Here is a 57,671-nt window from a genome sequence, read left to right as displayed (position 1 = left end):
GTACCGCCCCGACCAGATCGGGCAGGGCGATCTGTGCGAGCGGACGTGCGGGGGTCAGTGTCGCCGAGTGCCCACCCGCGTCCGGCGCCTGCACGATCAGCGCGTCCACACCCGCCTCGGCCGCGTGCCGGGCCTCCTCCGGGCCGGTGACGCATTGCAGGACGGTGCTGCCGGCGCGGCGCAGACGCGTCACGTCCCCGGCGTCGGGGACGCCGAAGGTGAAGGACACCCAGGGAACGGGGTGGTCCGTCAGCAGCGTGAGCTTGTCCGCCCAGCCGTCGTCGTCCTCCAGCGGCCCGGTGCCCGACAGCGTGACCCCGTAGCGGTCGGCCTCGGCCTGCAACAGGCGTGCGTAGGCGCGGTACGCCTCGGGGGAGACGGGAGCGGGGTTGCGCGCGAAGAGGTTCACGCCGAACGGCACCCCCTCCGCCTCCACGGTGTGGATCTGCCCGGCCAGCGCCTGCGCACTCTTGTAGCCCCCGGCCAGGAAACCGAGCCCGCCCGCACGTGCCGCCGCCGTGACGAGAGCGGGCGTACTCGGTCCGCCGGCCATCGGCGCGGCGAGAACCGGACGGTCGACACCGAGACCGGTCAGCAGAGTGCTCATGACAGCTCCTTCGGGACACGGGGACACGGGGACACGGGGCGGGGGCGCCGGGGCGGCGCGGGACGGTGCTCCCCGGCGACGGCACCGAAAAGGCGACGGCACCGGCAAGGCGACGGCGCCGGGAAAGGGGGAGGTGCCGGCAAGGCGGAGGCGCCGGGAAGCGCATGCCCGGAGGCGCGCGCGGACGGTGCCGACGGGCGACGCGTACCCGGCCCCGGTCACCTTCCTGCCGGGATGCCGAAGCCGCCGACGACGTTAGGCAGTCCGTTCACCGCTGTGAAATGCCCGTTAGTCTGCCGCCATGCACGACGCGCATGGGCACAGGTGAGGGCGGCAGCCATGACCAGCGGGGACATCGAACTGCGGCACCTGCGGGCCTTCACGACCGTGGCCCGTCACCGCTCGTTCTCCCGGGCGGCCGAGGAACTCCTCATCACCCAGCCGGCGCTCAGCCGTACGATCGCACAGCTGGAGAACCGGCTGAACGTCGTGCTCCTCGACCGCTCCTCCCGGCACGTCGAGCTGACCGACACCGGCGCGCAGTTCCTGGAGCACGCCGAGCGCGTCCTGGCCGCCCTGGACGACGCCCTGGCCGTCGTCAGCCACCGTGCCACCCTCCGGCTCGGCTTCGGCTGGCTGCTGCCCGATCCCTGGGCCCAGCGGACCGTCGGCCGCTTCGAGGAGGACACCGGAGCCTCGGTCGCCCTGACCCGGACCGACGATCCCGTCCGGGCGCTGCGTCGGCGCACCGTCGACATCGCCCTGGTCCGGGGGGACGCCCGGGTGCCGGCGGACATGCGCACCGTGCGCCTGTACGACGAGCCACGCATCGCCGTCTGCTCCGAGCGCAGCGAACTGACCCGCGTCCCGCATCTGGACTGGGCGGACGTCCCGCACTGGCCGCTGGTCGTCAACACCGTCAGCGGCACCACCGGCCCCTGGTCGTGGCCCGACGGCCGCCGCCCGACGGAGATCATCGAGACGGCCAACTACGACGAGTGGCTGGAGACGGTCGCCGCCAACCGGGGCATCGGCATCGTTCCCGAGGTCGCACGGCGCCGCACCCGGCACCCCGCCCTCCGCTTCGTCTCCCTCACCGACGCGCCGCCCAGCCCCGTCAGCCTCGTCCACCTCTCCGACACCCAGCGCACACTGATCCGCCGCTTCCTGGACGCCGCCTTGCGGAGCACCGGGGAGTGACACCTCGGCGGGCAGCCTTTTCGGAGCCCGCCTCGGGGTGAGGTGCCGCGTGCCCGGGACGCGCCGGTGGTCGTGGCCGGTCGGCGTGCTGGTGGTCGTGGCCGGTCGGCGTGCCGGTGGTCGTACCTGGTCGGCGTGCTCGGGGGACGTGTCTGTTTCTGGAGGGCGAGGACCGGGGCCTGTCGGCCGCTGGTGGCCGCCGGGACGCGCCCGGCCGCAGCGGAAGCCCACCCGTGGCGGCGGGGGTTCCATGCGCCCGCCTTCCGCTATGTCTGCAGGGCATAGGCGCAGCGCAAGGGGCATTTCCGGGTGGGCGACGTGGTGCCTAGCGTCGAGGTCGGAAGGAGACGGGAGGAAGAAGCCGCCGCAAGGGAAGTCTCCGGGCCCTCCCCGGGCCCGCCTCGACCGCGACGGGCACCGGACCGCCCGCGCCCCGCTTCCCCCGGCTCCCTTCCGCCGCATGCGCACCGGACGCGACAGAAGGGCCGCCGCCATGACCGCATTTCCCGGCTGGATCGCCCGCGAGACCCCCGACGGGCTCCGCACGAGGCTCGAAGAACTCGACAGCGCAATCCTCGACGACCGCGACACCACCCTGCGGGTGCACTACTCCAGCATCAACTACAAGGACGCCCTCGCCCTCCACGGCCGCCCCGGCGTGCTCCGCCGCCACCCGCTCGTCACCGGTATCGACGTCACGGGTGAGGTCCTCACCTCCCGTCACCCCCGCTGGAGCCGCGGCGACCTCGTCACCCTGAACGGCGCCGGGCTGGGGGAGGAGCGGCACGGCGGTCTCGCCGGTCTCGCGGCCGTCGACGGGGCGGATCTCGTCCCCGTGCCCGAGCCGTTCACCTTGGCCCAGGCCGCGGCGATCGGTACCGCAGGATTCACCGCGGCCCTCAGCCTCCTGGCGCTCCGACGCCACGGACTGACCCCGGCGGACGGCCCCGTCCTGGTCACCGGGGCCGGCGGCGGCGTCGGCTCGGTCGCCGTCGCACTGCTGGCCGCCTCCGGCCACGAGGTGATCGCCGCGACCGGCCGCCCGGACGCCCTCCGCGGCCAACTCACCCGGCTCGGCGCCGCCCACATCGTCGGGAGGGCGGAACTCGACACCGGCGGCAAGCCGCTCGCCGCGCAGCGCTGGGCGGGCGTCATCGACGCGGTCGGCGGCACCCTGCTGGCCGGCGCCCTCGCCGGGCTGCGGCATTCGGGCACGGCCACCACCTGCGGACTCGCCGCCAGCGCCACGTTCCCGGGGAACGTCATGCCGTTCATCCTCCGCGGCGTCTCGCTCGTCGGCATCGACTCCGTACGCACCACTCCGGCCCGCCGCGCAGCCGCCTGGCAGCTCCTCGCCCGCCACCTCGACCCGCAGCTCCTCGACTCCGTCACCCGCTCCGTCCCCCTCTCAGCCGCGCGGGACGCCGCGACCGAGGTGCTCGCCGGCCACGGCACGGGCCGCACGGTCGTCGACGTCCGTGCACACTGACCTGCCCCAGGGCCCGCCGGCACCAGAAGCCGCCCGGCTCTCTCGTCGGCACTCCGGCCCCGTCCGGTATCAGATGCCGCTCAGCTCCTTCATCGGTGCTCCAGACCCGCCCGGCTTCAGAAACCGCCCGGCCCCATCCCGCCACCTCAGCCCCGCCCGGCATCAGATGCCGCTCGACTCCCTCACCGGCACTCCAGACCCGACCGGCATCAGAAACCGCTCGACTCCCCTCCCGACACCCCAGCCCCACCTGGCATCAAAAGCCACTCGGCTCCCCTCCCGACACTCCACCCCCGCCCGGCACCCAAACCGCACCGGGCCACTCCGTCAGCACAGGACGGACAGCACAACACCCGAGGAAGATCCATGGACACAACATCCCCGACCCCTCGCGCCTTCGACGAACTCATGGCACTCCGCGGCGGCGCGGCGCCGGCCCCGGGGGAGGTGACGCTCACCGGCTCCGACCCGCTGTTCGCCTCGCCGTTCCGTATCGGCCGGACCCTCGCGGACGCTCTGGCGGCCCGCGCCGTGGCCGCGAACGACCTGTGGGAGTTGCGCACCGGACGCCGGCAGAGGATCGAGGTCGACATACGGGCCGCAGCCGCCACCGCCCTCGGCGGTGAGGACATGACCCTCGTCCGCGACGCGGCGGGGGAGTACCGTCCCGCCCCGCTGTCGCCCGACGTCGAGCACATGGTGTCCCTCACCCAGCCCTGGCGCACCGCCGACGACCGCTGGTTCGTGCCCCACTTCAACCTGCCCCACCTCGAACGCCGGGTGCTGGACGTCCTCGGCTGCGAGCCCACCCCCGCCTCGGTCGAAGCCGCGGTCCGCGCCTGGAAGGCGGACGACCTCGAAGACGCGATCGCCGCCGCCGGCGCGTGCGGCGGAGTCGTCCGCACGGCGCGGGAATGGCTGGCGCACCCCCAGGGCGTCCATCTGGCCGCGCGCCCGGTCGTCGAGATCACCAAGATCGGCGACAGCGCCCCCGAGCCCCTGCCCGCCGGTCCCGCGCCGCTCGCCGGTGTCCGCGTGCTCGACCTCACCCGCATCCTCGCCGGTCCCACTGCCGCCCTGAGCATGGCGGAGCACGGGGCCGACGTCCTCATGGTCACCGCGCCGCACCTGCCCCAGGTGCCGCCGTTCGTCCGCGACACCAGCCACGGCAAGCGCAGCACCTACCTTGACTTCACCAAGCCCGGCCAGGCGGCGCGGCTGCGCGAACTCGCGGCCGGCGCGGACGTGTTCGTCGAGGGCTACCGCCCCCGCCGCATGGAGGCCCACGGCTTCGGCCCGGCCGACCTGGCGGCCATCCGCCCGGGCACCGTGTACGTGACGGTCAACTGCTTCGGCTCCGGCGGCCCGTTCGGCGACCGCGCTGGCTGGGACCAGGTGGCGCAGGCGGTCACCGGCATCTGCGACATCCAGGGGCGAGCGACGAAGGCCGGCAAGCCGCAACTGACCCCCGTCTACCTGTGCGACTTCCTCACCGGCTTCCTGGGAGGCTACGGCGCGATGCTGGCCCTCGCCCGCCGCGCCCGGGAAGGCGGCTCCTACCACGTCACCGTCTCCCTCTGCCAGTCGGCGATGCTGCTCCAACGGCAGGGCCTGCTCGACGATTTCGCGGACGCGCCCGGCCGGCTCGCCCCGGAAGAGTTCGCCCGCTACGCGGTGACCGACGACGCCACCGTCTACGGCGACCTCAAGAGTCTCGGCCCGGTCCTCCGCATGTCCGAGACTCCTCCCCGCTGGTCCCGCACCACCCCCGCCCTGGGCAGCTCCCACCCGCACTGGCTCCCCCGCTGACGGCCGGGCCCGGGAGGGCGCCAGTCGGCCCGCTGCCGCTAGCTTGACCGGCATGGCCACCCAGATCATCACCCTGGTCGGCGTCCTCATCGGCGCCCTGACGTCCTATCTGGTGACAGTGACCGCCGAGCGGGCGAAGTTCCGACGCACGATGGCCACCCGGTGGGACGAGCGGAAACTCGACACGTACATCGCGTACGTCTCCTGCGTGAAGGAGATCCACCGCGCCGCCATGGAAGCGGCACGTGCCCGGGACAACGGAGAGGACGCGGCCGAAGCTCTGGCGAGAATGGAGGCGAACGAGGACAAAAGGTCGGTCCTCTTCGAAACCTTCGTCCTGCTGGCCGACGAATCCGCCGCTGCCGCCGCCCACACCGTCAACCAGCGCACATGGGACCTGCTCACGAAGGCCCGCGACGCCTCCAACGGCCTGCACGCCATGCGCGCCGTCACGCTGGTCCAGGCCCTCAACACCCTCCACGAGGCAGCCCGGAAAGACCTCGCCATAACCCGCACGGGCCCGCTCGGCTGAAGCGACGCAGGTGGGAGCCGCGCGGCGCCCACGTTGCTCCCCGGGCTCGACCGGCCGACCGCGCAGGTCAGTTGCCGAACGCCCGTCAGACGTGCGGGACGACGGCGACCGCGCACAGCCGACCAGCCGCAGAGCGCGCCAGCTGACCAGCCGCACAGCGCGCCCCAGCTGACCAGCCGCGCAGCCGACCAGCCGGATGGTCGGCCCCTGCGGGGCGGCGATACGGCGGCGACTCGGCGCCGACACGGCGGCCATCCCCGTCAGCCGAGGAGTCCCGCCTCCTGAGCCAGCACCGCCGCCTGGACGCGGTTGGCGCAGCCGGTGCGGGCGAGGATGCTGCTGATGTGGGCCTTGACCGTCCCGGAGCTGAGGTGCAGCCGCGCGGCGATCTCGGCGTTCGACAGGCCGGTGCCCAGCAGCCGGAGGACGTCCCGTTCGGCCGGCGTCAGATCGGCGATGCGGCGTGCCGCGGCGTCGTCGGCGTCACCCGTCCGGGCACGGAGCTCGATCAGCTGGCGGGTCACCTGCGGGGCGAGGACGGGCTCTCCCGCGGCGGCGCGGCGGACGGCGTCGATGAGGTCGCGGGGACCCGTGTCCTTGAGGAGGTAGCCGTGTGCTCCGGCACGCAGGGCGGCGGCGACGGTCGGTTCCTCGCCGAAGGCCGTCAGCATCACCACCCGGGTGCCGGCCGAGTGCCGGGTGATCTCGGCGAGGGCGGCGATGCCGTCCCCCGGCATCCGGATGTCCAGGAGGGCGATGTCGACGGGTTGGTCCCGGCAGGCCGCGACGGCCTCGCGGGCGTCCTGCGCCTCGGCCACGACCCGGACGTCGTCGGCGTTCTCCAGGATCAGCCGTATCCCGGCACGCATCAGTGCCTCGTCGTCGGCGATCAGGACTCGGATCATCGGCTCAGTGTAGAGACGCGATGATCAGCAGGGCGATGGCGCCGCCGACCGTCGGCAGCAGCACCGCGAGCGCCGCGCAGCCCCCGCCCAGCAGACGCGGCCACGTGAGGACGTCGGTGGGCAGCGGGGGCCGGGAGCCCGCCCCGTCGGACACCGGCCGCGACGAAGCGTCGTACACGGGTGGCGACTCGGGCCGTACGGGTATCCGGGCGGAGAGGACGAAGCCGCCCTCCGGCCGGGGACCGGCGTGGAGCGTGCCGCCGAGCAGACCGATCCGCTCCTGAAGGCCGACGAGCCCGCTGCGGCTCCCGCCCCCGGGCGAACGGGGAGCGGGCGGTGCGTCGTTGACGACGGAGATCGTCACCGTGTCGCCCTCGTCGCGGAACACCACCCGCACGGCCGCGCCGGACGCGTGCTTGAGCGCGTTCGTCAGCCCCTCGCGGGTGACACGGTGGACGGCCTGCCTGGTACGGGGGTCCGCCTCCGTCGTCCCGTCCGCCTCCCAGCGCAGTTCGGCGTCGACCCCGGCGCTCCTGGAACTCTCGACCAGGGCCGAAAGATCCTCGCGGGTTCCCCGCTCGCCGGTGTCCTCGCCGGTGTGGTGACGCAGGACGCCGAGGATGCCGCGCAGCTCCTCCATGGCCGTGCGGGCGGTGCTGTGCAGCAGCGCGGCCTGGGAGGCCAGCGGGGGCGCCTGTCGTTCGACGGCGAGCTGGAGGGCCCCGGCGTGCACCGACATGAGGCTGATGCGGTGGCCGAGCAGATCGTGCATCTCGGCGGCGATCCGCGCCCGCTCCTCCATACGGGCCGTCTCGTCGGCCAGGAAGCGGGCCTGTTCGAGGTAGGCGTTGCGTTCCCGCAGCAGCCGCGTCAACGGGCGGCGCCGCCCCAGCAGCAGTCCGGACAGCGCGGGCAGCACGATGAACAGCGCGCCCAGACCGAGCCCGCCGAGCAGGTACGGCATCTCCGGAAGCCCGGCGAAGGACTGGACGGCGATCAGTACGAGCACGACACCGGCACCGCTCGCCCCGAGCACTCCCCAGGCGCGCCGCACGGGAGTGATCCGGCGTACGGCGGACCACACGAGGCACGGCACCACCACCATCGCCCACACGTTGTCCCCGGCGACCACCGGCACACAGCCCAGCACCGTGAGGGACGGGTACCTGCGGCGGGCCGGCACCAGCAGCGCCGTCCACACCCCGAGGAGCACCGCACTCACCGGGTGGTGCGGCGGTATCAGCGGAACCGGCGCCAGCGAACACAGCAGGGCCAGCCCGGCGAGCACGGACTCGCTGACGACCTTCCGCCGGGGCGCGGCCCGCACCGCCTCCCGGACGGTGGCGGCCTCGCGGCACAGCCGCCTCCACGCTCGCACTCGCGGGCTCATGGTCTCCTCCGTGTGGACGCCGTTCTCCACGGCCGCTCCGGTCTCACGCATGGGCGGACTCCCGCCCTCAGACGCCCTGTCCGGCACCTCGCGGAACCCGCAGTTCGGGCTCCGCCCGCAGCCCGGCGACATCAGCGCCGCTCTCGGCCAGCACCTGCTCGATCCTCGCCACGGACTCCGCGTCCGTCCCCGTCCCGTCCAGCAGCGCGGCCAGCAGATGGGTCGTGCCGACGGTGGGCGAGCCCTTGGCGGAGGCGACGAACTCGGTGACGTGCAGGAGCCGCCGGTCGAAGCCCGACGTGCCCTCCACGTCCGCCGGCTCCCCCTCCGCGACCCCGGTGACGGGAAGCAGCACCCGGGCGAGAGCATCCTGCCGTACCCCATGCCGGTGCAGCAGTTCCGCCCCCTGGTTCGCCTCCGCCAGCTCCTCGGGCAGCCGGCGCCCCGCGACCGCCAACGCCCGGTCCAGCGCGAGGATGCCCACCAGCAGATCGACAGGCTCCGACGCCGGCACCCCGCGCCGTACCGCCGACCGCCGCGCCTCCGTACGCACCACGCCCACGACCGCCGACCCGAACCCGGCGCCGCCCCCGAATATCCAGGCGGTGAACTTCCGCGTCAGCGGATTACCGCTCTTCCCGAAGGTCCCCGCCTTGCGCAGCACCAGCACCGAACCGGCCTCCGGCGCCTCGTCGCCGCCCCGCAGCGCGTCGAGCGCGGCCGAGGCCGCCGTGACATCCAGCTTCTGCACCACCATGGCCTCGCGGGCCCGCGTGTCCGGCAACTCGACGAGGGCACGCGCCACATGACGGACGCGCACACAGAGGGAGCCCTCGTCCCGCGCGTACTCCAGCGCCTTGCGCAGACAGGCCCGCAGAGCCCCGCTCATCGGCGGCAGAACAAGGGGCGCCCGCTCCTCCTTCTCCTTCCGCCCGGGCCGACGCAGCCTCCTGGCCTCCTCCTGCAAGACCTCCCGCCAGCAGGCGTCGATCTCCCGCTCGTCGTCCGGGCCGCCCGCCGCGCCGTCTCCCGCGTCGTCACTGATCCACACGGACGTGCCGCGGCACCCGATCGAACCGCTGAGCGTGCCGGCCGCCCGCATCCCGGGAGCGATCGCGGACCCCGCGGCAGAGTCACCCGACACAAGGGCGCTCAGCAAGCTCTCCGTACCGACGTCGTCCCGTTCCTGCTTGACCGCCGTACGTACGCTCTCCACCAGCAACGTGACGACGTCCCTCTCGAACTCGGTGGTCGCGCCGGTGTCGCGGCCGGACGTGCGCTGATCCATCAGCCTGCCTCTCCGTTGGGGGATCACCTGCCGATCCGGACGCTAGCCCCGCGCCCCACACCCCCGCCTCGGCCGACCGGCCACGCTTCGGATCCAACCGGCCAGGTTTTTCCGTCCGTGTGTCTGCCCGCCTGTCCACCCGACGGACAACCCGGTCGGTGAACCGGACTGCCCGGTCGGTGACCCGGACCGCCCGGTCGGCGAACCGGACTGCCCGGTCGGTGACCCGGACTGCCCGATCGGCGAAAGGGGAAGAGGACAGCCGACAGGCAACCGTCCCGCACCCCAAAACGTCCCAGGAGACGACGTGGTCGGGCCCTGCCCCTGGAACCTGACGCCCCCGGACGGCAACAGTGGCACGCCGGCACCCAGGAACGAACGGCCTGGAGGGACACGAAACATGCAGGTGAACGTGGAGTGGGTCGACGCACGCGAGAGGCTGCCCGAACCCGGAGAGCCCGTGGCGACGGCGACGTTCGGCACGTGGCCGCCGGACTTCCACGACCAGTCCGTCGCGGGAGAGGACTACTGGCTGGTCAGGCCCATGGTTTTCCACGACCTGTACATACCGGCGAGCTCCCAGCACGAGTCGGAGGACGAAAGCCACCACCACAACTGCTTCGTCGACTCCGACGGCTACATCCGCTACCCCCCGGGCGGCCCGAGCGACGACCACATCACCCACTGGGCCGCCCTCCCCTTCCTCCCGGCCTGACCACCCACGTAGCCAACGGCCACGAGGCAACAGCAGCCCTGGCACGAGCCCGCGAGGCATGACAACCCCCGAGCCCGCACCCGGTGGCCCCGCCCAGCGGGCCGGTTGTGCTCACTGAAGGACCAGCCACCGAACGAGCCATCTGCACGGCCGGCGACCTGCGCGATTCGCGACGCGGAACAGACCCTGACGCGGGTGCGCGAACTGGAGACGGGTGGGCGTCCACACACGTCATGCAGAACACCAGCGGGGCCGTCAGGCACGGCACGGACAGGGCGCCGCGGAGGCGCCCCGGCACAGTGTCCTGACGGTGCCCGACCGCCCCGTTGACGCCAAGCCCGGATGCCAAAGGGCACCTACCAAATTTGGTAGGTGCCCTTTGCCCTGTGCCCCCGGCAGGATTCGAACCTGCGACACCCGCTTTAGGAGTTTTCCCTGATCAAGGTGGTGACCTGTGTAAATACCTGCCGCAGTGCGTCTTGCCTGGGAAACCCCCTCCGCGGTTCTCGCGTGGTCGTGGGATTTCTCGGCCTCGTGTGTGCTGAGTAAGTCCGAAATGGGCCTGTCTGGCGACTAGCGTTTGTTGCCGCGGTCTTCACCGGTGAGGTGCCCGACGGCCTACAGGCGCGGTGCTCGCCAGTGGGTGCGTGACCACCTGTGCCAGCGGCCCGTGGTGAGCCGTTCAGTGATCATCATCAGTGCCAAGTCCCCCACGAGGAGGCCGAGACCTTGCCAGAACGGGACCGTGAATCCGCCACTGTGGAAGAGTAAAGCGGTGACCAGACCTAGGACTACGAAGGTGAGGACCAGCACCAGCTGGAGCAGTCGGACGAACGGTGCTAGGACAGCCCTCCTGTGCGACACCGGCTTGGAACCTGGCTGCACGTGAACTGTCACATGCTGGTCGCCAGCAGCTTGAAACACACGCCCCTCGCCCTCGGCTCGGGCGTGCATCTGCCACCGAGGGTGCTCATCGCCGCGGTCGTTGCCCTTCATCGCTGGTTTCTCCCGAGATTGGTGGACAGTAAGCAATTGCTTGGGGCGGGATCACAAAGGGCCGACCTTACGAGCAAGCCATAGGCCGATGTCCTCGATGAACTTGAGTTGGGCCTCGGCAGGGTCCCGGATGGCGTAGTAGAGGAAGACACCGATACTCACGGGTACGTACAGCCAGAAGAGCCTATCGATCAGGTGGGACCTATAGGACAGACGCTCACGAAGGATGACGAAACCTGTCGCACCGACCACGGCGGCGCCCAGCGTGTAGAGCACAGACCACCAAGTCGATGGGGCGGACTTGTCGGTCCACACGGCGTGCGTGCTGGCACCCGCGATTGCGAGTGGAAGCAGTGGGGCCAAGGCAAGAAGGACGCTCAGTATCGTCTCTCCGGGTCTGTCCCAGAAAGAGTCTGCCGTCTCGTAGTAGCCCCAGCCGTCGTCCTCATCCTCATCGTCATCGTCGTCCGTGTCGGACACCAAGCCGTGAAAGTGGTACTCCGTGATGTGCTGGTCGCGGCCCGCTTGGTAAACGCGGCCCTCGTCCTCGGCGCTGGCACGCATGTGCCAAGGAGCGTCGTCTTCGTCGTTCCAGCGCCCCGTGTTCATGGCTCGTTGATGAACTGGTTCCCGCCTGCTTGGTAAACGCGACCATGATCGCGGGCCTCGGCGTGGAAGCTGGTGCTCGTTCGGGGTGAGTCGACATCCTCGAGCCTCGACAGCAGGGCTTCGAACGCTGCGGCAGCAGCCGGATCTTCCAGGAAGAGAGTGAGCATTCGACCTTGCCAGGCGGACTGGAGGGCCTGTCGGACCTGCTCAGCATCGCTGGCCGGGGCTGCGAGAAGAGTCGAACGGGTCGTGTCGAGGTCTCGTTCCAATTCACCAGTCGAGTCGGGGCGAAACTGTCGCCACAGAGTGACGACACCAGATCGAAGCGTGTTCCACCCGTCCGTTGCCATGGCCGATACCACGGCGGTACCACCTGCGCTGGCCAAGGCAATGAGCGTTGGGTCCACGGTGTCTTCTCCCCCTTTGTGTCCGGAGTCTGAGGGCCAGTGAATCAGGAACTCAGGCATATGGCCCGGCGCTTTCGGCAAGTTGGGGACGAGCCGAGGGAATAACGTCCTGCACCGTCATACGCCCATGCATAGCCAGACTGTCGGTACTCCTCCACGGGGTCGGCTCGGCTCCGGGCAGCTTTCGGTCTGTGAACAGAAGGCCGTCGAGGTGATCGATCTCGCGGTGGCGGCGAAGGGCTGGCGTTCGTGATGTGATGCGGTGCCGCGGTCTGGTCGTCGATGCGGCCGAGGGTTCATCCTCGGGTTTCGGGTGGGCAGGGATTGTGCCGGTGGCCGGCTGGCAGGGCGGGGCAGCGCCGCAAGACAGGCGAACGTGTCTGGTCAGCAGGGGCTGGCTTGGGGAAGGGAACTGGTGCTGGCTTGGCCGCGTCGGTAAGCATCACTGCCCTGTCGGGCTCTGCGATGCGGTGCCGCAGCGCTGGCGCGCACCTGGCCGAGGTCGGTCTGGAAAGCACCTTGAAGGACACCTATACGAGCCTGTTGTCGGAGGCTGATCTGGTGATTGCCGAGGCTGCTGCGTGTCCTGTCCCTCGTCGCGTCCGGCAAGGGATGCCGAGGCACTGAAGCCAAATCGGAACCCGGCGGCGCCCAAGAATGCAAGGTAGATCGCTAGGTGGTGCTGATCGGTCCGGAGAAGGGCAGGGAAGTGGCGATCCGCCCGCTCACGCAAACGGCCCCGGACGAGGAGTCCGAGGCCGAGTAGAAGTCCTTCCTGGGGGAGAAGCCCCAGGTCAGAGCGGTAGAGCGTTGTGCCCCCGGCAGGATTCGAACCTGCGACACCCGCTTTAGGAGAGCGGTGCTCTATCCCCTGAGCTACGGAGGCGTGCGGATCCGGAAGATGCGCGGGCCTAGCCTAGCGGATGGGGGGTCGGCGGCGGCAATGTCGTCCGCGGGGGCGGTGGTGGGTCAGTAGTGGAGGCCGTGGCCGAAGGGGTAGAGGGGGCGGCCGGGGGTGTCCAGAGTGGGGATGGCGACGGGGAGCTTGCCCTGGGGGCGGGTCTCGCCGTGGAGGACGCGGGCGAGGGCCGTCATCGCGGGGGTGCCGTAGGAGTAGGTGGCCAGGTACGCGGGGACGTCGGGGAAGCGGCGGATGTCGTACGGGAGGCGTACGCCGGCCACGACGACGCGGCTGTCCGTGGCGACCAGGGCCTTGATCAGTTCGGCCTGGGCGGCGCCGTCCTCCTTGCCGGCGGCTGCGGCGTTGGCCAGGACGACGGTGACGTCGTGGGTGCGGGCGGCCTCCACGGCCTGAGCGATCTTGGCTGTGGTGGGGACGGCGCCGGTCTCCAGCGTGGTGGTGCGCCGGCCACGGCGTTCGCCGATCGCGCGGGCGAGGTCCGACAGAGGTGTGGCGCCCCAGCCGGTGATCAGGACGGTGGCGGGGGAGTCCGGAAGGGGGAGAGCACCGCTCTCGTTCCGGATCAGTGTGACGGACCGCTCGGTGATCTCGCGGGCGCGCGCACGGTGCCGCTTGCTGCCCACCGTCCGTACGGCACGCCGTTCGCTCACGTACGGCTTGGTGAACAGCCGCCGCCGGAGCTTGTGTTCGAGGCTGCGCCGTACCGAGCTGTCCAGTCTTTCCCGGCTGATCTTGCCGGTACGGACGGCGTCCAGTACGGCGCCGAAGGCGGTGTCCAGCTTGGGGGCGAGGACGAGCTGGTCGCAGCCGGCCTGGAAGGCGCGGACGGGGGCGACGTCGGGCGGGAAGTCACCGGTCGCGCCGCCCATGTCGAGGGCGTCGGTCGCGATGAGGCCGTCGAAACCGAGCTCCTCGCGCAGCAGCCCCGTCACGATCGGGTGCGACATGGTGGCCGGTACCCGGGAAGGGTCGAGAGAGGGCACCACGATGTGGGCTGTCATGATCGTGTCGACTCCGCGCCGGATGGCGGCCCGGAACGGGGGCAGGTCGATACGGTCCAGCTCCGCCCGCGTGTGCTTGATCTCCGGCAGCCCGGTGTGGCTGTCCATGTCCGTGTCGCCGTGCCCGGGGAAGTGTTTGGCCGCGCTGGCGACACCGCCCTCGTGGTAACCGCGTACAGCGACGGACACGTACTCGGCGCACAGCCCGGGATCCGACCCGAACGAGCGAACCCCGATGACAGGGTTCGCCGGGTTCACATTGACGTCCGCCACCGGCGCGTAGTTCTGGTTGATGCCGACGGCGGCGAGTTCGGTGCCGATGATGTCGGCGCTGTCATGGGCGTCGCGCGGGGAGCGGGTCGCGGCCAGCGCCATGTTGCCCGGCAGCTGTGTGGCGGGCTCCAGCATCCGGTAGACGACGCTGCCGCCCTCCTGGTCGATGGAGACCAGCAGCGGGACGCGGGCCCCGCTGTGCAGCGCCGCGCGCTGGAGGCCGTTCGACAGTCGCGCGATCTGGCCCGGTTCGCGGACGTTGTCGGGTCCGCGACGTGCGTCGAAGTAGATGACGCCGCCCGGCCGGTACTTCTCGATGACCTGAGCAGGAGTCGCCACCCCGTACAGTTCCCGGTTCCGGGCGTGCTCGGTGTCCGCCGCCTGGCCGTAGATCTCGACGACGAACAGCTGGCCGACCTTCTGCTCCAGGCTCATCCGGCGCAGCAGGGCCGTCGCCCGCGCCCGTACCGCGGAGGAGGACATACGCGGGGCGTGCGCGGCGTACGCGCTGCCGCAGCCGACCGACGGAGCGCCGGCGGGTGCCGCTGGCGTTGCCGGACGGGCACCCGACAGGGCCGACGCCGACGCGCTCGTGACGCCGAGCGCCGCTGCGGCGCCCGCCGCTGCGGCCAGGACGTGTCTGCGAGAGGTGGGCTGCTGCATCGGAACGCTCCTCACATGGACGGGCAGGCTGCACGGGGTGCATGTGGGGGACACCGCGGGATGCGACAGCACATCGTCCCAGTGGGGAGACAGGCCGGACCAGACGCCGCGCGGAACTTCATGGGTCCAGTCCAGTGGCGTGGACCTGCCCGGCTGTGGGCCGGTCTTACCGCTTTCGGGGTTCGCTCGGTACCGGTGACGCGCGTCACACAAGGCAGGGAAATAACCGGGGAACGCGTCCCCGTTTACGTAACCGTCTCCGCCAACCGGGGACCAACTCCCCGGTTGGACATGCGGCAGTGCCGGACTCGGCGCCACCGCAGCACCACCGGCCCGCCACAGTGGCGCGCCGCGCACGTATGACCGACCCGGGCGGCACACCGCGCGGGAGAGGGCGACAGCAGTCGTCGACGAGTACCTCACGGCGCAGCCCGTGCGGCAGTGGCACAGCGCACCACAGCCGCCGGACGACGTCTGAGAACGAGGAGCCGAGGAGCCGGACATGGGCAGCACCACCACCGCCACCAAGCGCACCGCCACAGGCGGCGCGCACAAGGGGCGTGCGGACGCTGTCCGTAACCGTGAACGCATCCTCCACGCCGCCCGTGAGGCGTTCGTCGTGCACGGGGCGGAAGCGTCCCTCGACGAAATCGCTCGCACGGCGGGCGTCGGAAATGCGACCCTCTACCGGCACTTCCCCGACCGCGACGCGCTGCTCCACGGAGTGGTGCACGCCGTGACGGAACGGATCGCGGACCGTGCGGAGCGAGCGCTGGCCGAGGAAGGAAGCTCTTTCGAGGCGCTGCGCAGCTTCGTGTTCGCCGCTGCGGAGGAGCGTGTGGGCGCGCTGTGCCCGATGCTCTCGGGACGGTTCGACCCGCACGAACCGCACTGTCAGACGTCCCGCGAACGGGTCGAAAGGCTCACAGGAGAGCTCATCCGACGCGCACAGCGGGCGGGGGAGGTGCGCACCGACATCGGCGTCGGCGACGTCATGCTCGCCCTCAGCCAGCTCACCCGGCCGCTGCCGGGAGTCGGCTGCCGGCGGATCGAACGATTCGTCGAACGCCATGTGCAGCTCTTCCTCGACGGGCTGCGCGCCCCCGCACAGTCCGCACTACCCGGCCACGCCGCCACGCTGGAGGAACTCCGAGAAGACCTGTGATCCGTCAGGCGACTGTGCACGGCAGCGCCGCTTAGTTTCGCTCCTCTTCCGAGTCCACTCCCCGAGTCCTGTTCCCACCGCGCCCTGGGGCCCGGCTTCCCTGGCGCCCTCGCGCCCACCCCCTCCTCGGGGGGACTTCGGGCTTCCCCTCCATGGGGTCCGTACGTCTTCCGGACGGAACATTTCGTCTATCTGTGACGACCGGCTGACAAAACTTGTCAACATCCCATTTTTCGTACTCCGCACCAGCACGAGGTAGGCAGACCCATGCCAGAAGCACCATCCCCGGCCGCCGCACAGGCCGTCGGACCCGATCCCCGGCGGTGGAAGGCCCTCGCCTTCATCGCCATCGCCCAGCTCATGGTCGTCCTCGACGCGACGATCGTGAACATCGCGCTCCCCTCCGCCCAGTCCGATCTGGGGATATCCGACGCCAACAGGCAGTGGGTCATCACCGCCTACGCCCTCGCCTTCGGCGGGCTGCTGCTGTTCGGCGGACGGATCGCCGACATGTGGGGCCGCAAGCGGGCCTTCGTGACCGGACTCGTCGGCTTCGCCGCGGCCTCCGCCATCGGCGGTGCGGCCACCGGTGAAGTGATGATGCTGGCGGCGCGTGCGCTGCAAGGCGCCTTCGGCGCGCTGCTCGCGCCGGCGGCGCTGTCCCTGCTCGCGGTGATGTTCACCGACGGCAAGGAACGCGCCAAGGCGTTCGGCATCTACGGCGCCATCGCAGGTGGTGGCGGCGCCATCGGACTGATCCTCGGCGGTGTCCTCACCGAGTACCTGGACTGGCGCTGGACCTTCTACGTCAACGTGCCGTTCGCGGTCATCGCCGCCATCGGTGCCGCCACCGTCATCCGCGAGCCTGGCGGGACCCGCAACAAGTCCGCCCTCGACATCCCCGGCGTGATCCTCTCCACGCTGGGTCTGGTCACCCTCGTCTACGGGTTCACCCGCGCCGAGACGGACGGCTGGAGCGACGGCGGCACCATTGGGATGTTCGTCGCGGCGGTTGTGCTGCTGGCGGCGTTCGCGCTGGTCGAGGCGAAGGTACGGGCACCGCTGCTGCCGCTGCGGGTGGTCACCGACCGCAACCGGGGCGGGGTCTACCTGTCCCTGGGCCTGGCGACCATCGCGATGTTCGGCCTCTTCCTGTTCCTGACCTACTACCTGCAGGTGGTCAAGGGGTACTCGCCGGTGCGCACCGGTGTGGCGTTCCTGCCGATGGTGGCCGGCATGATCACGGGCTCCACGCAGATCGGGGCGCGGCTGATGACGCGGGTGCCGTCCCGTCTCCTGATGGTGCCCGGCTTCCTGGTCGCGGCGGTGGGCATGCTGCTGCTCACCCAGCTGGAGGTGGACAGCTCGTACCCGGCGCTGATCCTGCCCGCGGAGCTGCTGCTGGGTCTGGGTCTGGGTACGGCGTTCATGCCGGCGATGTCCCTGGCCACGCACGGGGTGCGGTCGAGCGATGCCGGCGTGGCCTCGGCGATGGTCAACACGTCGCAGCAGGTGGGCGGCGCCATCGGTACCGCGTTGCTCAACACCATCGCGGCCAGTGCGACCACCTCGTACGTCACCTCGCACCTCGCTGAGGCCACCAGTAAGCCGGCGCAGCAGATGCTGAAGCTGGAGGCGATGGTCCACGGCTACACCTCGGCGATCTGGTGGGCGGTGGGGATCCTGCTGGTCTCGGCCGGGATCGTGGCACTGTTCGTCAACGCCCGTGGCCAGGGCGCGCAGCCTGCGGACAAGCCGCTCGACGGTGAGGCCGGGAGCGGCTCGGGCAGCGGCGAGGAAGCGGAGCCGGTGCTGGTCGCGATGCACTGACCGGCACGGGGCGGGGCGCCGTAACCCGGCGTCGACCTTTCAGCCCCCGTGCATAGTGGCCCCCTGCACCCGACCGGGTGCAGGGGGCCACTGCCGTCTCCGGTCCCAGCGCAACGCCTCATGACGCGGAACCGGCCATTCGGCGGAACAAGGGAGAGAGCGCATCCGTTCGCCCCCTGGTGCACGTGGCCTGGTACGCGGCGCGCAACCAAGCCGGGGCGCGAGCCGTCTAGACAGGTGAAGGGTGGCCGAGGACGACGCCCTCCCGGCGCTGTGAGCGGCTCCGACAGGCCCTCCCCTGGAGGGCTCGACACCGCTCCGACCTGGGAATGAGTGCGCTCTGTCATCGTCACGCCCGCACGGGTAGCCGCACAGGGTACTGCATGATCGGAAAAATGTTGCGCGAGTTGGGAATTTAGTCCGGATTCCAGCCGTTGAGATCTACGCAAGGCGGGCACTCGGGGAGTGTCCGAGCCAGCCACCAGGCCCAAGTTTCAAGACCACTCGCAAGGGAGCACGCATGGCAACCCGTGCCGTCGCCCGTCGTCAGGAGAACACCAAGGGTGTCTCCGACACGGCAAGCAGTGTTCGCGCCGCTGGCAGCGAAGTCGCGGACCGCGACCTGGTCGGCATGTATCTCGACGAGATCGCCCGGACTCCGCTGCTGGACGCCGAGAAGGAAGTCGAACTGTCCCTCGCCATCGAGGCTGGCGTGTACGCGAAGCGCATCCTCGACGGACTCGAAGAGCCCGTGGCCGGCGATGCGCCCAGCGCCACCGCGAGCCGCGAGGAACTCGAAGCGATCGTCGCCGAGGGAGAGCGGGCCAAGGACATCTTCATCCGTTCCAACCTCCGCCTTGTGGTCGCCGTCGCCCGCCGTTACCCCCGCAGCGGTCTGCCGCTGCTGGACCTGATCCAGGAGGGCAACGCGGGTCTCGTGCGCGCTGTGGAGAAGTTCGACTACACCAAGGGCTTCAAGTTCTCCACCTACGCCACGTGGTGGATCCGTCAGGCCATCACCCGTTCCATCGCCGACCAGTCCCGCACCATCCGGCTGCCCGTCCACCTCGTGGAAGAGCTGGGGCGCATACGTCGGGTGCAGCGGGAGTTCAACCGCGAACACGGCCGTGACCCGGAGCCTGCCGAGGTCGCCGCGGAGCTGAACTCCACGGCGGAGCGCGTCACCGACGTACTCGACTGGGCGCGGGACCCGGTCAGCCTGAACATGTCAGTGGATGACGAGGGTGAGACCCAGTTCGGTGACCTGCTGGAGGACACCTCCGCCGACTCCCCCGAGCAGTCCGTCCTCACGGTGCTGCGCAGGGAAGAGCTCGACGACCTCATCAGCAGGCTCGACGACCGCACCGCCTCGATCATCAAGGCCCGCTACGGCATGGTCGACGGCCGCGAGCGCACGCTGACCGAGGTGGGCAAGCAGCACGGCCTCACTCGCGAGCGCATCCGTCAGATCGAGAAGCACGCCCTGCTCGAACTGAAGAAGATGGCCCATGACACGGGCTTCGACGAAGCGGCGTAACCCGCACTCCCCGAGCCCGCCGCCGTCGCAGCCCCCACAGCCGAGCCCCGGTACCTTCCCCCGAGTGCCGGGGCTCCTTGCCGGCCAGGCGCTCGGTCTCGGTCACTTCCCCGGTGAACCCGGCGAGCCACACGAGGACAGCGGTTAGGCCGTGCTCCAGTGCCGTTTCCGCTCGCACCGCTAGCTCGCGGAATCCGCCCCGCAGCCTCCCTGGCCGTACAGCTCGTTGTAGGAGGGAAAGACCCCGCCGGGCCCGTCCACGCTGGTCGCAGCGCGCATCGCCTTGACCACAGCGCGGGTCACCGCATCGGCTCCTGCCGCCAGCACCTGGTTCAACTCGCCGTCCGCCAGCGTCCGCTCGGCGGTCGACAGGGCGAAGACCGTGTCCCCGTCGTGCATCAGGTGTATTGGCCGGATCGCCCGCGCCAGTCCGTCGTGACAGCTCCCGGCCAGCCGCTGCGCCTGCGGGCGGGTGAGTGCCGCGTCGGTCCCCACCACGACCAGCGTGGTGTTCAGCGCCGGGCGCAGACTTCCCGCCGTACGTTCCGCCGTCTCCCGCTGCGCCTGCGAGCGCCGCTGCTCGGCGGCGGTGTGCCGGTCCTGGGATGGGAGGCACGGTCGGCCGCCGGCGAGTTCGCCGTACAGGACGCCCGTCGCCGGGTCCACCGCCGAACCTGCCGCGTTGAGGATCACCAAGGCGCCCACGACCGTCCCCGAGTCCAGCCGGACGCTCGCCGTACCGGTTCCGCCCTTCAGGCCGTCCACCACGGCCCCCGTCCCCGCTCCGACGCAGCCCTGCGCCACAGGCGCTCCCGGCTCCGTCGCAGCAGCGGCCTCCACCGCCTGCCGGCCCATCTGCGCACCGGGCCGAGCGGTCCAGCGTCCGCCCCGTCCCAGGTCGAAGATCACTGCTGCCGGGACCACGGGCACCACCTGCGAAGGATGGGCCCCTACCGGGACTCCCCGTGCCTGTTCCTCCAGCCACGCCATCACTCCCGAAGCCGTGTCCAGCCCGTACGCGCTGCCCCCGCTCAGGACGACGGCGTGGATGCGCTCGACCAGGTTCTTCGGGTCCAGTGCGTCCGTCTCGCGCGTACCCGGGGCCCCGCCCCGGGCGTCCACCCCCGGGACGGCTCCCTCCGGCGGAGGGAGCACGACGGTCGTGCCGGTCAGCCAGCCGTCGTCCGTTCGCTGGGCGTGGCCCACCCTGAGCCCCGGGACGTCGGTCAGCGCGTCCTGCGGTCCGGTCGGGGGCTGCTGCGTGGGGCGGTGTGGCTCCTGGGCGTCCTGAGTGTCCATGACGCATGGATACCAGCAGGTGCGTGCGGTCGCCGTACGCTTGAGGCATGAGCGTCGATCCGCAGTCTTCCTCCCGGCCGGTACCGCCGCGCGACAACGCGGCGTCCGCACTGGTCTTCGATGACCCGCTGAGCCGCCCCTCCAGCGACGACACCGACCGCGGCTGGGGAGAGGGCGCGCGCGGCGAGACCCGGGGTGGCGAAGCGGACCTCGCCCGCTTCCTGGACGAGAAGCCGCCGCACCACCTCTGAGCCCTCCGCCGCGTGCTGTCCCGGTACCGGCACAGAAAAACCTGCCAACGGCGGGAGGCCAACCAGCCCGCCCGGATGCGTCGCAGCCACTCCGCCGGAAGTGCTCCTCGACTGCCGGCTACTTGCCGATGTCCACGCCACTCTCGCGCTGCTTCGCCAGTCCGGCACCGGCGCCCGGGACCGAGCCGTCGGACCGGTTGCCCTCCGCCTGCTGCGCCAGCAGCACGTCCCGGATCTCCGTGAGCAGCTCGATCTCCGTCTTGGGCACCTCCACCGGTCCGGCCTTCGCCTGCTGGCGCTCCTTGTACTTGTTCATGGGCAGGATCATGAGGAAGTAGACGACCGCCGCCGTGATCAGGAAGGTCAGGGTGGCGCTGAGCACCGGACCCCAGTTCAGGGCTACGCCCTTGGTCACCGTGCCGTCCGCGTCGATCACGCACGGACCTTTCAGGCAGGAGCGGTACTTGTCCAGGTCCTGGGTGCCGATGGCTCCGACCAGCGGGTTGATGAAGCCTTTGACGACCGCGTCGACGATCTTGCCGAAGGCCGCTCCCACGACGACGGCAACGGCCAGCTCGACCACGTTGCCTCGCATCAGGAACGCCTTGAATCCCGCGAAGACACCACTCTTCGCGGGTACGGGTGTGTTGCTCAACGAACTGCCTCTTCCAGAACCACGTGACGATGCTGACGGCGAGCGGGACGCCGAGGGCACCGGCGGCCCACGGCAGCGCCTGTGCGCCGGGCCGGCGAGACGCCTGCCCCGGAAGACAGCGTTCCATTCGTGAGGCCGTCGGACGAGCGTGTTCCGGAAATGGGAGACGCCTCAGCACAGCGTCACCGCCAGCCGTGAATCGGCAGCGGCGCCCACCAGGGCGGTGGCCGTCCGCCGGGGCACGACAAGCACGACAAGCGCGCCCTCGGCCCCGTCGCCCGAGACAGTGTCGCCGACATCGCCGGGTTTCGGCACCTGCGCTACGCGTACTCCGCGGGCCACAATCCGTGCTGTCGCCTTCTTCGACCGGCTTGCCAAGACATCGACACGGTCGCCGGGACGCAACAGCCGGACCGTGGCCGCGTCGGTGATGCGGACAGGCGCTGACACGGGGGCCCCGTCCGCGTCGTCTCCGTGCCCGGTGGCTGAACTCCCGATGCCGTGCCGCGTCGCCCCTGCCGTACCGGACCGGTCCGGCGTACTTGACCTTGCAGTCCCGCCGTCATGGGGCCTGTCACCGCCCGTGGCGGACAGTGCCAGGCCGGCGGCTGCCACAGCGAGAACGACGGAAAGGGCCCGGCGGCGTACGAGCACGTTCCGGCGCGGCCGTCGGCCGCGCCCGGCACGTACGGGCGGGAAGTCGGGAACGGGCGCACGCGGATGCGTACGGGAGGGGAATCGCTGCGGAAACGGGTCCCGGTCTCGGGGCACGACGCTCACCACCAGTCATCGCACGAGAAGACCGCCTGGTCACGGCCCTCGCCGACCACAGTGACCGTCTCCGTGCAATCCCGCTGATCACCCCGGGAATCTGTGGATTACCGGCCGGTTGTGGACAAGTCCGTCACTCGGAAGTGGGGGATGGCCGGGAATCCGCCCGATGGTTCAGGGAAGCGTGATACCCGGGTGCTGCCCGCCCAGGGCGGTGCTGCAGCAACACCCGCGTTCCTCCGTGGCGGGCAGCTCGCGGACGGCGTCGAAGAGCACCTTGCGTACTCGCTCGATGTTCTCGCCGAAGACGCGCAGTACCTCCTCGTGCGAGACACCTTCGCCGGCCTCCGCGCCGGCGTCCAGGTCCGTGACCAGGGCCAGCGAGGAGTAGCACAGCTCCAGCTCCCGGGCCAGCACGGCCTCCGGGTGACCGGTCATGCCGACGACGTCCCAGCCCTGTGCGGCATGCCAGCGCGACTCCGCGCGAGTGGAGAAACGCGGGCCTTCGATGACGCACATCGTGCCGCCGTCCACGGCCTCCCACCCATGGCTCCGCGCGGCGCGCAACGACGCCTGCCGACCCGTCTCGCAGTACGGGTCGGCGAAGGTGATGTGCAGCACATCGGGGATGCTGCCGTCGGGCAGCGGCTCCCCGTCGTAGAAGGACTGCCGGCGGTGCTTCGTGCGGTCGACCAGCTGATCGGGCACCACGAGCGTGCCCGGTCCGTACTCGGGCTTCAGGCCGCCGACCGCGCAGGGCGCGATGATCTGCCGTACTCCCACCGAGCGAAGCGCCCACATGTTGGCGCGGTAGTTGATGCGGTGCGGCGGCAGATGGTGACCGCGGCCGTGCCGGGGGAGGAACGCCACCGTGCGTCCGCCGGTCTTTCCCAGGAAGAGTGAGTCGCTCGGCGGTCCGTAGGGAGTCTCGACGGTGATCTCCGTCACGTCGTCGAGAAAGGAATAGAACCCGGAACCGCCGATGACGCCGATCTCTGCCTGTTCACTCATGCGGTCACCCTACGGGTGTTCCCCGTGGGCACGGCAGGGCGAGCGCAGGCCTGCCCCCAGGCCCCCGGCGGGCAGCCGCGGGGGTCGCGACTGAAGGGCCGGCCCGGCAGCCGGGTCAGGCGGAAGTGCCTGCTGCTGCGGTGCTCTTGCTGTCGCTCTTGCCGGAGGACTTCGACTCGGAGGACGACGAGCCGGAGGACGAGGAACCCGAGGAGTCGGAGCTCTTGGAGCTGCCGTTCTTCGCGGAGTCCGAGGAGCTGGAGGAGGCCGGGCTGCTGCTCGACGAGGAGTTGCGGCTGTCGTTGCGGTAGAAGCCGGAGCCCTTGAAGACGATGCCGACCGCCGAGAAGACCTTCTTGAGGCGCCCGTCGCAGCTCGGGCAGACGGTCAGTGAGTCGTCCGTGAACTTCTGCACCACCTCGAGGCCCTCGCCGCACTCGGTGCACTGGTACTGGTAGGTCGGCACGTTCTTCCTCCTGGCACTCTCACTTGTTGAGTGCTAACAACGCTCCATAGTGCAGCATTCCCGCGCGTCAGTCCACTGAGACCCTCGTTCGGTGACCGAGCCCACGCGCGGCGACCAGCCCGCCGTGCGCCGGGTGGAGCGCCTTGCGGAAGAGCAGCAGCACCAGCAGGGCGAGCACCGTGCCCGCCAGCGGGGACAAGAAGCCGGAGCCGGCACCCGAGTGGTCGGCGAGCTGGCCGGCCACCGTGGAACCGGCCGCCTGCCCCAGGGCGACGGCGCCGGTCAGCCAGGTGAACGCCTCCGTACGGGCGGCAGCCGGCACCAGCGTCTCGATCAGCGTGAAGCAGGTGATCATGCAGGGGGCCACGCACAGCCCGACGAGTGTCCCGAGCGCACCCAGCAGCACAGCCCAGGGGCCCATCTGCGCGGTGACGGCCACCAGAGCGGCGGCGAGCACGAGCACCGGGTAACCGGCCAGCAGACGGGACTGCGGTCCGCGCTTCCACCGGATGGCACCCACGGCGACGGCCGCCAGCATGTTGCCCGCGGCGAAGACGCCGTACATCACGCCGTTGATACCGGGGCGGCCGATCGACTCGGTGAACGCGGTGAGGGAGACCTGCATGCCGCCGAAGACCGTGCCGATACCGAGCACCGCCACGATGAGCACACGCGCTCCGGGAATCGCCAGCGCGGACGGCGGGCGGTCACCGCTGTACGACGTGTCCGCACCCTGCGCCTCCGCGTGCCTGGCACGGGCCGGCACAGGCTGTGTGCGGCGCTGCGCGGCGAAGACCAGGCCGCCGACCAGCGAGACCCCGGCTTCCGCCGCGAGCCCCGCAGCCGGATGCACGCCGGTGCACAGGGCGGTCGCGAGCACCGGGCCGACGACGAAGGTGAACTCGTCCGTCACCGACTCGAAGGCGGCGGCCGTGGTCATCAGGGGCGTCCCCTGCAGGCGTGCAGCCCAGCGGGCACGCACCATGGGGCTGATCTGCGGAGCCGTCGCGCCCGCCGGTACCGCCGCGACGAAGAGCGCCCACAGCGGCGCGTCGAGCAGGGCGACGGAGACGAGCGCGCCGATGGTCAGCGCGTGCAGGAACACCTGCGGTACGAGAACAGCGCCCTGGCCGAACCGGTCGGCGAGCCTGCCGCTCTGCGGCGCGATCAGGGCCATGGAGATGCCGGCCGTCGCCGAGACGGCGCCCGCCAGTCCGAACGAGCCGGTGGTGTGTTCGACGAGCAGCACGATGCTGATGGTCAGCATCGCGTAGGGCTGTCGTGCCAGAAAACCTGGCACCAGGAAGGACCACGCGCCTTCCGTCCGCAGCAGCTGCCCGTATCCGGGCCGCTCGGCGGAGTGCCGGTCGCGCGGTGTCTCCTCCATCGGTGCGTGATTGTCGCGCTCGGTGGCCGGGGGTGCCACGGCCGGGCCTTTCTGCCGCCTGGTAGCGCGTTGGATGACGCGCCGAGAGCTGTCCTCTCGCGCTGGACCGGGGTAGATACCCGGTCCGGTACGGGGAGGCTGTCCGGACCGTGGCCGCCGAGCGGTCGCGCCAGCTCTGCATCAGGCAGAGTCGGGTAATACTGTCCTGTCCGGTATGAGGATAACGGTCCTGTCAGATCCAGGTGAAATCCGCTCTCCCTGGTCATGGCTGGTGCGACCGCTCGGCGACCCGTAAACGGCGACCTCTCGGCGTCCGGCGGGCTGATCTGTTTGTCGGGCTGAGCTATTTGTGCAGCGCCGTACTGCCCCCACTTCCCAGCCATCCGGCGAGCTTGCCTCCCCGGCTGACCGACAGCAGCCGGCGTTCCGCCGAGTCGCGTACCTGATCGGTGGTGACCACCAGCAGTTCGTCGCCGTGCCGCAGCACGGTCGACGGCAGCGGCACGAAGCTCGTCCCGTCGCGCACGACCAGCGTGACGGCAGCACCTGTGGGGAGCCGCAGCTCGGCGATCTCCACACCGTGCATCCGGGACGACGGCGGGATGGCGACGGACAGCAGATGGCCCCGCAGCCGTTCGAGGGGAGCGGACTCGATGTCGAGATCGGCTGCCTCGTCGCTCTTGTCCAGGCGCAGTTTGTGCGCCAGCCACGGCAGCGTGGGCCCTTGCAGGACGGTGAAGACGACCACCAGCACGAAGACGATGTTGAAGATGCGCTGGCTGCCCTCGACGTCGGCGACCATGGGGATGGTCGCCAGCACGATGGGCACGGCGCCGCGCAGTCCCGCCCAGGACAGCAGCACTTTGTCCTGCCAGGGCAGCTTGAACCTGTCGAGGCACAAGAAGACCGACAGGGGGCGGGCGAGCAGTGTCAGGGCCAGCCCGATCAAAACGGCGGGCCAGAAGTCCTTCCACAGGTCGTGCGGGGTGACCAGCAGGCCCAGCAGTACGAAGAGACCGATCTGCGCTATCCACGCCACTCCGTCGGCGAAGCCGCGTACGGCCGGCCGGTGGGGCAGTTTTCCGTTGCCGAGAATGAGCGCGGCGACATAGACGGCGAGGAAGCCGGAACCGTGCGCCATGGCACCTCCGGCGTAGGCGAGCACGCACAGCGCCAGGACGGCGATGGGGTAGAGGCCGGAGGCGGGCAGGGCGACGTGGCGCATGCCCAACTCGCCGAGTTTGCCCACCACCAGACCGGCCAGCAGTCCGATGGCGAGTTCCAGTGCGATCTCGCCCAGCAGGAAGTACCAGGAGTGGTGTTCGGTGTCGAGGTGGGAGAAGGTGACCACCAGGAGCACGACCGGGGCGTCGTTGAACCCTGATTCGGCTTCCAGTACGCCGGTGAGCCGCTTGGGCAGCGGGACGCGGCGCAGTACGGAGAAGACGGCGGCTGCGTCCGTGGAGGAGACCACCGCTCCCATCAGGAGCGCGGCCTGCCATTCGAGGCCCACCAGGTAGTGCGCGGCGCAGGCGGTGACGGTGACGCTCACCGCGACGCCGAACGTGGACAGGACGGCGGCGGCCGGTACGGCGGGCCGGATGTCGCGCCACTTCGTACTGAGGCCGCCCTCGGCGAGGATCACCACGAGGGCGGCGTATCCGAGAACTTGAGTCAGCGCGGCGTCGGAGAACCCGAAGCCGATGCCGTCCTGCCCTATTGCGACGCCTATCCCGAGGTACACCAGCAGGCTGGGGAGCCCGCTGCGGGAGGAGAGCCTGACGGCCGCGACGGCGATGAGCAGGACGAGGGCGCTGAAGAGCAGTAGCTGGTTGAGGCTGTCGACGGTCAGGGCATGGTCCTCTCTCCCGGGGCTTGCTCCTTGGATGGGCGGCGCGGTTTCGCATGGAACGGCACGACGGAGCACTCGGTTGAGCACGTCCGTCGTCACGGGTGCTGGTTCTGACGACCTCCTGACGGTTTCCTGACGAATTCTTAACGCGTCGCGCATGACTGTGGATAGCTCCCGGCGGGTGCGCGGAAGCCTCTAGTTCGTTTGGGTAGCTAACAATTTACCATCGCTTGAACAAGGAGCCGGGAGAATCCGTAGTTGGCGACTCCCTGTCGGGGCAGCAGGAGCGGCGGCCTATGGTTGCTCCGTACGGATCGAGCCCGTCCGGTCCCTCAGACAAGGTCCACCCTGCCCCTCGAAGGACAGAGATGCCCGCCAAGAAGACCTCGCGACGCGCCCGCCTCATCGTGATCGTCGTCGTGCTGCTGATCGTGGCAGGCATCGGCGGTGGCAGTTATTGGGGCGTCAGCACGGTGCGCGACTCCTTCCCGCAGACGACCGGGACGCTCAAGATCAAGGGCCTGCAGGCCCCGGTCAGCGTGAAGCGCGACAGCAGCGGCATCCCGCAGATCTATGCCGACAACTCCGAGGACCTCTTCCTCGCGCAGGGCTACGTCCAGGCGCAGGACCGGTTCTGGGAGATGGACGTGCGCCGCCACATGACCGCCGGCCGGCTGTCCGAGATGTTCGGCGCCGAGCAGGTCGAGACCGACGCGTTCTTGCGCACGCTCGGCTGGCGCCGGGTGGCCGAGAAGGAGTACAAGCAACTTCCCGCGCAGACGAAGGACTTCCTCAAGGCGTACTCCGCGGGCGTCAACGCCTACCTCAAGGACCACAAGGGTTCGGCGCTCTCCGTCGAGTACGCGGCTCTCGATCTGGCGGGCAAGGGGTACGAACCGCAACCGTGGAACCCCGTCGACTCGGTGGCCTGGCTCAAGGCGATGGCCTGGGACCTGCGCGGCAACATGACGGACGAGGTCGACCGCGCGCTGATGACCAGCCGTCTGGACAAGGACCAGATCGAGGACCTGTACCCGGGCTACCCCTACGACCGGAACAAGCCCATCGTCGACCACGGCGCGGTGGACCCGGCGACCAAGAAGTTCGACCCGGAGGCCGAGGGCGGCCAGTCCGGTGCGCCGGGCGGCGCCGCGGGCGGCGAACGAGGGGAAGGCACGGAAGGCCCGGGCACGGGCGGCGCCGGTGACGGCGGCCAAGGCACCTCTGGAGGCACCGGAGCAGGCGGGACGACCCCCGGGACCTCCGCGGGTGAAAACGGCTCTCAGGGCGCCGGGCAGGCCGTTCAGGGGGCAAGTACCCAGCTCGGCTCGGTCGCTCAGAAGCTGGACAAGGTTCCCGGGCTGCTCGGCCCGAACGGCAGCGGTATCGGCTCCAACTCCTGGGTGATTTCCGGGAAGTACACGACGACGGGCAAGCCGCTGCTGGCCAACGACCCGCACCTGGCGCCCCAGCTGCCGTCGGTCTGGTACCAGATGGGTCTGCACTGCCGCTCGATCGACAAGACCTGCCCCTTCGACGTGTCCGGCTTCACCTTCTCCGGCATGCCGGGTGTCGTCATCGGTCACAACCAGAACATCTCCTGGGGCATGACCAACCTCGGCGCCGATGTGACCGACCTGTACCTGGAAAAGGTCAAGGACGGTCACTACCTCTACGACGGAAAGCAGGTGCCCTACCGCACCCGCGAGGAGACCATCAAGGTCGCCGGGGGCAAGAACCGCACCATCACCGTGCGGGAAACCAACAACGGGCCGATCGTCTCCGACCGGGACAAGGAACTGCGCAAGGTCGGTGACAAGTCGCCCGTCGGCAACGCCGCGCCGGACCGCGGTGACGGCTACGCCATCTCCCTTCGGTGGACCGCCCTGGAGCCGTCCAAGACCATGGACGCGGTCTTCAAGCTCAACCGGGCCGCCAACTTCTCCGAGTTCCGCGAGGCGGCCGGTGAGTTCGCCGTGCCGTCCCAGAACCTCATCTACGCGGACACGAAGGGCAACATCGGCTACCAGGCGCCCGGACGGATCCCCGTGCGCGGCAAGGGTGACGGCCGCTACCCGGCGCCCGGCTGGGACTCCCGCTACCGCTGGAAGGGCTACATCCCCCAAAGCGCCCTTCCGTGGGAGTACAACCCGGAGCGCGGCTACATCGTGACCGCCAACCAGGCCGTCGTGGACCGCGAGAAGTACCCCTACCTGCTGACCGACGACTGGGGTTATGGAGCGCGCAGCCAGCGGATCAACGACCTTATCCAGTCGAAGATCAAGGACGGCGGGAAGATCTCCATGAAGGACATGGAGAGCATGCAGATGGACAACAGCAGTGAGATCGCCAAGCTGCTGGTGCCCTACCTGCTGAAGATCGACATCGACGACAAGTACGTGCGGGACGCGCAGAAGCTCCTGGAGGGCTGGGACTACACCCAGGACTCCGACTCCGCGCCGGCCGCCTACTTCAACGCCGTCTGGCGCAACCTGCTGAAGCTGTCCTTCGGTGACAAACTGCCCAAGGAACTGCGGGTCAAGGGCGACTGCCTGTACGTGCGTCCCTCGGACGACTCCGGCCCGGTCGACGACCTGAGCGGCAACGAGCGTCTGGTGCGCGAGTGCGGCCAGCGCTCTCCGGACGCCGCGCAGCCCGACGGCGGCGACCGGTGGTTCGAAGTTGTACGCAAGCTGCTCAAGCAGCCGGACAGCGACTGGTGGAAGACCCGCGGCACCTCGCGCCAGGACGGCGACAAGAACCGCGACGAACTGCTGGCGCACGCCATGAAGGACGCCCGCTGGGAGCTCACCTCGAAGCTGGGCAAGGACATCAACACCTGGAGCTGGGGCAGGCTGCACCGGCTGATGCTCAGGAACCAGACGCTGGGCACCGAGGGCCCGGGGGTCGTCCGGTGGATGCTCAACCGTGGTCCGTGGGACCTCAGCGGCGGCGAGGCGGCCGTCAACGCCACCGGCTGGAACGCGGCCGGCGGGTACGACGTGACCTGGGTGCCGTCGATGCGGATGGTCGTCGACCTGAGCGATCTGGACAACTCCCGCTGGATCAACCTGACCGGCGCCTCCGGGCACGCCTACAACGCGCACTACACCGACCAGACGGACAAGTGGGCCAGGGGCGAGTTCCTCGACTGGCCCTACAGCGAGAAGGCGGTGTCCAAGGCGACCGACGACCAGATGGCTCTCACCCCCTGACGGCCTTCGGCGCCGCCCCCCGGCCGTCCGGCACCGTCCGGTGCGGGACAACCGGGTGGGCGGCGCCTCTGCTGTCGGCGTTCAGCCGGCCGTGACCCCGAGGTGGTGCACTCCGCCCGGGGTCACCGCCGTCTGCACCAGGCGGTCGTGTTCCTCGCCCTCGATGTGGTCCACCACTTCGCCGTCGTACAGCAGTACGGCGCAGGCCGGCTGTGCGCCATGGGCGGCCAGCCGGGCCAGGACCCGGTCGTAACAGCCGGCGCCCCGCCCCAGCCGCAGGCCGCGCCGGTCCACGGCCAGCCCGGGCAGCAGAACGGCGTCGGCCCCGACGACGGCGTCCGGGCCGAGCCGTCGCCCGTACGGCTCCCGCAGCCCGCGCCCCGCGGCGACCAGACCGTCGGAGCCGGTGTACTCCGCCCAGTCGAGGTCGTTGTCGGGCAGCAGGACCGGCAGCAGTACGCGCACGCCCCTGTCGCGCAGCTCGTCCAGGAGGGGACCGGTGCCCGGCTCGGTGCCGACCGACACGTAGGCCGCGACCGTACGTGCACCGGCGACCTGGGGCAGCCCCAGGACACGCCGTGCCAGCGACCGGGCCGTCTCCTGCAGGTCATCCGGTGTCAACGTGCTTCTTGCCGACAGGACGGTGCGGCGCAACTCGCGCTTCCTACGGTGACCGCCGGCTCTCGGATCGTCCTTCACTCGGTCCACCTCTCCTGGGTTCGCAAAACGCAACAAACCATGCGGACCCTTACCTTCCGGATCAAGTCAGCGGTTATGGTGCGGGACATGACTTCTCCCCGCACGCGGATCACCAAGGCAGTCATCCCCGCCGCCGGCCTGGGCACACGCTTTCTGCCCGCGACGAAGGCCACACCCAAGGAGATGCTTCCGGTCGTCGACAAACCGGCGATCCAGTATGTGGTCGAGGAAGCCGTGGCAGCCGGGCTCTCCGACGTCCTCATGATCACAGGCCGCAACAAGCGCCCCCTGGAGGACCATTTCGACCGCAATTACGAGCTGGAGCAGGTACTGCGCGACAAGGGCGACGACGGCAAGCTCGCCCGGGTGCAGGAGTCCAGTGACATGGCCACCATGCACTACGTCCGCCAGGGTGACCCGCGCGGTCTGGGGCACGCCGTCCTGTGCGCCGCGCCGCATGTGGGGAACCAGCCGTTCGCCGTGCTGCTCGGTGACGACCTGATCGACCCGCGTGACCCCCTGCTGTCCCGCATGCTGGAGGTCCAGCAGCAGCGCGGCGGCAGCGTGATCGCACTGCTGGAGGTCGACCCGGGCAGCATTCATCTGTACGGCGCCGCCGCGGCGGCGCCCACGTCCGACAGCGACGTCGTCCGTGTCTCCGATCTGGTGGAGAAGCCCCCCGCCGACCAGGCGCCCAGCAACCTGGCCATCATCGGCCGCTATGTGCTCGACCCGGCGGTCTTCGACGTCCTGAGCAAGACCGAGCCCGGCAGAGGCGGCGAGATCCAGCTCACCGACGCACTGCAGGCGCTGTCCGCCGACGAGTCACTGGGCGGCCCCGTGCACGGTGTGGTCTTCAAGGGCCGCCGCTACGACACCGGTGACCGGGGAGACTATCTGCGTGCCATTGTGAGGCTCGCGTGCGAACGTGAGGACTTGGGCCCGGAGTTCCGGGAGTGGCTGCGTGGTTACGTCACCGAGGAGATGTAAGTCTTGAGCGAGACCTGGTCCGTCGACGAGCACCTGGAGGACATCCTCCGCAGCGTCCGCCCGCTGGATCCCATCGAGCTGAACCTGCTGGACGCGCAGGGCTGTGTGCTGGTCGACGACGTCGTCGTCCCGACAGCCCTCCCGCCGTTCGACAACAGCTCCATGGACGGCTACGCGGTGCGCATCGCGGACGTGGAGGGGGCCAGTGAGGAGTTCCCCGCGGTGCTCGGCGTCATCGGTGACGTCGCCGCCGGGAGCACCGGACTTCCCACGGTCGCGTCCGGCCAGGCGGCACGCATCATGACCGGCGCCCCCCTGCCGCCCGGGGCCGAGGCCGTGGTGCCGGTCGAGTGGACGGACGGCGGCACGGGCGGCGGCCCGGCCGACGCCATGCGGGCGCACAGCAGCGCTCCGCAGGACGCCACCGGGCAGGTACGGGTGCACCGTCCGGTCGTCGCCGGACAGCACGTACGGGTCAAGGGCAGCGATGTACGGCCCGGCACCGTGGCACTCAAGGCGGGCACGGTACTCGGACCCGCCCAGGTGGGCCTGCTGGCGGCCATCGGCCGCGGCTCGGTCACCGTACGCCCGCGCCCCCGCGTGGTCGTACTGTCCACGGGCAGCGAACTGGTGGCGCCCGGGGAACCTTTGGGGCCCGGGCAGATTCACGACGCCAACAGCTTCGTGCTGACCGCGGCGGCCCGCGCGGCCGGCGCCATCCCCTACCGGGTCGGAGCGGTCGCCGACGACGCGGAGACCCTGCGGTCCACCATCGAGGACCAGCTGATCCGTGCCGACCTCGTCGTCACCAGCGGCGGGGTCAGCGTCGGTGCCTACGACGTCGTCAAGGAGGCGCTCTCCCGGGTGGAGGCGTTCGCCGTGGAGGGCGAGGACGAACGTGACGGCGCCGGTGACGTGGTGGAGTTCCGCCGGCTGGCCATGCAGCCCGGCAAGCCCCAGGGCTTCGGGCTGATCGGCCCGGACCGTACGCCGATTCTCACCCTTCCGGGCAATCCGGTGAGTGCGTACGTATCCTTCGAACTGTTCGTCCGTCCCGCTCTGCGCACCCTGATGGGACAGGAGCCCGTCCGGCGCCCCTCGGTGCGCGCACGACTGACCGGAGAGACACCGGTCAGCTCCCCCGAGGGGAAGCGTCAGTTCCTGCGGGGTGCCTACACGCCGCCCGCGGACGGGGACGACGAATTGGGCACCGTCAGCGCCGTCGGCGGTGCGGGCTCCCATCTGATCGGCGCGCTCGCACAGGCGAATGCGCTCATCGACATCCCGGAGAAGACCGGGCGGCTGAAGCCGGGGGACGAGGTGACGGTCGTGCCCCTGGACTGACGTGCCGGACAGTGCCCTTGCCGCTGCCGGTACCGTGTCTGGGCACAGCACCGGACCGGGAGAACCATGACCAGCCCCCAGCAGCACCTCACCCATGTCGACGATTCCGGGGCCGCCCGGATGGTCGACGTGTCCGAGAAGGACGTCACTGCGAGGACGGCCCGCGCCACCGGACGCGTGCTCGTCTCCCCGCAGGTCGTCGCTCTTCTGCGCGGCGACGGTGTGCCCAAGGGGGACGCGTTGGCCACCGCGCGCATCGCGGGCATCATGGGCGCCAAGAAGACACCGGAACTCATCCCGCTGTGCCACCCTCTCGCGGTCTCCGGTGTGAAGGTCGATCTGTCGGTCGCCGATGACGCGGTGGAGATCGCCGCCCAGGTGAAGACCACCGACCGCACAGGCGTCGAAATGGAAGCTCTCACGGCGGTTACGGTCGCCGCTTTGACGGTCATCGACATGGTGAAGGCGGTCGACAAGTCGGCCGCCATCACGGACGTCAAAGTGGAGGAGAAGACCGGCGGCAGGTCGGGGCACTGGACCCGTGAGCCGCGCACGGGTGAGGAGAGGGCATGAGCGGTACCCACCAGCACGCGGGCGGCGGCCACGCGCACGGCACGGACGGTACGGCGGTCCCGTACCGCGCCCTCGCCGTGACAGCCTCCAACCGCGCCTCCGCGGGGGTGTACGAGGACAAGGGCGGCCCCCTGCTCGTCGAGGGGCTGCGCGTCATGGGGTTCGCGGTGGACGGGCCGAAGGTCGTGCCCGACGGGGAGCCCGTCCGTGAGTTGCTCCAGGAGGCCGTGCGGTCCGGCTACGCGGTCGTTCTCACCACCGGCGGTACCGGCATCTCCCCGACCGACCGCACCCCGGAGATGACCCGCTCACTCCTGGACCACGAGATTCCCGGCATCGCCGAGGCCATCCGCGCGGAAGGGCGCACCAAGGTCCCCACAGCGGCTCTCTCGCGGGGCGTGGCGGGTGTCGCAGGCCGGACACTCATCGTCAACCTGCCGGGCTCCACCGGCGGCGTCAAGGACGGTCTGGCGGTTCTGGCGGGTCTGCTGCCGCACGCCGTCGACCAGCTGCACGGCGGCGACCACCCGCAGCCCCCCGCCGAGTCCTCCGCACAGCCGGCCACGACGTCGCAGCCGGATGCGTCCGTGTCCGCTGCACCCAGAGGGGACGACCCGCGCTGAACGCGCCGTGGCCGATCCAGCTGGCGGACGGGGCCACGGTTCTCCGTCCCATAAGAGCGCGCGACCAGCGTGCCTGGCGCGAGGTCAACCAGCGGAACCGTGACTGGCTGCGCCCGTGGGAGGCGACGATCCCGCCTCCGCCGCCGGGCCATCTGCCGCCGCGCCGTCCCACCTACCGCCAGATGGTGCGCCATCTGCGGGCGGAGGCCCACGCCGGACGGATGCTCCCGTTCGTCGTGGAGTACGAGGACAGGCTGGTCGGACAGCTGACTGTCGCGGGCATCACCTGGGGGTCGATGTGCTCCGGGCACATCGGGTACTGGATCGACCGGGAGGTGGCCGGACGGGGCGTCATGCCGACAGCCGTCGCGCTCGCCGTGGACCACTGTTTCCGGTCCGTCGGGCTGCACCGTATCGAGGTGTGCATCCGGCCGGAGAACGCTCCCAGCCGGCGGGTCGTGGAGAAGCTCGGTTTCCGCCAGGAGGGAACCCGGCCGCGCTATCTGCACATCGACGGCGCGTGGCGTGACCATTTGGTGTTCGCCCTGACGGCGGAGGAGGTCCCCGAGGGGCTGCTGACCCGGTGGCACCGGTCGCGGCCCGGCCGCTCGACAGAAATAAAATAAACGTTCGAATTGTGTTCCGCGTGATCCACCGGGGATTTACCCGCATCTGTCTGCCATTTCCGTATTCCCGGCGACAGCAATCACAAAAAAAGGTGGAGAGAACAGCCAGATCGTGCGACACACCGGGCTATTTGGCAGATGGGCTCACGCGATCCCCTCTACCGTGTGAGGGTGAGCAGCAGTGGCCTCATCTACGCAGTCATCGTCGGGGCCTGGGCCGCCTACTTGGTGCCGATGTGGCTTCGCCGGCAGGACGAGCTGAACGAAGCCCGTCCGACGGAACGCTTCAGCACCGCCATCCGCCTGTTGTCGGGCAAGGCCGGAATGGAGCGTCGCTATGCGCGGGCCGCGGAGCGGCGCCGGGCACGCGAAGGGTGGGCGGCCGACGACCCGTACGCGCCGGAGGCCGACGCCGAGAGCGGCCAGGCCGGCGCGTACGAGGAGTACGCCGGGTACGACGGTGACGGGTACCGGAGCGATCCGGACGCCACCGAGGAAGCGGTGGACGTCCGGGCCTTCGCCGACCCCAAGACCATGATCGAGGTCCCCGGCTCCGAGGCGCTCACGGAAGTCCTGCCGGAAGCGCGCGCTCACCGTGGCACGTCCGGCGCCTCACCGCAGGAGGGTGCCGCCCGCCCGGCCGGCAGCCATGCGGAAGCCGACCGCCGGCAGTCGGCCGAGGCGCGTGCCGCCGCCCTCGAAGGCAGGCGCGTCAAGCAGGCCAAACGCGCCAAACTGCTCGCACGGCGTCGCCGCACGACCATGATGCTGTTCCTGGCGTTCACCATGGGCAGCGTCGTCGCCGCTGTACAGGGAATCGCGCTCCTGTGGGTGCCGGCGATCCCCGCCGTCCTGCTGAGCGCGTACATCGTCTACCTCCGCATCCAGGAACGGCGCCGCTTCCTCCTCGCGATGGACCGGCGCCGTGCGGAGGAGGCCGCCCGCACCCTGCACGCGCGCCGGCCCGGCGCAAGGGACTCCCAGCCCGCCGGACAGCGGCGCTCCGCTCCGGCCGAAGAAGCCGACACCGAGCCGGGCGCCTCCGCCCGCGCTGCCGCACGCCCCGCCGGGCGGGGGCCGCAGCGGCCTCGCTCCGGCCGTGGCGACGCGCACGCGGACCGTACGCCCGGAGAGGGGCAGGCAGCCGCCGGCGGTCACCCCCAGCGGCCCCAGCGCCGTCAGGACGGTGCCCGGGACGCCCGGCAGGCCGCGAGGGCCCGTACGGAGGAGCAGGAGGCCGCCGAGCGGCGCGCGCTGGTCGAGCAGACCGACCACGCCGAGTGGGTCGACCAGCAGCGCGCCCGTGACCGTGACTCCTCCGACGGCGAAGGCTGGGACCCGGTCCCCGTCCCGCTGCCCACCTATGTGAGCGCCCCGGTGGCCCCTCGCGCCACCCGCGGCGTCGACCTGGAGGCGCCGGACGCCTGGAGCTCCGCCCGCTCCAGCACCGTCCCGGCGGCCGAGCCCCAGCCCGCGGACGGCGCCGCCGACGAGACCGCCCGCCCGCGCCACCCGCGCGGGAGAGAGCGCACCCCCCTGTTCGACCAGTACGAGGACCGCCCCCGCGCCGCCAACGAATGACCGCGCCCGTGACCAGCACCGCAGCGGATTTCCTCCCTGCCCGACGGGGATGCTAAGGTTTCACCCGTCGCAAGGGCCTGTGGCGCAGTCCGGTAGCGCATCTCGTTCGCAACGAGAGGGTCAGGGGTTCAAATCCCCTCAGGTCCACAGCGGAAATCCCGCCGATCTTTCGGATCGGCGGGATTTTTCGTTGCCCGGACTCTTCCCGCGTCGGTGTCTGCCGCGGGGTTCAGTTGTGCGGCAGGTACTGCGGGGGCCGCCAGGCGTGGAGGCGGTTTTCCACGGCTGCGCCCAGGGAGAGCAGTTCGGTGTCCTGGTGGTTGCCGGACATCAGGAGAACTCCCACCGGGAGCTTGCCGACGGTCCCTGCGGGGACGGACAGGGACGGGTAGCCGGCCACGGCTGCGGGGGTGGAGGAGGGGATGACGTCGTTGTCGCCCCGGGCGCAGTCGGTGGTCCAGGCCGGCGGGTTCGTCGGTGAGGCGATGGCGTCCAGGCGGTGGGCCGCCATGGTCTCGTCGATCGAGCGGCGGGAGAGGTCCTTCAGCTCGGCGCGCATCGCCCGGTATCCGGGGTCGGTGGTCGGCGGGGCGGCGAGAGCCTGCTCGAACAGTTCCTGGCCGGCGAAGCACGTGCGCTCTTCGGGGTGGGCACGGTTGAACTCGATCAGTGCGGCGAGGTTCCGCGGCCCGTGCCGGGTGGCGAGGTAGGCGTCGATGTCCCGGTGGAACTCGCTCAGCAGCGCGGGGAACTCCAACTCGGCGAGGCGTTGCTGGTACGGGGGTGTCACCTCCACGACGGTGCCGCCCGCCTGGCGCAGCTTTTTCGCCGTGGCGGTCATCACGGCGTCCACGTCCGGTCCGAGTGACGGGAGCCGCCACAGACCGATGCGCTTGCCCCGCAGACTCTCGTTGTGCGGGTGCTGTGCCGGGGAGACCCCGGTGCGGGCCGTGCCGCCGAGAGGTGAGGTTTTGCCGCCGCTGAGTACCGACAGGGTGAGCGCGGTGTCGGTCACATTGCGTGCCATCGGGCCGGCGGTGTCCTGTTCGGCGGAGATGGGAACGACGCCCTCCTGGCTGACCAGGCCGAGAGTGGGCTTGTGGCCCACCACCCCGTTCATCCCGGCCGGGCAGACGATGGATCCGTCCGTCTCGGTGCCGATCGCGACCTGGGAGAGCGAGGCGGCCAGTGCGGCTGCCGAACCGGAGGACGAGCCGCACGGGTTGCGGTCCAGCACGTAGGGGTTGCGAGTCTGTCCGCCGACGGCCGACCACCCGGACGTCGGTTTTGCCGCGCGGAAATTGGCCCACTCCGACAGGTTCGTCTTGCCGAGAATCACCGCTCCGGCGCGTCGCAGACGTGACACCAGGGCCGCGTCGGTGTCCGGCGGGTCACCGGCCAGGGCGAGCGATCCGGCTGTGGTGGCCAGGCCGCGGGTGTTGATGTTGTCCTTGAGGAGGACGGGGATGCCGTCGAGCGGCCCGCGGCTGCGGCCGTGCCGGTGGCGGGCGTCGCTGGCGGCTGCCTGCCGCAGCGCTGTCGGGTCGGTGCGCAGCACCGCGTTGATCTTCGGGTCGGTCTTTTCGATCCGCCACAGATAGGCGGCGGTCAGGGCCGAGGAGGTCAGCGAACCGTCCGCCATGCGGGCCTGGAGCTGCGGGATCGTGACGGTGTCCAGATCGAAGCCCAGGCGGGCGGGTGCGTCGGGCGACGGCCTGCCGGTGGCGGACCCGGCGGCCTGAGCCTGGGGGGGGCCGGTGTACCGGAGAGAAGGGAGGCCGCGGCGAGGGCGGCGATCAGCGTGGTGACGCTTCTCTTTCTCATGGGCGTCAGCGCACTACACGCCGCTGTGCCGCCGCAAGAGCGCCACAGTGCCTGGGGAGCCCGGGGGCCCCGCCGGCTGTCCGGCGGGGCGGTGACGGTCCTCCAGGGGGCTCCGTGAACCCTGTGTGTCAGTGGGCGCAGGCGCGCGCCGTGTGGACGGTGGTGGCCGTCAGGTAGAAGGCGTCGGGCCGCCACAGGATGCCCGTCGGGGCGTCGGGGTCCACCAGGGCGTCGAGGGTGGTGAGGTCCTCCTCGGCGAGGTGGGTCGCCAGCATGCCGCGGAGGCGGGTCAGCGAGTGGTGCAGATGTTCGCGGCCGGCCGCGCCCAGGGGGGCCGGGTGGTCGACGAGGAAGGTGCGGCTGCCGGTGGGTATAAGTCCGGCGCCGGACAGCATGGCGGGCCAGTCCTCCACCGTCGAGACCGAGCCCGGCAGGTCGGCGCGCATCTCGGAGAAACTCTCTTCCATGGCCGCGTCGAGTCGTGCCTGGAGTCCGGGGCGACCGGTGCCGATGTCGCGGGGCAGGAAGCGGGGGGTCAGGCCGCGCTCGGCCACCGCCAGGAGACCGCCGGGACGCAGCCGTGCGGCGAGGGCGTCGAGTGCCGCCTGCTGGTCGCCGAGGTGGTGTACGGCATGGCTGGTCCATATCAGTTCGGCGGAGCCGAGGCCGGGCAGGTCGTCGGGCAGGTCGGCCCGCTCGGCGGTGACCCGGTCGCCCACCCCTTGGGCGACCGCTCGGTCGTGGGTGCGCCGCAGCAGTCCGGGCGCCTGGTCGACGGCGACGACCTCGGCCCCGGTGAAGCGGCGGGCGAGCAGACAGCTGATGACGCCCGGCCCGCTGCCGATGTCGAGTATTCGGGTGACTGTTCCGCCCTCGTCCGCTTCGACGGTGCCCAGCAGGCCGTGCAGCCAGTCCGTCGCCGCCTCCAGCGCGGGCAGGTGCAGTTCGGCTTCGCGTTCCAGCGCGGAACCGAGCGCTTCCCAGTCGATTTCGGTGGTGTGGCTGTGCGTCATGCGGCTGCTCCCTGGTGCACCGAGTGGATCGTCTTGTGATGGATTTCGTCAACGTGCGAGACGCCTTCGTCGGAGGGCGCTGCGGTCGGTGATGCGGCCGGCGGTCCGGGCGCGGAAGGCGCTGGTGCGGTCGTTGGTGAGTCCCGCTTCGTGCGACAGCCGGGTGCCGTCCCGGTGAGGCGTTTGATCTTTGCGGGGGACGGCACGGGTGACGCGTGCGGCCGGTCGCCCACCCTGTTGTTCAGCGGCCGGGTGCGGGGAATGTGGGCCCGGATGAGATGGCTGGTCGGACGCGTACCGGGACGGACGCTGGGTGGTATTGCGTCTCCACCGGTCCTGTGCGCCGGGGGCGCAGTTCGTCACCCAGATCGGTGGCCGGCACGAGGTGCTGGGCGACCACGTCGTACGACATGTCGTCTCTTGCTGTTTCGCTCGGCGACGGTCGCGTGCGGGCTGTGGTGTGCCCTGCGGTCGTCCGCGCTCCTGTGGTTCTGGCCGCTCATCGCGATCACCTCCTGGCCGCAGGCTGCTACCGAAGCAGCCAAGACGGCAAGTTTTGTTGCCGAGACGGCAAAATCGGCAGGGTGTGATGCGGCATGGACGCGGACGCGGCGGCTCTCGTGGGCGTCGGCCGAGGTCGGACCCGGGGTCTCAGGACCGCTCTGTCCCGGCTGGAGTCGGCCGGCGTGGGCCTGTCCCGTCCCGCTGCTGCCTCGGCGCCGGCGCGCCGGGTGCCGCTGCAGGAGTTGGTGCGCGCGGACCGCGGGTTGAGCGGCTGGGGTTGCTGCCGGGCGAGCGCACTCGGCGCTCGGCGGGCGCCGACGAGCCGGCACCCGGCTGCCGTACTGGTTCGGCAGCACGGGCGGCGGTCCCGTCGAGCCGGTCAGCCTCTTCGGGAGCGAGGAAGTGACGCGGACGGGTGCGAAACGTTCATCCTGCCGAACGGTGCCGATTGGCGCCCTTGGGACGGCGGGCATGGCGTGAGGGTGCCGTGGGCACGGACGGGAGGTCGAGCTGCCGCACGAGCTGGTGGAAGCACAGCAGGGCGGTGATGGGCGGCAGGCCGGCGACCGCGATGCCCGCCGGAGTGGCCGGCGCGTCGGCGACGCACAGCAGGGAGGCGACGGCGGCGAAGAAGAGCACCACCAGCCAGGAGTGCACAGTGCGGCGGCGGTAGGCACGGGTGCGCAGGATCGACAGGGTGGCAGCGACCCAGGGGGCGTAGATGAGCAGCGGCCAGGCCTGGGCGACACTCGGCGGCGCCGACTCACGGGCGAGGTCGTAGAGCGACGGATAGGACGCCTTCGCGCCCAGGAAGCTCACGAGCACCACGATCACCGCGGTGAGGGTGATCGAGAAGGCGCTCAGTACGCGCCTCCAGGTGAGGTCTTCCCTGTGCTGCTGTTTGGCACGGGACAGTGGACCGTTTTTGCGGTGTCTGGCCCGGGTGAGCGCGGCGTCGCCGAGAGCCTGCTGCTCGACCGTGTCGAGGAAGTGGGCGAGTTCCGCGTCCAGGTCCGGGTGGGCGGGCTCGTCCGGGTACGGGACGGGATCGGGGCGCGGCGAGGGGAACCGTTTGAGGCCGAGGGTGTTGGTGTCGGTGAACTCCGAACGCTCGGCGTGTCCGTACGGGCCGTCGTCGAAGACGGAGGAGCGGTAGTAGTACGCCGAATCCCAGGGGGAGTCGAAGGGTTTCCTCGGCCCTGGCAGTCCGGTCTCCGGGTCACGGGGCGCGGCGGACGCGTACCTGTGCGACGTCTCGGTCAAAACTGAACTCTCTCTTCTGAAAGTCAGATGCAGATGACGGGTGCCGGGACCGGTTCCAGCGGCGCACGAAGCCGGGGTGACCTTCGGCGCGCGGGCCTGTGTCGCTCGCAGTGACCCACTGCTGGGGTGAGGCCGGGGGTGACCGTCTCGGTTACACAGCCGTCAACGACTACTCCAGCCAGCGGAAACCCTTCTGCCCGCTACTCAGACTTATGAGCATGCGGTTTTCTGCCCGGAGATAATCCCTGCGGGAGCGGAATCCGTGGCATTAGAGTGAGGGTCATGTACTTTCACCAGATCTACGGCTGACACGCGCGGGGCGCCGCCCTGCCCCGCCGTCGCGCACCGGGTGCATCCGCGCACGCCGGTCCGCTGAGCGTGTCCGTACCGCCGCACGCGGGACGCCACAGAGGTGTCACCGCGGTGCGAAGCCGTGTCTCTGGAGAGTGATCATTCATGTCCCGTCGTCCCCGCGCGTCCCGTTCCGCTGTCCGCAGTGGGCACATCGCGATGGTCGGCATCCCGGCCGTCAGTCATGTGCTGCCGAGCCTGGAGATCATTCGCGAACTGGTCGCCCGCGGTCACCGGGTGACGTACGCGAACGACCCGGCCGTCAGCGATCTGGTGGCCTCAACGGGCGCCGAACTGGTGCCGTACCGGCCCACGTTGCCGGTGGCCGACAACAACTGGCCGGACGATCCGATCGCCGCCATGGAACTGTTCCTCGACGACTCGATCGCCGCACTGCCGCAGCTGAGGGCCGTCTACGACGAGGACCAGCCGGACGTGTACCTGTACGACATCGGTGCCCTGTCCGCGCGGGCACTCGCCGAGCGGCAGGGCCGGCCGGTGGTGCAGCTGTCCCCCACGTTCGTCGCCTGGAACACCTATCAGGAGGACGTGGGCGCTCTCCTGTGGGGACTGCCGGGGGCTGACGCGTTCCGCGCCAAATACGCCTCCTGGCTGGCCGGGTGCGGGGCCGTCACCACGGACCCCGACAGCTACATGAGCCTTCCGCCCCGGGCGCTGGCGATGATCCCGCGGGTGATGCAGCCGCATGCCGACCAAGTGGACACCGAACGGGTCACTTTCGTCGGTCCCTGTCCGAGCGGGCCGGCCACCCGGGGCACGTGGCAGCGTCCGCCTGGTGCGGAACGGGTGCTGCTGGTGTCACTGGGCTCCGCCTACACCCGGCAGCCCGAGTTCTACCGGCGCTGTGTGGCGGCCTTCGGCGGGCTGCCGGGCTGGCACGTCGTGTTGCAGATCGGCAAGTACACCGACCCGGCCGTGCTGGGCACTGTTCCCGCCAATGTGGAAGTGCACTCCTAGGTGCCCCAGCTGGCGATCCTGGAGCAGGCCGACGCCTTCGTCACCCATGCCGGCATGGGCGGCAGCGCGGAAGGGCTGCTGACCGGTACGCCGATGATCGCCGTGCCGCAGGGTGCGGAACAGTTCGACAACGCCGACCGGCTGGTCGAACTCGGTGTCGCCCGCCGTGTCGACACCGAGGAGGCCACGCCGCAACTGCTGCGGGAGGCGCTGTTCGCGCTCGCCGACGACCCGGAAGTGGCCCGGCGCGCCGCCGAGCTGAGCGAACGTTCCCGCGCCGAAGGCGGCACCCGGCGTGCGGTTCAGCTCATCGAGGAGTACGCGGGACTGGACGGCTGACGACGCGCGGGCTCCACGGCCGTGTACGGGCCTGTACGCGGCGGTATGCGGCCCGTGGAGCTGTCGTTGGGGCCGCCCCCGCGTCTCGCGTGCGGAACGAGCCGCAGGGGGCCGTACAGGCGTGCTGCGGTGCCGTCCGTGCGGCCTTCACGGGGGCGGTTGGCGGGGGCCCACTCGTCTGCCGTATTTGCGGGAACGTCGGCATCCGCTGGGGCGGCGAGGGCCGTGCGCAGGCGGGTCAGCAGCGCACGGGCCGCGGGACCCGCCGGTCCGCCGGTACGCCAGGTGAGGCCGACACGGGCCCGCGGCTCGGGGCCCGGCGACAGGATGCGCAGCCCGAGCCGGGAGGCGGTGTCAGGTGGCACGGCGGGCACCACGGCGGCTCCCAGCCCCCGCGTGGCCAACTGGGCGAGCTGCGACGGGGCGGCTGCCTCGAACGTCACCCCGGGGACGGACCCGGCCTGCGCGCAGGCGCGTTCAGCACTGCGCGCAGGCCGGTGCCGGGCGGCAGACAGACCAGGGGCGGTCGCGGAGCGCTGTCCACCGCAGGGGCTGCCGCCCGGCCGGCAGCCGCCGTCCTGAGCGGTGCGGACGGCACCAGTAGCCTGGGGAGCCCCTGCGACCCGAGGAAGCACCGCATGTCCGAACCGTCCGCCGCCCCGCACAACGACGCCCATGTCAGCGCGGCGGGCGTGGGTGGCCGCGGGGACGCCGCGCGTCCCGGCAGCGCGGCCCACCATGCGGCCCGCGGCTCCTCGCCGGGGACGCGGCAGGGGCTGTGGGAGACGCTGACGAGCGCCGTGCGGTGTCCGGTGTGCCGGGCGGAGCTGGAGGTGGGGGAACGGTCGCTGCGCTGCCCCCGTCGGCACACTTTCGACATGGCGCGGCAGGGGTATGTGAGTCTGCTCGCCGGCGGCAGGCGGACGGTGAACGCCGACACGGCTGCCATGGTGCAGGCCCGGGCGGACTTCCTGGGGGCGGGCCACTATGCGCCGCTGACGGACGCCCTGGGCCGGCTCGCGGCTTCCCTGCGGGCTCCCGGGGACGGTCTCGTCCTGGACGCCGGTGCGGGGACCGGGCACTATCTGGCCGCCGTGCTGGAGGCGCTGCCGGGCGCGGTGGGGCTGGCACTGGACGCGTCCCCGTACGCGCTGCGCCGTGCCGCGCGGGCCCATCCGAGGGCGGGCGCGGCCAGCTGGGACGTGTGGCAGCCGTTTCCGGTGCGGGACGGTTGCGCCGATGTGGTGCTGAACGTCTTCGCGCCGCGCAACGGCGGCGAGTTCCACCGGGTGCTGCGGCCCGGCGGCGCGCTGCTGGTCGTCACGCCGACGCGGCGGCATCTGCGGGAGCTGCGGGAGCGGCTCGGCCTGCTGGACGTCGACCCGGAGAAAGAGGCGCGGCTGGAGCGCGCACTGTCCGGGTTTTTCGTGCGCGAGCGGGCCGAGTCGCTGGAGTACACGGTTTCGCTGTCGGCACGGGAGGTGGAGAACCTCGCCTCCATGGGGCCGGCCGCGCGTCATGTGGAGCCGCGGGAGCTGATCGCACGGGTGGCGGCGCTGGGTGAGCCGGTGGAGGTGACGGTTTCGGTGGACGTCTTCGTCTACGTCGCCGCCGGCCGTACGGAGCCGGCCGGCGGTACGGACGAGTAGGGGCGCATCCCCAGGGCGTGCGGCGGTCCGCGCGGGACGGGGATTTCCGGCGGCCGGTCAGCAGCCGCCGCAGTTGTAGTAGGTGACGTCCCAGTGGTTGCCCTCGCGGTAGTAGATGTTGCCCGAGGCGGACTTCCACTTCGAACCACCGATCGAGGCGAAGCTCCCGGTGATGTAGTTGTCCAGACAGCTGGAGAGCCCCATGTCGAGCTTGTAGCCGTTCCAGTGGCTGTACGTACCGGACGCGTGGCCCGTCTCGGTGCCGCCGGTGAGCCGGACGGCACAGCCGGAAGCCTTCTTGAGGGTGATGGCGCCGTCCGCCGTCTCCGAGCGCAGCCCCTCGAACGAGGTGCAGGTCGGGTTGTTGCGGTCCGAGCAGCCGCCGCTGGACGTCCAGGTGATGCCCGCCGCACGGAACTTGGCCGTCGCCTGGGCGTGTGTGAGCTTCGCCAGGAGCTGCGGGGCGGCGGGGGCCGCTGAGGGGGTGGCCGTCGCGGAGACGGGCTGCGGAGACGCTGCTGAGGCGGCCTGCGCACTCGTGCCGAAGAGGACCAGTGCGGTGGTCGCCACGGAGCCGACGAGCGCGGTGAGGGAACGACGGGAGGGGCCCACGGTCTACCTCTTTCCCAAGGACGGCGGTCGACGGGGGCGTGCCCCGTCGGCGGAGCGCCAACCTAGCGGGATGACAGGGGCATGTAAATAAACGGCGAAGGTGTCCGGCCAGGGGCACCCGGCCGGCTCGCGCCGCGTCCGGCAGGCGCTCCGGCACCCTCGTGCGGCATGCCGTCAGTGGATGAGTTTCAGACCCACGACCCCGACGACGATCAGCAGCAGACACGGCAGCCGTGCCACCGACGCGGAATCGCCCAGCACCGTCATCCCGTACACCGCGGTGCCCACCGCGCCGATCCCCACCCACACCGCGTACGCCGTGCCGAGCGGGATCTGCGACACCGCGTAGGACAGGCCGACCATGCTGGCCGTCAGGGCCGCCAGGAAGAGCAGCGAGGGCCACAGACGGCTGAAGTTCTCGGAGGCCTCCAGCGCGGTGGCCCACAGCGTCTCCAGACAACCCGACACGATCAGCACGCCCCACGCCAGGCCCATGACTTTGCTCCTTCCGGGTTACCGGCGCCACCAGTGCTCTTCGTGGCCGCTCGCTCTGGCGTTCTCGCCCTCCCCGTGGGGACCGACGTCGTGGCCGTGCACCGGTCCGGTGGGTGCGTCCGAGGCGTTCGGCGGGGTCTGCGGGGCCGACAGGGTCTCTTCCAGGTCCCTGCGCACCCGGGAGGCCAGATAGCGGCTGACGCCCGCCCCCAGGGCTCTGTCGAGAGGATCGGTGGACACTTCCTCCACGTCGGCCACCACCACGGTGCTGCCGGGCGGGATCTCCGCCGTCAGCTCCTCCAGCCCCTCGTTGGTCTCGAACACCCGGCGCGCGTCGCGCCCGCCACCGATCAGCCCGCCCGCACCGAAGCCGGCCAGCGCCCCCGCCGGGCCGCCCACCAGACCCACCAGCGCGCCGACCAGCCCGCCCACGGCCAGTCCCGTCGCCCTCGTGGTGTTGTCCACCTCGGCGACGACCTCGGCGTTCCCGTCCGCGTCCCGTCCGATGACCCGTGCCTCGCGCACGGTCAGTGATCCGGCACGGTGCGCCTCCTCCAGGCTGTCGAGGGCCCGGAGGGCCGCACGGGTACCGCGCTCGGTGAAGTCGGCGAACACGATGTTTTCCGTCATACGCCCACCATCGGGGCTCCGGACGGGTACGGCATCCGCAGCGCGGACGGTGACGCGCCTGGCGGTGCTTTTCGACGGTGCGGGCCGGCAGCATCACGGCCGCGGCAGCGTTATGGCTGCGGGCAGCGATACGGCCGGGGAAAGCCCGCGTGGCGACCCGGACGGGCCGCTGCGGGGAGGGCGGGGAGCCGTCTTGTGAGGGGGGTGACTGGCGCTGCGTCGAACGGCGCGCGAGGGTTGGCGGCATGAGCGTCGCGTTCCTCTTCCCCGGCCTCGGCTCGCTGCGGCCGGGCATGCTGCACCGGCTGCCGGACACCGCAGCCTCCGCCACCGTCCTCGCAGAGGCGGAGTGCGTCCACCCAGGAGGGGTGGCCGAACTGGACACTGCCGGGACACTGGCCGAATCGGAGGTGGCACGGCACGTCTGTCTGCTGATCGCCGGGGTGGCAGGCGCACGGGCGCTGATGGAGGACGAGCACGTCCGGCCCGCCGTCGTCGCCGGTCACGGCCTCGGCTGCTTCGGAGCGGCCGTCGCCGCCGGGCTGCTCAGCTTCCCCGAGGCGCTGCGGGCGGTACGGATCCGTGCCGAGCTGCTCGAACGTGCCGAGGAGCCGTTGCCCGACCTCGCCATCCGCATGGCGCAGCATCTGGCCACCGTGCCGCGCCGCACGCACACCCTGCCGTATGTGACGAGCACCGGCGGTGTGTGTCTGCGCGGTGACACGAACGGTGTCTTCGACGATCTCGCCCGCTCCGTCTCGCTGCCGGTGCGCTGGGTGGAGATGACGGCGACACTGCGGGGCACCGGTGCCGACCGGTGGCTGGAAATGCCCCCGGGCAGGGCGCTGACCACCGTGCTGGAAGAGGTCCAGGGCGACCTGGCGGGCATCGTCTCGGTGGAGGAGCGCGGCATAGCGGAGGCCGCGGAGTTCGCACGGGGCGAGGCGGACGGGACGGGCGGAGCCGACGAGGCGGACGAGGGGGAATGACGGCACCCGCGCGTGCGGCCGGCCGGCGGGCTCCCAGGGGCCCTCGGCCGGCCGCCGGGTGCGCGGGCCCGGCCGGTCAGAGCTGTTCGCCGGCCGGGCGCGGCACCTGACTCACCCAGTGACGTCGCTGATGCCGCGCAGGGACTTCACGTAGCACCGGCTCTCCTCGTGGAACCGGTAGTGACCGAATTTGCGCGGGGCCGGCACATAGCCCGACGAGGTGTACAGGGCGATCGCCTCCGGCTGGTGCACACCCGTCTCCAGCACCATCCGGGTGCGGCCGGCCTCACGGGCGTCCTCCTCCAGCCGGGCGAGTATCCGCCGGGCGATGCCCTGGCCGCGCGCCTCGGGCACCACGAACATGCGCTTGAGCTCCGCGTCGCCGTCCTCGTAGTGCTGGTCCTCCTCGCCCGCCTCCGTGCGGGCCGCGTCCATCGCACGCCATCCGCCCGTGGCCACCGGCCGCCCCGCGTCGTCGTAGGCCAGCAGATACAGACCGCGCGGCGGCTGGAACATCACCGGATCCAGCGGCGTCGCGTCGCCCTCCGGATCGCCATAGCGCCGCGTGTACTCCTGCAACACGAGATCGTTGAGCTTGCGGGCGTCCGGGTGGTCGAAAGGGGCGGAAACGATCGGCATGCGGGCATCGTAAGGTTCACTGATGCGCAACGTGAGCACAGCGGATGTGATGCTCACGACCTCCCGCGCAGTCACAGGGAGCATGTTTTGCACAAGGTGAGCACGGTCAACGTCAACGGTCTGCGGGCAGCGGCCAAGAAGGGCTACGCCGAGTGGCTGGCGACCACGGAGGCGGACGTGGTCTGTCTCCAGGAGGTCCGTGCGGAGCCGGAGCAGCTGCCCGAGGCCGTACGGTCACCCGAGGGCTGGTACACCTTCTGGGCGCCGTCGTCGGCCAAGGGGCGGGCCGGAGTGGCGCTGCTGACCCGCCGGGAGCCGGAAGCCGTCCGTGTGGGATTCGGCACACCCGAGTTCGAGACGTCCGGCCGCTACGTGGAGGCGGATCTTCCCGGTCTGACCGTGGCGAGCTTGTACCTGCCCTCCGGTGAGGTCGGCACCGAGCGGCAGGAGGAGAAGGAGCGCTTCATGAAAGCGTTCCTGCCCTACCTGTGCGACCTGCGCGAGCGGGCGGCTGCCGCCGGGCGCGAGGTGCTGGTCTGCGGCGACTGGAACATCGCCCACCAGGAGGCCGACCTGAAGAACTGGCGCGGCAACAAGAAGAACTCCGGGTTCCTGCCCGAGGAGCGCGCCTGGCTCTCCCGTGTCCTCGACCCGGCCGACGGGGGCTACACGGACGTGGTCCGCTCACTGCACCCGGACGTGGCGGGGCCGTACTCGTGGTGGTCGTACCGGGGCCGGGCCTTCGACAACGACACCGGCTGGCGCATCGACTACCACGTGTCCACCCCGGGGCTGGCCGGCCGTGCGGTGAAGGCGTACGTCGAGCGTGCCGCCACCCACGCGGAACGGTGGAGCGACCACGCCCCCGTGACGGTCCACTACGGGCTCTGACGGCTCGGGGCCGCGGCTTGCGGCTCGTCGTCTGCCGTTCCGGCGGTGTTCCACGATCGGGTCCTCCTCCGCCGCGGTGTCCGGTCCACTGCATCGGTTCGCTGTCTGCCTGCTTCATCCACCGGTCGCGTGGGGAAGAACAACAACCAATGCGGAAAGAAAACCGGACGGAAAGCGGTCAAGGAGAGTCGGAGCGGCGCCGTCCGTGTCCGTCTGTGGACGACGGCACGGTTGCGCACAGGGGCTGAGAAACGGGCAGAACCATCGTCCGTGCGGTCGTGCGCGTACGGACGCACGGTTTGCACGGACAGACGGTCTGCATAGACAGACGGTTTGTACGGGCGCACGGTGCGTACGGGCCGAACGATCTGCACGGACGCACGGTTCGCACGGACGCACGTTGTGTACGGACACAGGCCGTGCGGACGCAACCGTCCGCGCGGGCACACGGATTCACCGCTCCACAGGCACGCGCGCGGCACAGCCGGAACACGGCCGTACGGACGCCGGCCGTACAGAACACAGCCGTACCGGTGACCGCGCGGGCGCGCAGCCGCACCGACGGCATAGGACCTACCCGGAACACGGCCACCAGAGGCGGTACTGAACGGTCGGAGGTACAGGTGTGGGGGGACAGGCTCGGCGAGGACCACGAGGGCGACAACCAGGTGTCCGGAACCGTCCACGGGGCGGTCGTCCAAGTCGGCACCGTGCACGGTGACATCCATCTGGCGGCCGGGCCCCCGACAGCACCCCGGGTGCCCGGCCCGGGACATCCGGCGGACGACGCGGCCCCGTGGCAGCTTCCTTCCGTACCGCCCCTCACGGACCGCGCGGCGGAACTGGCCGCACTGGAGCGGCATCACCGCACCGCTCTGGAGCACCGGTCGGGGACGCTGGCCGCCATCAGCGGGCTGGGCGGTGTCGGGAAGACCGCCCTCGCACTGACATGGCTGCACGGACTGTGCCCCGCCTTCCCGGGTGGTCAGCTGTACGCCGATCTGGGCGGCCAGTCCCCGGCGGGAGCCGGTGACCCGGCGGAGGTGCTGAGCCGCTTCCTGCGCGGCCTCGGCGTCCCCGGCAGCCGCATTCCACGGGCTGTGGAGGAGCGGGCGTCGCTCTACCGGTCACTGACCGCGCGGCGGCCCCTGGTCGTCCTGCTGGACGACGCGGCGACGGCGGCGCAGGTGCGCACGCTGCTGCCCGGCGGTACCAGCGTGACCGCCGTGACCGGCAGAGCGCGACTGCCGGGGCTGTCGGTCGACGGCTGCTGCCAGATCCATCTGGAACCCCTCGGGGTGGAGGACGCCGTGGCGCTGCTGGACGCCACCGTCGCCGACGAGCGGGTCCGCACCCAGTGGAAGGACGCGCGCGCCCTGGTGCAGCTGTGCGCCGGGCTGCCGCTCGCGGTGCGGGTCGCCGGGGCGCGGCTCGCCGCCCGGCCGACTCGCAGGATCACCACCCTGGTGCGCGCACTCGAGAAGGAGCACAGCAGGCTCCAGGCGCTGACCATCGAGGGGGACCGCACTGTGCAGGCGGCTTTGGACTGCTCCTACGCGACGCTGCGGGCCGACGCGGCGCGGCTTTACCGGCTGCTCGCCCTGCACCCGACAGCGGAGTTCGGCACGGGCGTCGCCGCCGCCGTACTGGGCGGGCCCGGCGGCGCACCCGACACGGCCACCGTCGTCGGCCTCCTTGACGCCCTCCATGACGCGAGCCTGCTGGCGGACGCCCCGCAGCCCGCCTCCGGCCGGTCCGACGGCGACGGGGAGGGGCCCGAACCCGGTGGCCCGGCGGGGGAGTGGGACGGCACCGAGGAACGGCACCGGTTCCACGACCTCGTCCGTCTGCACGCCCTGGCGAAGGCCGAGGCGCTCGACCCGCCCCAGGAACGCCGTGCGGCGCTGCGCCGCATCCTCGGCTTCTACCTGGCGACCGCCACCGAGGCGGAGTCCCTCGTCGAGCCGCAGCACCGCACCCTCCCCCGCGACTTGGGCCCCCACCCGGTGACGCCCGCCGATCTGGGCGGTGATCCCGACAGGGCGCTGGACTGGCTGGAGCACGAGCTGCCCAACCTCATGGCCGTACTGCGCACGGCGCGGGCCGACGGGTGGCCGGAGGTCAGCTGGCAGCTCGCCGACGCCATGTGGCCGCTGTTCCTCCGGCGCAAGCACTACGAACAGTGGCGGGCGGCACATCGTGAGGGGCTGGCCGCGGCGACGACCGCCGGGGACGCCGCGGCAGAGTGCCGCATGCTCACCTCCGGAGGCATCGGCGAACTCGACATGGGCGCCGGTGAGCGGGCTCTGGAGATGTTCGAGCGTGCGGCGGTCCTGTGCGAGCGGCTGGGGGACCGGCTCGGGTACGCCCGGACGCTCAACTACCGGGGCCTCGCCCACCGGCAGAGCGGCCGTCCGGAGCGCGCCGGAGAACTGTTCGCCCGCGCGGCGGCGCAACTGCCCGCTCTGGGCGACGAGCGCGCGGGGGCGCTGGCTGTGCTCAATCTCGCCGACAGCCACCTGGACGCGTGTGCTTCCGCCACGAGCGGTACCGCCGTACACGGCAGTGACGACAGCGCTTACGTCGCCCCCGCCGATAGCCGGGACGCCGTCCGGGCGTTGGAGCACGCACAGGTCGCACACCGGGTGCTGGCGGGGAAGGGCGACGTGTACAACGCGGCGCGGGCCGCCATCGCGGCCGGCCGCGCGTGCCTGGCTCTGGGGCGCATGGGCGAGGCGGAGGAGCAGCTGTCCGGTGCGCTGGGTGTCCTGCGCGGCATGAACGCCGATTTCGAGGCCGCCCGCGCACTGGGCGCACTGGCGGCCCTTGCCGAACGGCAGGGCCGCGCCCGGCTTGCCGCCGAGCACGGCCGTGCCGCCTTGCGTCTGCACGAGGGCCTCTCGGGGACCGAGTCGGCACAAGCACGTCAGGTGCGCGCTCTGCTCGCCCGGCTGCCGGGCGAAAGCGGGGACAGGGCCGCACCGGGCGGGCACAGCGAAACACCCGACAGGGGGGACGCCGCACCGGGCGGGCATGCCCCCGCGTCGGGCGGGCACGGCGGCCCAGGCAGCCCGGGCCGCCCCGGCGGCGCGGACGCCGCACCGGGCTGGGGCGAGGCCACCACAGGCGTTGAGGGACCGCTTCTCGCCGCCGGGCGGGAGGCGAGGCCGGGCACGCCGGGACGGCCGGGAGAGCCGGGCTGATCCGGGAGACCGGAGAGGACCGGGAGACCGGCGAGGACGGTGGGGCCGCCGGGGACGGCGGGGAGCCGGTCGGGCGGCGCGGCGGCGGTCCCGTACGCGGGCCTCCGGAAGGCCGCCGGGAGGCCACTGTGCGCCCGGGACGCGGCGGGGGCGGCCGGTGGCGTCCCGGCCCGCCGGGAGTACAGCCACGGTGCCGCACGGCGAATGCGCCGCACGGTGGCCACCGTCTGCGCCAGCCGCTCGGCGGGCAGTCCGGCCACCAGCCAGGTGTGGGCCAGGGACGCCCATGTCTGCCAGGGCAGTCCTGCGAACTGCCGTGGTCCCAGTTCGAGGACTCCGCGGTCGCCCCCGGCGAGGGCCAGCCAGCAGCGTGTTCCCTGGTGCACGGCGGCGACCAGGGCGCCGGGGTGGGCGCGGGCCAGCCGCAGGGCCGCGGGCCGGCCGGCGCCCCGTGCGACGACCACGTCCGCCAGGCGCGGCCACCGTGCGGCGGACGGCAGCCCGACCCGTAGGTGCCGGTCGCAGGCCGTGCCGCCGGGCAGCCCGCGCGAGGGTATGGCGGTCTCCAGGAGGACCTGGGCGAAGCGGGCCCGCGGTACGTCGGGCCGGCCGGCGCTCTCGGTGGTCACCCAGGCGGTGTCCGTACGGTCGTCGGGCCCCAGGAGACGCACCCGCAGGCGGGTCACGGTGTCACCTGCCCGGGCTCGTCGAACCTGAGCGTGACCGGCAGCCGTGCGGGCCGGGGCGCCAGTCGTGCGGCGGTGGCCCGCAGGCGCAGCTTCCGGTACAGCAGGGAGCGCATTTTGACCGCGAACCTGCCCGGTTCCGAGGAGATGCGCTGTGCCACCCGTTCGTAACCGGCTTTGCGGTAGGTGGCCATGGCGCGCGCCAGCTGGCGGCACAGTGGTTTGTCGGCGCGCAGCCGGGGCGCGAAGGAGCTCAGTTCGGCCAGGGGTGAGGCCGGGTCGAGGCCGGTGTCCGGCACGTCGGTGAGCAGGACGGGTGCCCCCGTCATCGTTCCGTACAGGGAGAGGGAACCGTGGTCGCCCACGACCACATCGGCCGCCGCGAGCGCGCCGCACCAGTCCGAGTGCTGGCTGACCACGGACAGTCCGCGGCGGCCCAGTCCGGCCAGCCAGGAGCCGATCTGCCATTCGCCGTGGGCGTTCCACACGTTGGGGTGGAGCAGTGCCGCCGTCCGGTACTCGCCCGGCGGCAGTTCGGTCACGAGCCGCTCCAGGAGGGGCCATTCGCGGCCCAGCAGTGACTGCGGCCCCCAGGTGGAGCAGGCGAGGACGACCTTCTGGCCGGGTCCGGCGCCGAGTGCCTGGCGGTAGAGCGCGCGGGAGGGGAGGGAGGCGGCGATCCGGTCGTAGCAGGGGTCGCCGACCACCTGGGCGACGTGCAGTGCTTCGGGGCATTCGCGGCCCAGGCGGGCCAGTTCGTCGTGGTGGGCGAGCAGCACGGCCTCCGGCACCACGGCGCCGTCCCGCACCAGCCATTGCCGGCCCAGGCCGTAGACGTTGCGCTCGCCGGCGGGCGGGGTGCCCGAGGGGGCGCGGGAGGCGGGGCCGGATGCGCGGGGCGGGACGGTGGCCGACGGGTGCCGCACGGTCTTGTTGTGGCCCGCGCCGTGCGGGAGGACCAGGACGGGGGCGTGCACCTCGTGCAGCCCGCCGTGTGCGGCGGCCAGCGCCAGGTCGAACTCCGTCTCCACGGCCTGCTCCCAGGGCAGCACGAGCGCCTTCAGCCGGGACAGGAAGTCGCCGACGCCGTTGCTGAAGACGTCAGGGGCGGCCGTGAAGACGGTCTGGATGCGCGGATCGCCCTCCAGCAGGCGCACGGCGTCCAGCAGCCGCTGGCCCGCCGTCACGGTGTGCACGACGACCAGGAGCTTCTTGCGGACCTGGCGGGTGGCCCAGCGGCCTGCGTCCAGCCGTACGGGGACGTGGCGCCAGTGGGTGTGGAGTGTTGTCGCAGTCATCGGTGCTCTGTCTCCGAACTCGCGGTGGGATGGCGTCGGCCGTGCGACCGACTCCGAGTGCGTCCCCGCGCCCGCTGGACGTGCTCCTTGCCGGAACCTTGCACTCCCATGGACTTCCCGATGTGCGCCCGCGCCGCGCATCCGTGCGCCCCCGCCCGCGACCCTTCGACCCGGCGCGACAGTGAGGAACCTCGCACCTACGCGCACGCTTCGGCGGCAGGGAGACGCGACAACAGCAAGGGGCGATGGTGATCTTCGTCGCGCTGGGCAGTCCTCTCGAACTGTGGGTGGGGGACGAGCAGTTCCCCCTCGGACCGGTCAAGCAGCGCTGCGTGCTGGCCGTGCTGCTGCACGCCCGCGGGAGAGCCGTGGCCGTCGACACGCTCATCGACCGCGTGTGGGACGGGGACCCGCCCCTCAAGGCCGCCGAGTCCCTGCACACCTATGTGTCCAGGCTGCGCGGCATTCTGCAGGCGGCCGTGGGGGACAGTGCGCGGATCGACCACCTCTCCCCGCGTCGCTACCGGCTGCTGGTGGCCGACGACGAGGTGGATCTGCATCTGTTCCAGCAGCTCCGCCAGGACGCCGCCGCGGCGGCCGGACGCGGCGAGCACGCGCTGGCCACCGGGATGCTGAGCACGGCCGAGTCGATGTGGCGCGGTGAGCCGTTCGCCGAGTTCACCGGGGACTGGGGCTCTTCGGTGCGGGCGCGGCTCCAGGAGGACCTGCGCAGCGTGCGCGAGGAGCGCCTGCGGCTCGGTCTGGAGCTGGGGCAGCACGCGGAACTGCTCGGCGAACTCCACCAGCTGGCCGCCCAGTACCCGCTCGGGCAGCGGACCGTCGGCCTGCTGATGACCGCGCTGTACCGCTGCGGCCGTACCGACGAGGCGCTCGGCCACTACCGTGCCGTGTGCCGGCGGCTCCGCGACGAGCAGGGCATCGAGCCGGGCCCCGGGCTGCGCGAGCTGCACGCGCGCATCCTGGCGCAGGACAGCACTCTGCTGGGCGCCCGCAGCACGCCGCGGACCCCGGCCCGGCCGGCGCCCGCACCGAACGAGCGGCCCCGCAACAACCTGCCGCGCGATGTGCGGGACTTCGTGGGCCGCGACCGTGAGATGCGTCTGCTGGCCGACCGGCCGGACGGCCCCGGACAGGACGCGGCACCGGCCGTCACCGTCATCCACGGGATGCCCGGTATCGGCAAGACGGTGCTCGCCCTGCACGCCGCCCACCAGTTGGCGCCCCGCTATCCCGACGGCGTCTTCCACGTGGATCTGCGCGGCTACAGCGAACAGCCGTACTGTGAACCGTTCGAAGCGCTGGGGCTGCTGCTCACCGACGCACAGGCACCGTACGACCCAAGCTCCCGTTCGCTGGACGAACGGACGCGGCGGTGGCGGGAGTGGACCGCCCGGCACACCGCCCTGCTGCTCCTCGACGACGCGCGTGACGTGCGGCAGGTGACACCGCTGCTGCCCGTCGCCCCGGGCTGCCGGGTCATCGTCACGAGCCGCAAACGGCTGCACGCGCTGGAGGGGGCCGGGCACCTGCCGCTGAAGGCCCTGCCCGAGAACGACGCGGTGTCCCTCTTCGTCCGGATCGCGGGCAGCGAGCGGGCACCCGAGGGCGCGGAACTGCGGCGTGCGGTGGGTGTCATCGGAGGGCACCCGTTCTTCCTCCGGCTGGCCGCCAGCGGCTTCCGGCACCGCGAGACGTGGGACCTGCCGTATCTGACGTCCCGGCTGGAGAAGGCACCGGACCTCCTCGACGAGGTGGACGACGACGCCCTGGCAGCCACTTTCCGGCTCAGCTACGTCACCCTCGGGGACGCGGCACAGCGCCTGCTGCGGCGCCTGGCCCTGCACCCGGGCCCGGACCTGCCCGCCTGGGCGGTGCCGGCGCTCACGGGGCTGGACGAGGCCGCCGGCCGCCGTGCCCTCAAGGCCCTGCTCGACAATCATCTGGTGGAGGAACCGTCGCGCGAGCGGTACGCCGTGCACGCGCTGACGCGCGCCTTCGGACGGCAGATGTGCGCGGAGGAGGACACGCCCCATGAGCGCCGTGCGGCGGTCGAACGGCTGCTGGACCACTACCTGGTGGCGGCCGACCGTGCCGACCGGGCCGCCCACCCCAGGCGCCGGCGGCTGCCGCTCCTGCCGCCGCCAAACGCCCCGTGTGCGCCACGTCCCGCCGGCGCGGAGGAGGCCACCGCGTGGCTCATGGCGGAACGCGCCAACCTGCTGGCCGTGACCCGTATGGCGCTGGACCACGTGCCCGCCACCGGGGCGCGCTTCCCGCACGTCCTCGCCCAGGCGTTCCGGCTGTGGGCCGTCTGGGACACCGCCGCCGAACTGCACGGTGCCGCAGCACGGGCGCTGCGCACGGGGAACGACACCCGGGCGCTCGCCCAGGCACTGACCGAATGGGCCGACGTGACCGCGCAGAGCGCCCCCGACGGCGCGCTGGAACGCGCCACCGAGGCCATCACCCTGTTCGACGAGGCAGGCGACCAGCACGGCGGTGCCGTCGCCCACTTCCAGGCGGCCCGGGCCCGCCTCGCCGCGGGGCAGCGGTCCGAGACGCTCAGGGAACTGGCCGAGGCCCTGCGCCGGTTCCGGGCCTGCGGTGACGCGTACGGGGAGGCGGAAGCCCTCAACGTGGAAGGTGTCGCCCTGCACTACGGCGGCGCCTACGAGGAGGCGCTGGCGCGCTTCCGGCGCGTTTTCGATCTCCACGCGCGGGTGGGCGACGCGTTCGGGGAAGCCACCGCTCTGAACAACATCGGGGAGATCTTCTGCCTGGAGGGCCGGTACGACGAAGCCCGCCACTACTACGAGGAAGCCCTCGTGCGGGTGCGTGCCGTCGGCGGTCCGCTGGACGTCGCTCTGGAGGAGGGAAATCTCGGCACTGTCCACCAGGCCACCGGGGACACCGAGCGGGCGCTGGCCTGCTACCGGCGGGCACTGGCCTGTTACCGCGAGAGCGGGGACGCCGTCGGGGAGGCCGACACGCTCGTCAATCTGGGCTCCGCCTGCGCCGCCTCCCGGCGCTTCGGTGAGGCGATGATGCACGTCCGGATGGCGGAGAGGGTCGCCCGCGAGGTGGGCAACGTCTACGAGCACCAGCGGGCCGTCACGGGCCGGGGGGACGTCCAGCGGCTGTCGGGCCGTCTCGACGCGGCCAGGGCGTCCTACGAGGCCGCCCTGGCGATGGCGCGCGGCGCCGACTTCACCCTGGGGGCCGCCCATGCCCTGCACGGACTGGCCCGGACGGCACTGCTGTCCGGCAGCGCGGACGCGGCACGGCGCTACGGTGCGGAGGCGCTCGGCCTGTACACGCGGCTGGAGGCGACTGCCGAGTGCCGTGCCCTGCGGCAGTTGCTGGGGGAGATGGACGGCACCGGCTAGGCGCCCGCCCTCCCGCACGTATGAGGGCGGCCTCCACGAAGGCGGCCTCCGTCGCTCGGAGAAAAAGCGGCCCTCACGAATGCGGCCCCCGTCCCTCGGAGAAGAGGGGCGGGGGCCGCTGTTCGCGGGGCCTCACCTCGGTGCGGCCCGGCGCGTCACAGCTGAGGCGGTGCCGCGCCTCAGAGCTTGGTGATGGTGAGGGTCCACGAGCCGTCCGCG

The 57,671-nt window shown here is 71.4% G+C and carries 45 protein-coding genes, 2 tRNA genes and 1 pseudogene (1 of these 48 running past the window's edge); 23 read left to right on the top strand and 25 right to left on the bottom strand.

Going from position 1 to position 57,671, the window contains the following annotated elements; genetic code table 11:
- Nucleotides 1-607, bottom strand: the 5' portion of a protein-coding gene (locus IO40_RS0129855; RefSeq protein WP_030406508.1) for a nitronate monooxygenase. It extends 425 nt beyond the left edge of the window; the window shows 607 of its 1,032 coding nt (coding positions 1-607); it begins with the start codon at nucleotides 605-607; the stop codon falls past the left edge of the window.
- Between the two features lie 339 nt (nucleotides 608-946).
- Here IO40_RS0129855 and IO40_RS0129850 point away from each other — a divergent pair, with 339 nt between their 5' ends.
- The 4 genes from IO40_RS0129850 to IO40_RS0129835 all read left to right on the top strand — a co-directional run bounded on the left by IO40_RS0129850 (nucleotide 947) and on the right by IO40_RS0129835 (nucleotide 5,637).
- Nucleotides 947-1,807, top strand: coding sequence for a LysR family transcriptional regulator (locus IO40_RS0129850; RefSeq protein ID WP_031176493.1), 861 nt, complete (start codon nucleotides 947-949; stop codon nucleotides 1,805-1,807).
- 493 nt (nucleotides 1,808-2,300) lie between these two features.
- The gene (locus tag IO40_RS0129845) at nucleotides 2,301-3,296 is read left to right on the top strand and encodes an acrylyl-CoA reductase family protein (RefSeq protein WP_041968864.1); all 996 of its coding nucleotides are present in this window, start codon (nucleotides 2,301-2,303) and stop codon (nucleotides 3,294-3,296) included.
- Nucleotides 3,297-3,662: 366 nt separating this feature from the next.
- On the top strand, nucleotides 3,663-5,105 hold the full coding sequence (locus tag IO40_RS0129840) for a CoA transferase (protein WP_031176491.1): 1,443 nt from the start codon (nucleotides 3,663-3,665) through the stop codon (nucleotides 5,103-5,105).
- Between the two features lie 52 nt (nucleotides 5,106-5,157).
- A complete protein-coding gene (locus tag IO40_RS0129835; protein WP_016472553.1) occupies nucleotides 5,158-5,637 on the top strand; it encodes a hypothetical protein in 480 nt (159 codons plus the stop codon).
- Nucleotides 5,638-5,897: 260 nt separating this feature from the next.
- Here IO40_RS0129835 and IO40_RS0129830 read toward each other — a convergent pair whose 3' ends face one another.
- Genes IO40_RS0129830 through IO40_RS0129820 form a run of 3 tightly spaced genes read right to left on the bottom strand, consistent with a single transcriptional unit; the run spans nucleotide 5,898 to nucleotide 9,220 of the window.
- Nucleotides 5,898-6,542, bottom strand: coding sequence for a response regulator (locus IO40_RS0129830; protein WP_016472554.1), 645 nt, complete (start codon nucleotides 6,540-6,542; stop codon nucleotides 5,898-5,900).
- Between the two features lie 4 nt (nucleotides 6,543-6,546).
- A complete protein-coding gene (locus IO40_RS0129825; protein WP_016472555.1) occupies nucleotides 6,547-7,983 on the bottom strand; it encodes a sensor histidine kinase in 1,437 nt (478 codons plus the stop codon).
- 16 nt (nucleotides 7,984-7,999) lie between these two features.
- Nucleotides 8,000-9,220 carry a Clp protease N-terminal domain-containing protein gene (locus IO40_RS0129820; RefSeq protein WP_016472556.1) on the bottom strand — a complete coding sequence of 407 codons (1,221 nt, stop codon included), beginning with the start codon at nucleotides 9,218-9,220 and terminating at the stop codon, nucleotides 8,000-8,002.
- A gap of 400 nt (nucleotides 9,221-9,620) precedes the next feature.
- Between IO40_RS0129820 and IO40_RS34285 the strand changes: the two genes are divergently transcribed.
- Entirely contained in the window at nucleotides 9,621-9,935 is a 315-nt protein-coding gene (locus tag IO40_RS34285) for an AQJ64_40280 family protein (protein WP_016472557.1), read from the top strand.
- Nucleotides 9,936-10,982: 1,047 nt separating this feature from the next.
- Here IO40_RS34285 and IO40_RS0129805 read toward each other — a convergent pair.
- The 4 genes from IO40_RS0129805 to IO40_RS0129790 all read right to left on the bottom strand — a co-directional run bounded on the left by IO40_RS0129805 (nucleotide 10,983) and on the right by IO40_RS0129790 (nucleotide 14,806).
- A complete protein-coding gene (locus tag IO40_RS0129805; RefSeq protein ID WP_016472559.1) occupies nucleotides 10,983-11,540 on the bottom strand; it encodes a hypothetical protein in 558 nt (185 codons plus the stop codon).
- Nucleotides 11,537-11,947 carry a hypothetical protein gene (locus IO40_RS37830; protein WP_137016985.1) on the bottom strand — a complete coding sequence of 137 codons (411 nt, stop codon included), beginning with the start codon at nucleotides 11,945-11,947 and terminating at the stop codon, nucleotides 11,537-11,539. The genes IO40_RS0129805 and IO40_RS37830 overlap by 4 nt, the downstream gene beginning before the upstream one ends.
- 813 nt (nucleotides 11,948-12,760) lie before the next feature.
- A tRNA-Arg gene (locus IO40_RS0129795) sits at nucleotides 12,761-12,833 on the bottom strand.
- 83 nt (nucleotides 12,834-12,916) lie between these two features.
- A complete protein-coding gene (locus IO40_RS0129790; protein ID WP_031176490.1) occupies nucleotides 12,917-14,806 on the bottom strand; it encodes a glycoside hydrolase family 3 protein in 1,890 nt (629 codons plus the stop codon).
- A 502-nt stretch (nucleotides 14,807-15,308) separates the two neighbouring features.
- On the opposite strand from IO40_RS0129790, the gene IO40_RS0129785 reads away from it, so the two are divergent.
- The 3 genes from IO40_RS0129785 to IO40_RS0129775 all read left to right on the top strand — a co-directional run bounded on the left by IO40_RS0129785 (nucleotide 15,309) and on the right by IO40_RS0129775 (nucleotide 19,338).
- Nucleotides 15,309-15,971: a TetR/AcrR family transcriptional regulator gene (locus tag IO40_RS0129785; RefSeq protein ID WP_016472561.1), complete on the top strand. Its 663-nt coding sequence runs from the start codon at nucleotides 15,309-15,311 to the stop codon at nucleotides 15,969-15,971.
- Nucleotides 15,972-16,238: 267 nt separating this feature from the next.
- Entirely contained in the window at nucleotides 16,239-17,801 is a 1,563-nt protein-coding gene (locus tag IO40_RS0129780) for an MFS transporter (protein ID WP_016472562.1), read from the top strand.
- A gap of 520 nt (nucleotides 17,802-18,321) precedes the next feature.
- Nucleotides 18,322-19,338, top strand: a complete 1,017-nt coding sequence (locus IO40_RS0129775) for a sigma-70 family RNA polymerase sigma factor (RefSeq protein WP_016472563.1) — start codon at nucleotides 18,322-18,324, stop codon at nucleotides 19,336-19,338.
- Between the two features lie 180 nt (nucleotides 19,339-19,518).
- Here IO40_RS0129775 and IO40_RS0129770 read toward each other — a convergent pair whose 3' ends face one another.
- Complete coding sequence (locus tag IO40_RS0129770; protein ID WP_016472564.1) at nucleotides 19,519-20,637, bottom strand: P1 family peptidase; 1,119 nt, start codon at nucleotides 20,635-20,637, stop codon at nucleotides 19,519-19,521.
- A gap of 47 nt (nucleotides 20,638-20,684) precedes the next feature.
- Between IO40_RS0129770 and IO40_RS0129765 the strand changes: the two genes are divergently transcribed.
- Nucleotides 20,685-20,888 (top strand): hypothetical protein, encoded by a 204-nt coding sequence (locus IO40_RS0129765; protein ID WP_016472565.1) that lies wholly within the window; start codon nucleotides 20,685-20,687, stop codon nucleotides 20,886-20,888.
- A gap of 118 nt (nucleotides 20,889-21,006) precedes the next feature.
- Here the strand turns inward: IO40_RS0129765 and mscL are convergent, their stop codons facing one another.
- The 6 genes from mscL to IO40_RS0129735 all read right to left on the bottom strand — a co-directional run bounded on the left by mscL (nucleotide 21,007) and on the right by IO40_RS0129735 (nucleotide 27,066).
- Nucleotides 21,007-21,543, bottom strand: a complete 537-nt coding sequence (gene mscL, locus IO40_RS0129760) for a large conductance mechanosensitive channel protein MscL (RefSeq protein WP_016472566.1) — start codon at nucleotides 21,541-21,543, stop codon at nucleotides 21,007-21,009.
- A 171-nt stretch (nucleotides 21,544-21,714) separates the two neighbouring features.
- Complete coding sequence (locus tag IO40_RS39195) at nucleotides 21,715-21,993, bottom strand: RcpC/CpaB family pilus assembly protein (protein WP_234029911.1); 279 nt, start codon at nucleotides 21,991-21,993, stop codon at nucleotides 21,715-21,717.
- Between the two features lie 495 nt (nucleotides 21,994-22,488).
- Nucleotides 22,489-23,325 (bottom strand): S-methyl-5'-thioadenosine phosphorylase, encoded by an 837-nt coding sequence (locus IO40_RS0129750; protein ID WP_031176488.1) that lies wholly within the window; start codon nucleotides 23,323-23,325, stop codon nucleotides 22,489-22,491.
- Between the two features lie 115 nt (nucleotides 23,326-23,440).
- On the bottom strand, nucleotides 23,441-23,791 hold the full coding sequence (locus IO40_RS0129745) for an FmdB family zinc ribbon protein (protein ID WP_030406491.1): 351 nt from the start codon (nucleotides 23,789-23,791) through the stop codon (nucleotides 23,441-23,443).
- A gap of 67 nt (nucleotides 23,792-23,858) precedes the next feature.
- Complete coding sequence (locus IO40_RS0129740; RefSeq protein ID WP_031176487.1) at nucleotides 23,859-25,178, bottom strand: MFS transporter; 1,320 nt, start codon at nucleotides 25,176-25,178, stop codon at nucleotides 23,859-23,861.
- Between the two features lie 343 nt (nucleotides 25,179-25,521).
- Nucleotides 25,522-27,066, bottom strand: a complete 1,545-nt coding sequence (locus tag IO40_RS0129735; protein WP_037775718.1) for a potassium/proton antiporter — start codon at nucleotides 27,064-27,066, stop codon at nucleotides 25,522-25,524.
- 332 nt (nucleotides 27,067-27,398) lie between these two features.
- Here IO40_RS0129735 and IO40_RS0129730 point away from each other — a divergent pair, with 332 nt between their 5' ends.
- Complete coding sequence (locus tag IO40_RS0129730; protein ID WP_031176485.1) at nucleotides 27,399-30,245, top strand: penicillin acylase family protein; 2,847 nt, start codon at nucleotides 27,399-27,401, stop codon at nucleotides 30,243-30,245.
- An 81-nt stretch (nucleotides 30,246-30,326) separates the two neighbouring features.
- Here the strand turns inward: IO40_RS0129730 and IO40_RS0129725 are convergent, their stop codons facing one another.
- Nucleotides 30,327-30,866, bottom strand: coding sequence for a 5-formyltetrahydrofolate cyclo-ligase (locus tag IO40_RS0129725; protein ID WP_234324598.1), 540 nt, complete (start codon nucleotides 30,864-30,866; stop codon nucleotides 30,327-30,329).
- Between the two features lie 153 nt (nucleotides 30,867-31,019).
- Here IO40_RS0129725 and galU point away from each other — a divergent pair, with 153 nt between their 5' ends.
- The 7 genes from galU to IO40_RS0129685 all read left to right on the top strand — a co-directional run bounded on the left by galU (nucleotide 31,020) and on the right by IO40_RS0129685 (nucleotide 36,828).
- Nucleotides 31,020-31,934, top strand: coding sequence for a UTP--glucose-1-phosphate uridylyltransferase GalU (gene galU, locus IO40_RS0129720; protein ID WP_374117479.1), 915 nt, complete (start codon nucleotides 31,020-31,022; stop codon nucleotides 31,932-31,934).
- A gap of 3 nt (nucleotides 31,935-31,937) precedes the next feature.
- Nucleotides 31,938-33,278: a molybdotransferase-like divisome protein Glp gene (glp, locus tag IO40_RS0129715; protein WP_016472574.1), complete on the top strand. Its 1,341-nt coding sequence runs from the start codon at nucleotides 31,938-31,940 to the stop codon at nucleotides 33,276-33,278.
- A 66-nt stretch (nucleotides 33,279-33,344) separates the two neighbouring features.
- On the top strand, nucleotides 33,345-33,851 hold the full coding sequence (moaC, locus tag IO40_RS0129710; RefSeq protein ID WP_016472575.1) for a cyclic pyranopterin monophosphate synthase MoaC: 507 nt from the start codon (nucleotides 33,345-33,347) through the stop codon (nucleotides 33,849-33,851).
- Nucleotides 33,848-34,474: a MogA/MoaB family molybdenum cofactor biosynthesis protein gene (locus IO40_RS0129700; RefSeq protein WP_016472576.1), complete on the top strand. Its 627-nt coding sequence runs from the start codon at nucleotides 33,848-33,850 to the stop codon at nucleotides 34,472-34,474. The genes moaC and IO40_RS0129700 overlap by 4 nt, the downstream gene beginning before the upstream one ends.
- Nucleotides 34,471-35,100: a GNAT family N-acetyltransferase gene (locus IO40_RS0129695; RefSeq protein WP_078616232.1), complete on the top strand. Its 630-nt coding sequence runs from the start codon at nucleotides 34,471-34,473 to the stop codon at nucleotides 35,098-35,100. The genes IO40_RS0129700 and IO40_RS0129695 overlap by 4 nt, the downstream gene beginning before the upstream one ends.
- 171 nt (nucleotides 35,101-35,271) lie before the next feature.
- Nucleotides 35,272-36,681, top strand: coding sequence for a divisome protein SepX/GlpR (gene sepX / locus IO40_RS0129690; protein ID WP_031176483.1), 1,410 nt, complete (start codon nucleotides 35,272-35,274; stop codon nucleotides 36,679-36,681).
- A 73-nt stretch (nucleotides 36,682-36,754) separates the two neighbouring features.
- A tRNA-Ala gene (locus IO40_RS0129685) sits at nucleotides 36,755-36,828 on the top strand.
- An 82-nt stretch (nucleotides 36,829-36,910) separates the two neighbouring features.
- Here the strand turns inward: IO40_RS0129685 and IO40_RS0129680 are convergent.
- The 3 genes from IO40_RS0129680 to IO40_RS0129670 all read right to left on the bottom strand — a co-directional run bounded on the left by IO40_RS0129680 (nucleotide 36,911) and on the right by IO40_RS0129670 (nucleotide 41,285).
- Complete coding sequence (locus IO40_RS0129680) at nucleotides 36,911-38,371, bottom strand: amidase (RefSeq protein ID WP_164440328.1); 1,461 nt, start codon at nucleotides 38,369-38,371, stop codon at nucleotides 36,911-36,913.
- A gap of 262 nt (nucleotides 38,372-38,633) precedes the next feature.
- A complete protein-coding gene (locus IO40_RS0129675) occupies nucleotides 38,634-39,518 on the bottom strand; it encodes a class I SAM-dependent methyltransferase (RefSeq protein ID WP_016472580.1) in 885 nt (294 codons plus the stop codon).
- Between the two features lie 930 nt (nucleotides 39,519-40,448).
- Nucleotides 40,449-41,285, bottom strand: a complete 837-nt coding sequence (locus tag IO40_RS0129670) for a DUF2637 domain-containing protein (protein ID WP_016472581.1) — start codon at nucleotides 41,283-41,285, stop codon at nucleotides 40,449-40,451.
- Nucleotides 41,286-41,741: 456 nt separating this feature from the next.
- On the opposite strand from IO40_RS0129670, the pseudogene IO40_RS34280 reads away from it, so the two are divergent.
- Nucleotides 41,742-42,953: pseudogene (locus IO40_RS34280) on the top strand (macrolide family glycosyltransferase).
- On the opposite strand, the gene IO40_RS39190 reads toward IO40_RS34280, so the two are convergent.
- Nucleotides 42,917-43,630: a LysR substrate-binding domain-containing protein gene (locus IO40_RS39190; protein WP_234029912.1), complete on the bottom strand. Its 714-nt coding sequence runs from the start codon at nucleotides 43,628-43,630 to the stop codon at nucleotides 42,917-42,919. The pseudogene IO40_RS34280 and the gene IO40_RS39190 overlap by 37 nt on opposite strands.
- A 99-nt stretch (nucleotides 43,631-43,729) precedes the next feature.
- On the opposite strand from IO40_RS39190, the gene IO40_RS34275 reads away from it, so the two are divergent.
- A complete protein-coding gene (locus tag IO40_RS34275; RefSeq protein WP_041968870.1) occupies nucleotides 43,730-44,602 on the top strand; it encodes a putative RNA methyltransferase in 873 nt (290 codons plus the stop codon).
- A gap of 57 nt (nucleotides 44,603-44,659) precedes the next feature.
- Here the strand turns inward: IO40_RS34275 and IO40_RS0129655 are convergent, their stop codons facing one another.
- The 3 genes from IO40_RS0129655 to IO40_RS0129645 all read right to left on the bottom strand — a co-directional run bounded on the left by IO40_RS0129655 (nucleotide 44,660) and on the right by IO40_RS0129645 (nucleotide 46,339).
- Nucleotides 44,660-45,214, bottom strand: coding sequence for a hypothetical protein (locus IO40_RS0129655; protein WP_031176482.1), 555 nt, complete (start codon nucleotides 45,212-45,214; stop codon nucleotides 44,660-44,662).
- A gap of 174 nt (nucleotides 45,215-45,388) precedes the next feature.
- Complete coding sequence (locus IO40_RS0129650; protein ID WP_016472586.1) at nucleotides 45,389-45,709, bottom strand: DMT family transporter; 321 nt, start codon at nucleotides 45,707-45,709, stop codon at nucleotides 45,389-45,391.
- Between the two features lie 18 nt (nucleotides 45,710-45,727).
- Nucleotides 45,728-46,339, bottom strand: a complete 612-nt coding sequence (locus IO40_RS0129645) for a DUF1269 domain-containing protein (protein ID WP_016472587.1) — start codon at nucleotides 46,337-46,339, stop codon at nucleotides 45,728-45,730.
- Between the two features lie 245 nt (nucleotides 46,340-46,584).
- Here IO40_RS0129645 and IO40_RS35125 point away from each other — a divergent pair, with 245 nt between their 5' ends.
- Entirely contained in the window at nucleotides 46,585-47,328 is a 744-nt protein-coding gene (locus IO40_RS35125) for an ACP S-malonyltransferase (RefSeq protein ID WP_016472588.1), read from the top strand.
- Between the two features lie 111 nt (nucleotides 47,329-47,439).
- On the opposite strand, the gene IO40_RS0129635 is transcribed toward IO40_RS35125, so the two are convergent.
- Nucleotides 47,440-47,967 (bottom strand): GNAT family N-acetyltransferase, encoded by a 528-nt coding sequence (locus IO40_RS0129635; RefSeq protein ID WP_031176481.1) that lies wholly within the window; start codon nucleotides 47,965-47,967, stop codon nucleotides 47,440-47,442.
- A gap of 87 nt (nucleotides 47,968-48,054) precedes the next feature.
- Between IO40_RS0129635 and IO40_RS0129630 the strand changes: the two genes are divergently transcribed.
- Both IO40_RS0129630 and IO40_RS0129625 read left to right on the top strand, forming a co-directional pair.
- Nucleotides 48,055-48,858, top strand: a complete 804-nt coding sequence (locus IO40_RS0129630; RefSeq protein WP_016472590.1) for an exodeoxyribonuclease III — start codon at nucleotides 48,055-48,057, stop codon at nucleotides 48,856-48,858.
- 623 nt (nucleotides 48,859-49,481) lie between these two features.
- Nucleotides 49,482-52,061: an ATP-binding protein gene (locus tag IO40_RS0129625; RefSeq protein WP_234336604.1), complete on the top strand. Its 2,580-nt coding sequence runs from the start codon at nucleotides 49,482-49,484 to the stop codon at nucleotides 52,059-52,061.
- 682 nt (nucleotides 52,062-52,743) lie between these two features.
- Here the strand turns inward: IO40_RS0129625 and IO40_RS0129615 are convergent.
- Nucleotides 52,744-54,045: a hypothetical protein gene (locus tag IO40_RS0129615; protein ID WP_016472593.1), complete on the bottom strand. Its 1,302-nt coding sequence runs from the start codon at nucleotides 54,043-54,045 to the stop codon at nucleotides 52,744-52,746.
- A 245-nt stretch (nucleotides 54,046-54,290) separates the two neighbouring features.
- Between IO40_RS0129615 and IO40_RS0129610 the strand changes: the two genes are divergently transcribed.
- Complete coding sequence (locus IO40_RS0129610) at nucleotides 54,291-57,452, top strand: AfsR/SARP family transcriptional regulator (RefSeq protein ID WP_031176478.1); 3,162 nt, start codon at nucleotides 54,291-54,293, stop codon at nucleotides 57,450-57,452.
- Nucleotides 57,453-57,671: the final 219 nt, after the last annotated feature.

It is taken from the genome of Streptomyces albus subsp. albus, from assembly GCF_000725885.1.
GTDB lineage: Bacteria > Actinomycetota > Actinomycetes > Streptomycetales > Streptomycetaceae > Streptomyces > Streptomyces albus.
The sequence above is the reverse complement of the archived record's forward strand: the minus strand, read 5'-3'. Positions and strand labels throughout refer to the sequence as shown.

Coding starts and splice junctions, on each gene's coding strand:
- IO40_RS0129615 (WP_016472593.1), bottom strand. CDS start 54,045: ATGACTGCGACAACACTCCACACCCACTGGCGCCACGTCCCCGTACGG.
- IO40_RS0129770 (WP_016472564.1), bottom strand. CDS start 20,637: ATGGACACTCAGGACGCCCAGGAGCCACACCGCCCCACGCAGCAGCCC.
- IO40_RS0129850 (WP_031176493.1), top strand. CDS start 947: ATGACCAGCGGGGACATCGAACTGCGGCACCTGCGGGCCTTCACGACC.
- IO40_RS0129740 (WP_031176487.1), bottom strand. CDS start 25,178: ATGGAGGAGACACCGCGCGACCGGCACTCCGCCGAGCGGCCCGGATAC.
- IO40_RS0129775 (WP_016472563.1), top strand. CDS start 18,322: ATGGCAACCCGTGCCGTCGCCCGTCGTCAGGAGAACACCAAGGGTGTC.
- galU (WP_374117479.1), top strand. CDS start 31,020: ATGGTGCGGGACATGACTTCTCCCCGCACGCGGATCACCAAGGCAGTC.
- IO40_RS0129780 (WP_016472562.1), top strand. CDS start 16,239: ATGCCAGAAGCACCATCCCCGGCCGCCGCACAGGCCGTCGGACCCGAT.
- IO40_RS0129700 (WP_016472576.1), top strand. CDS start 33,848: ATGAGCGGTACCCACCAGCACGCGGGCGGCGGCCACGCGCACGGCACG.
- IO40_RS0129635 (WP_031176481.1), bottom strand. CDS start 47,967: ATGCCGATCGTTTCCGCCCCTTTCGACCACCCGGACGCCCGCAAGCTC.
- IO40_RS0129805 (WP_016472559.1), bottom strand. CDS start 11,540: ATGAACACGGGGCGCTGGAACGACGAAGACGACGCTCCTTGGCACATG.
- moaC (WP_016472575.1), top strand. CDS start 33,345: ATGACCAGCCCCCAGCAGCACCTCACCCATGTCGACGATTCCGGGGCC.
- IO40_RS0129825 (WP_016472555.1), bottom strand. CDS start 7,983: ATGCGTGAGACCGGAGCGGCCGTGGAGAACGGCGTCCACACGGAGGAG.
- IO40_RS0129820 (WP_016472556.1), bottom strand. CDS start 9,220: ATGGATCAGCGCACGTCCGGCCGCGACACCGGCGCGACCACCGAGTTC.
- IO40_RS0129785 (WP_016472561.1), top strand. CDS start 15,309: ATGGGCAGCACCACCACCGCCACCAAGCGCACCGCCACAGGCGGCGCG.
- IO40_RS39190 (WP_234029912.1), bottom strand. CDS start 43,630: ATGGGCGTCGTTGTGCGGGGCGGCGGACGGTTCGGACATGCGGTGCTT.
- IO40_RS0129845 (WP_041968864.1), top strand. CDS start 2,301: ATGACCGCATTTCCCGGCTGGATCGCCCGCGAGACCCCCGACGGGCTC.
- IO40_RS0129830 (WP_016472554.1), bottom strand. CDS start 6,542: ATGATCCGAGTCCTGATCGCCGACGACGAGGCACTGATGCGTGCCGGG.
- IO40_RS0129675 (WP_016472580.1), bottom strand. CDS start 39,518: ATGACGCACAGCCACACCACCGAAATCGACTGGGAAGCGCTCGGTTCC.
- IO40_RS0129790 (WP_031176490.1), bottom strand. CDS start 14,806: ATGCAGCAGCCCACCTCTCGCAGACACGTCCTGGCCGCAGCGGCGGGC.
- IO40_RS34285 (WP_016472557.1), top strand. CDS start 9,621: ATGCAGGTGAACGTGGAGTGGGTCGACGCACGCGAGAGGCTGCCCGAA.
- IO40_RS0129730 (WP_031176485.1), top strand. CDS start 27,399: ATGCCCGCCAAGAAGACCTCGCGACGCGCCCGCCTCATCGTGATCGTC.
- IO40_RS0129835 (WP_016472553.1), top strand. CDS start 5,158: ATGGCCACCCAGATCATCACCCTGGTCGGCGTCCTCATCGGCGCCCTG.
- IO40_RS0129645 (WP_016472587.1), bottom strand. CDS start 46,339: ATGACGGAAAACATCGTGTTCGCCGACTTCACCGAGCGCGGTACCCGT.
- IO40_RS0129765 (WP_016472565.1), top strand. CDS start 20,685: ATGAGCGTCGATCCGCAGTCTTCCTCCCGGCCGGTACCGCCGCGCGAC.
- IO40_RS0129610 (WP_031176478.1), top strand. CDS start 54,291: ATGGTGATCTTCGTCGCGCTGGGCAGTCCTCTCGAACTGTGGGTGGGG.
- IO40_RS0129750 (WP_031176488.1), bottom strand. CDS start 23,325: ATGAGTGAACAGGCAGAGATCGGCGTCATCGGCGGTTCCGGGTTCTAT.
- IO40_RS35125 (WP_016472588.1), top strand. CDS start 46,585: ATGAGCGTCGCGTTCCTCTTCCCCGGCCTCGGCTCGCTGCGGCCGGGC.
- IO40_RS0129840 (WP_031176491.1), top strand. CDS start 3,663: ATGGACACAACATCCCCGACCCCTCGCGCCTTCGACGAACTCATGGCA.
- IO40_RS0129650 (WP_016472586.1), bottom strand. CDS start 45,709: ATGGGCCTGGCGTGGGGCGTGCTGATCGTGTCGGGTTGTCTGGAGACG.